Raw genomic sequence first — 56,457 nt, 5'->3', positions numbered from 1 at the left:
GCTGGAAAGCCGCTCGCCACTGGCCATGGCCGTGACCCTGGAAATGCTGCGTCGCGGCCGCCATTTGAGCCTGGAAGACTGCTTTGCCCTGGAACTGCACCTGGACCGCCAATGGTTCGAGCGCGGCGACCTGATCGAAGGCGTGCGCGCCCTGCTGATCGACAAAGACAAGCGCCCACGCTGGAACCCGCCCACCTTGCAAGGCCTCGATGGCCAGCGGGTGGCTGCGTTCTTCCATGGTTTTGACCAACGAGGGAGCTGAGCCATGCACGACCTGGAATTGAGCGAAGAACAAGTGATGATCCGCGACATGGCCCGCGACTTTGCCCGCGGTGAAATCGCCCCCCATGCCCAGGCCTGGGAAAAGGCCGGGTGGATCGATGACGCCCTGGTGGCGAAGATGGGCGAACTGGGCCTTTTGGGCATGGTGGTGCCCGAGGAATGGGGTGGCACCTACGTTGACTACGTGGCGTACGCCCTGGCGGTGGAGGAAATCTCCGCCGGTGATGGCGCCACCGGAGCGCTGATGAGCATCCATAACTCGGTGGGTTGCGGGCCGGTGCTCAACTACGGCAGCCAAGCCCAGAAAGAAGCCTGGCTGCCCGGCCTGGCCAGCGGCCAGACCATCGGCTGCTTCTGCCTCACCGAGCCCCAGGCCGGTTCCGAAGCCCACAACCTGCGCACCCGCGCCGAACTGCGTGACGGCCAGTGGGTCATCAACGGCGCCAAGCAGTTTGTCAGCAACGGCAAGCGCGCCAAACTGGCCATCGTCTTTGCCGTCACCGACCCGGAGTTGGGTAAAAAAGGCCTCTCGGCCTTCCTCGTGCCCACCGACACCCCGGGCTTCATCGTCGACCGCACCGAACACAAAATGGGCATCCGCGCCTCCGACACCTGCGCCGTGACTCTTAGCAACTGCACCCTCCCCGAAGCCAACCTGCTGGGCGAACGGGGCAAAGGCCTGGCCATTGCCCTGTCCAACCTTGAAGGCGGGCGCATCGGCATCGCCGCCCAGGCCCTGGGCATCGCCCGCGCAGCCTTTGAAGCCGCGCTGGCCTATTCGCGCCAACGGGTGCAGTTCGACAAAGCCATCATCGAACACCAGAGCATCGCCAACCTATTGGCCGACATGCACACCCGCCTCAACGCCGCCCGCTTGCTGATCCTCCATGCCGCACGCCTGCGCAGCGCCGGCCAGCCGTGCCTGTCCGAGGCCTCCCAAGCCAAACTGTTCGCCTCGGAAATGGCGGAAAAAGTCTGCTCATCGGCGATGCAGATCCACGGCGGCTACGGTTACCTGGAGGACTACCCCGTAGAGCGCTACTACCGCGACGCCCGCATCACCCAAATCTACGAGGGCTCCAGCGAAATCCAGCGCATGGTCATTGCGCGCGAACTGCGCCACTACTCGATATAGGGGGGCACAGCTGCGAGCTGCAAGTTTGTGGCTTGTGGCTTCACCTCCACTACAAAAAAAACCGGCCCCGCCGCGATGCGCACGGCGGGGCCGGTTCAGTTGCGCTTACCAGGTCAGCACGGCACCTACGGCGAAGGTGTTGGTGTCTTCGTTTTGCAGGTCGTTGTCGTGGCCGTTGATTTCAAACTGGTTGTATTCGGCGACCAGTTGCAGGTTGGCGTTGATCTCGTGGAACAGCGCGATGCCGCGGGTTTCGTAGTCGGCGCCGGTGCCGACCACGCCGTTGCCGTCATCCTTGGTCTTGCCGTAAGACAGCGCCAAGCGGTTCTTGCCCAGTTTGTACGAGCCTTGCAGCAGGTAGCCGTCGCTGTCCACCTCGCGCAGCGTCGCCTCGCCAGCGTTGTTGGTATAGAACGGGTTGATGCCCTTGGCCTGGAACCCCGAACCGGTCAAGGACAAGCCGCCCATTTTCGCCTGCACGCCGTAGCCGACGCCTTTAGAGGTGACCGACTGCACGCTCGGGTCGGTGTTGTCAGAGGTCTGGTAGCTGCCGTTGAGCCAGTTGTAGATCTTCGCCCCGCCGAGGTCGAACTGGTACGTGATCTCGCTCTCGGTGCGCGGGTTTTCCTGGTAGGCCTTGCCCAGGGCGCTGTCGTCGTTGGTGTCCACCGGGTCCATGATGCCCACGGCCACGCGCAGGCCTTGCATCACTGGCGTGCGGTAGGTGATTTGCGAGGTGGGGAACGGGTACGGGTAACCGGTGCCGATGTTGCCGAACGACACCCCGCCGCCGTCCACCAGGCCCAGGCTGTCGCTGACCTGGCCGTAGCCGGCGAGCATTTCGTCGAGCAGGATGTTGGAGCGGGCGAACAGGCCAAAGTCTTTACCGATCAATACCTCGCCCCATTCGGGGTTGGCCACGGTGCCGTAGAACTGGCGCACGTCGATGGCGGTGTCGGTGCCGTTGGTTTCGCTGTCGTTGATGGTCACCCAGAAAGACGCCCGCGCGCCGAGCTTGAGGTCATCGACCTGCTTGCCCATGTTGAAGCCCAGGTAGTTGGGCAAAAAGCCCATTTTTACCCGTGACTGACGGCGGTCGTACTGCTCGCCGGCGCGGTCCACGTCGCTGTTGACGTAAAAGGCGTTGATGTAGCCGTCGGTGGAAAACGTGGTCTGGTCTTTGTCGTACAGCATGATTTCGGCGTGCGCCGCCGAACTCAGGCCCAGGGTGGACAGGCTGGCGATAAACACCGGCAAGATGGGGTGCCGCAATTTCTTATTGTTGTACATGGCGCGCTCCGCAAACGGGGGACGAGTTGTCGGAGGCAATTATCAGAAGGGCCGCAGGGGGCTCCCATGCTGCCTTGGCGGCGAAAGGCCGCTACTTTGGCCTGGCGCGGGTGGAGCGGCCACAGCGGCGTAAGACCGGGGGCGCCACTTTGGGTGTAAGGCTGGGTGGGTCGTAGGGTGTAGGCACCCTTGCCTGGGGTTTTGCTTACGCTGCGTTGCCAACACACCCCCCGCAGGCCTTGCCTAGGGTTAGGCCGCCCGAAAAACTCGAAACTTCTGAAAAGCCTCCGGGTCAGGTTAAAGGTACGGGGCAAGCGCCCCGCCCCTTGCGACCTGGAGGTATCGACCCATGCCATCAAGGTCACCCCAGGGCCCGCGCCATGGCGCCTGGCCCTTGAGCTCGACCCACACCCGTTTTGCCCTCTGGGCCCCCGACGCCCGCAGTGTCAGCCTGCAACGCGACAGCGGCGAATGCTTGCCGATGCTGCCCGCAGCCCAGGGCTGGTATGAACTGGACGCACCTTGGGGTGTGGGCAGCCGCTACCGCTTTGTGATCGACGACCAACACCCCGTGCCTGACCCTGCCGCCCGCGCCCAGGCCACGGATGTACACGGCTACAGCCTGGTAATCGACCCTGACGCCTACCGCTGGCAGCACCCGCAGTGGCGCGGGCGGCCCTGGCATGAAGCGGTGATCTACGAGCTGCATGTCGGCGCCCTCGGTGGCTATGGCGCGGTGGTGGAACACCTGCCGCGCCTGGCCGCGTTGGGCGTGACCGCTATTGAGCTGATGCCTTTGGCGCAATTTCCCGGCACCCGCAATTGGGGCTACGACGGCGTGTTGCTCTACGCGCCCCACGCCGCCTACGGCAGCCCCGACGACCTCAAGGCCCTGATCGACGCCGCCCACGGCCATGGCCTGATGGTGCTGCTGGATGTGGTCTACAACCACTTTGGCCCCGACGGCAATTACCTGGGCCAGTACGCCAAGGCGTTTTTCCGCGAGGACAAACACACCCCCTGGGGCGCGGCCATCGACTACCGGCAAGGCCCGGTGCGCGAGTTTTTCATCGATAACGCGCGCATGTGGCTGCAGGACTACCGCTTCGACGGCCTGCGCCTGGACGCGGTGCATGCCATCGACGACAGCACTTTCCTGCACGACTTGGCGCGCGAGGTACGCCAGCACCTGGACCCGGCGCGCCAGGTGTGGCTGACCCTGGAAAACGAATTCAACCAGGCCAGCCTGCTTGACCCGACCTTGCAAGCGTTGAGCTTCGACGGCCAATGGAACGACGATGGCCACAACGCCCTGCATGTGCTGCTCACCGGGGAAACCGAGGCCTACTACGCCGACTTTGCCGAACGGCCCACCGAACACCTGGCCCGTTGCCTGAGCCAGGGTTTCGCCTTCCAGGGCCAGCCCGACCGCCACGGTCGGCCCCGGGGCGAACCCAGTGGGCACCTGCCCCCCAGCGCCTTCGTACTGTTCTTGCAGAACCACGACCAGGTCGGCAACCGCGCCCTCGGCGAGCGCCTCTCACAGCTGTGCCCGCCACCGGCATTGCGGGCGGCGACCCTGTTGCTGCTGCTCTCGCCGATGATCCCTTTGCTGTTCATGGGCGATGAATGGGCCGCCAGCGAACCCTTCCTGTTTTTCACCGACCACCACGCGCAACTGGCCGACGCCGTGCGTGACGGCCGGCGCAATGAGTTCGCCGGGTTCCCGGCCTTTGCCGACCCCCAGCGCCGCGCCGCCATTCCCGACCCCAACGCCCGTGCCACGTTCGAGGCGTCGCGCCCCGGCGCGCCGGCCAGCGCCGAACAACAGGCCATGCTGGCCTGGCACCACCACCTGCTCAAGGTGCGCCAACAGCACCTGACCCCGCACCTGCCGGGCACCCAGGCCCTGGGCGCGGTGGTACTGGGCACAGGCGCGGTCAGTGCGCGCTGGCGCCTGGGGGACGGCAGCGTGCTGCAAATCGACCTTAACCTGGGCGTGGCGCCGGTCACCCGACGCAGCGCCCCCCATGCCCGAGTGCTGGCCCACAGCACCGCGCAACCGCCCTTGGCGCAGTTGCCCGCCCACAGCGCCATCGCCACCCTTGCCGCCCCGCTACCGGAGGACCCCACCTGGTGAACACGCCCCTGCGCGCCACCGTGCGCCTGCAATTTCATGAAGGCTTCCAACTCGACGACGCCACCGCCCTGGTGCCCTACTTCGCCGACCTGGGCATCAGCCATGTGTATGCCTCACCCTTGCTCAGCGCCAGGGCCGGGTCCATGCACGGCTACGACGTGGTCGACCCGACCCGGGTCGATCCGCGCCTGGGGGGCGAAGCGGCGTTGCGCCGCATCGTCGCCGCCCTGCGCGAGCACGAAATGGGCCTGGTGCTGGACATCGTCTCCAACCACATGGCGGTCGGCGGAGCCGATAACCCCTGGTGGCTCGACCTGCTGGAGTGGGGCCGGCGCAGCCCCTACAGTGAATTCTTCGATATCCAGTGGCACTCCCCCGACCCCTTGCTCGCCGGCCAATTGCTCGTGCCCTTCCTGGGCAGCGACTACGGTGCGGCCTTGCAGCAAGGGGACGTGGTGCTGCGCTTCGACCCCGCCAATGGCGGTTTCTATGTCAGCCATTACCAGCACCGCTTCCCCATCTGCCCCGACGACTACCCCACCCTGTTACCCGCCACCCTGGCGCACCTGGGCGAGGCTTTCGCGGCACTGGCCGGGCACCCCGACGCCCACGCCCGCGCCGCGCAACTGCGCGAGGAACTGGCCCACGCCGCCCACGCACCGGCGGCCGCCGAGGCGATCCTCGGCCACCTGCAACGCTTCGATTCGCGCACCACCGAGGGCTTTGCGCGCCTGCACCGCGTGCTCGAACGCCAGCACTATCGCCTCGCCAGTTGGCGCACCGCCGCCGATGACATCAACTGGCGGCGGTTTTTCGACATCAACGAACTGGGCGGCCTGCGGGTGGAGCGCCCGGCGGTGTTCGAGGCCACCCACGCCAAGCTGTTCCAGTTGCTCGGCGAAGGCTTGATCGATGGCCTGCGCATCGACCACATCGACGGCCTCGCTGACCCCCGCGGGTACTGCCGCAAACTGCGCCGACGCGTCGATGCCCTGGTGCCAGGGCGGCATGTGCCGATCTACGTGGAAAAAATCCTTGGCGACCACGAACAACTACCCGCGGATTGGTGCGTGGATGGCACCACCGGTTATGAGTTCATGAACCAGTTATCGCTGCTGCAACACCACCCGGCGGGCGCCGAACCCCTGGCCCGCCTCTGGAGCGAGCACAGCGGGCGGGCGGCGGATTTTGCCGAAGAAGTGCAACTGGCCCGCCAACAGGTGCTCAATGGCAGCCTCGGCGGCGACTTCGAGAGCGTGGCCCAAGCCCTGCTGCAAGTGGCCCGGGACGACCTGATGAGCCGCGACCTGACCCTGGGCGCGATCCGCCGGGCGTTGCAGGCGCTGATCGTGCATTACACCGTGTACCGCCCCTACGTCAGCGCCCGTGGCCGTAGCGCCCAGGATCAACGTTTCTTCCAGCAGGCCCTGGACGGTGCGCGCCAGACCCTCGGCGAAGGCGACTGGCCGGTGCTCGATTACCTGGAGCACTGGCTCGGCGGCCAGCCCTGGCGCGAGCGCCCGGCCGGCCGCTCGCGCAAGCTGCTGCGCCATGCCTGCGTGCGGTTTGCCCAACTGACCGCGCCCACCGCCGCCAAGGCGGTGGAAGACACCGCGTTCTATCGCTCGGCGGTGCTGCTGTCGCGCAATGACGTGGGCTTCACCAGCGAGCGCTTCAGCGCCTCGATTGAGGATTTTCACCAGGCCTGCCAGCAGCGCCTGCACCAGTTCCCCGACAGCCTGCTCACCAGCGCCACCCACGACCACAAGCGCGGCGAAGACACCCGCGCCCGCTTGGCGGTGCTCAGTGAACGCAGCGACTGGTACGCCGAGCAACTGGCCCACTGGCGCACGCTGGCCGCGCCCCTGCGCACGGAACTGGGCCCGGCGCCCGGCGATGAGCTGATGCTTTACCAGACGCTGCTGGGCAGTTGGCCGCTGCAGCTGGACCTGGCCGACACCCGCGCCGTGGCCGCTTACCGCGAGCGCCTCGGCCAATGGCAGATCAAGGCCCTGCGCGAAGCCAAACTGCACAGCAGTTGGAACGCCCCCAACCCCGACTATGAACAGGCCTGCCAGGACTTTCTCGATGCCCTGCTCCACAGCCCCCAAGGCGCGCCGCTGCGCCAGGCGCTGGCCCGCGCCGTTGAGACCATCGCCCCGGCCGGGGCCGTCAATGGCCTGGCCCAGGTGCTGTTGCGCAACACCTGCCCCGGCGTGCCCGACCTGTACCAGGGTAACGAGCGCTGGGATTTCTCCCTGGTGGACCCGGACAACCGCCGCCCAGTGGACTTCGCCCTGCGTCGCCAGGCCAGCGCCCAGCCCGCGGACATCACCACCCTGCTGCGCGACTGGCGCGACGGGGGCATCAAACAGGCCCTGATCGCCCAAAGCCTGGGTGTGCGCCGGCACTACAGCGAACTGTTTCGTCGTGGCGACTACCACCCTCTCAGGGTGCAAGGCCCCCGCGCCGAACACATCGTCTCCTTCGCCCGCCACTGGCAAGGGCAATGGGCGTTGGTGGTGGTGCCACGCTGGGTGGCCGGGTGGCTAGGCGATCAGCCCCACATCCCGCCGGCGAGTTGGGGCGAAACCTGCATCCACCTACCGCCCGCCCTGCGGGACTCGCGCTGGAAAGGCTTGTGGGCCACCCGCCTAACAGCCCAAGGCGAGCTTTTGCCGGTCAGCCAGGTGCTAACGCAGATGCCGGTGAACCTGTTGATCGCCGTTTGAGTAACCGCTGCCCCCAATACCCCCTCCCCTGCAGGAGCAGCGGGCCGGCCACACCAGACGTGGGAGCGAGCCCTGTTCGCGATGGCGGTATTCCAGCCGCGATAGCTGCATTGCCTGGACTGGCCTCATCGCGGGCAAGGCCCGCTCCCACAGGGAAGGCAGCGGACTGGCCACACCAGAACCCCTGGGAGCGAGCCCTGCTCGCGATGGCGGTGGGTCGGGCAGCCCAAACTTAGAGCAACGCGGCCAACCCCCGCAGGGGAACGCTGAGCCAGTCGGGGCGGTTGCGGGCTTCATAGGTGACTTCGTAGGCGCCTTTTTCCAGGGTGAACAGGGCCAGGGCCGCGTCTTCGCCTGCCGCTTCCCAGCCATGGGCCAGGTCCTGGGTGGCGAGGCGGTAGGCGTCGAGGAAGGCCTGTTGCGAGTCTTTGAGGTAACGCTGCGCCACCCGCTCACGGGCAGTGTCGGCGGCCGGTGAGGCATCCACGCCCTGCACACTGTTCAGGGCCATGGCCGCGGCGTAGTCGAAGGAACGCAGCACCCCGCTGACGTCCTTGTACGGGCTGTGCCGCGCCCGGCGTTCGGCCAGTGGCCGTGCTGGCTCGCCCTCGAAGTCGATCAGGTAGGCATCGCCGTGAATCACCAGGACCTGCCCCAGGTGCAGGTCGCCGTGCACCCGCAGGCTGAGGCCGCCCTTGACCGCCCGGGCCAGTGTGTCGATGCGCGCCAACGCCGCCTTGCGCCCCTTGAGCAGGCGCGTGACCCGTGCTTGGTCCGCCGCCTCCAGGCTGTCGCGGTGCTGTTCCAGCAGGTCCAGGGCCTGTTCCAGTTGCTGGCGCACTTGAGTGGCCAGGGCCTGGGTGTCCTTGGCGCTCAAGGGCCGGGCGGTGAAGTCCGGGTTGTCGCTGGGCGCCGCCAGTACGCTGTGCATCTGCCCCAGGCGCTGGCCGAACATCGCGGCAAAGTCGGCCAGTTCGCCCAAGGCGTTGAAGTGCTGCTCGTGCTCGGACACCGCGTCGGCCAACTCATCGCGGATCGCCCGCTCCAGGTTGTTCTGGGTCCAGGTCCAGGCGTCGCCCTGATTGCTCAGGTAACCCTGGGCGATCATCAGCAAGTGCTCCTGGCCCTGGTCATCGCGGCGCACCACCGAGCCCAGCAGCGGCGAGATATGGGCAAAGCCTGCTGCCGTGAGGAACGCACTCATCTCCAGCTCCGGATGTACCCCGGCGCTGACCTGGCGGATCAGTTTGAGCACCAGGCATTCACCCACCACCACCGAGCTGTTGGACTGCTGCGCCGAAAGGTAGCGCACCGAGGCCTCGCCATCCAGGCCCAGTTCAGCCAGCCCCGGCCCCGGCTCGAACGCAATCTGCCCGGCGCCTTGGGGGGTCAGCACGGTACGCGCCTGCAGCGCTTGGATCACCGCCAGAACAAAGGTGTCCAGGGCAAAGGCATCGGTAATCAGCCCCACTTGCGGGCCACGGCGTACCCGGCTCAAGGCCAGTTGCTGGGGCAAGGCGCTGTTGATCCGGTCTTCGGCCAACAAACCGAACGGCAGTTGATAGCGGGCATCGCCCACTTCGATTTCGCTGAGCAGCACCGGGTGGTGCGGGTCGCCGAAGCGCACGCCGTAGGCAATACGCACCGCGCCTACCGCGCTGTCCTTGCCGGCGAACCAGCGCCGGTTGGCCAACCATTGGGGCAGCACCTGTTGCTCCAGGGTGTCGCGGGCCGGGGCGTCGAGGAGTTCCTCCAGGCGCTTTTTCAGCACCAGGGTCAGCAACTCCGGCAGGCTTTGCGCCGGCTCCACGTGCCAACTGGGCATGCGTGACTGGTCGGCGAGCAGGAACCAATAGAAGCCGTAAGGCGCCAGGGTCAACAAGAACGGCAACTGGCCGATGGGCGGAAAGGCGTTGCCCCCCATCATTTCCACCGGCACCCGCCCGGCGTAGGCGGACAGTTCCAGTTCGGCGGCCTGGGCCGTGCGCGAGACGTTGGCCACGCACAGGATCAGTTCGTGGTGGCCGTCGGGCGCGGTGTACTCGCGGGTGTAGGCGAGGATGCGCCGGTTGCTCGGCGAAAGCATGTGCAGGCTGCCCCGGCCAAAGGCCTTTTGCTGCTTGCGCACGGCCAACAGGCGGCGGGTCCAGTTGAGCAACGAATGGGGGTCGCCGGCCTGGGTCTCGACGTTGACCGAGGCATAGCCGTAGAGCGGGTCCATGATCGGCGGCAACACCAGGCTGGCCGGGTCGGCGCGGGAGAACCCGCCGTTGCGGTCGATGGACCATTGCATCGGCGTGCGCACGCCGTCGCGGTCGCCCAGGTAGATGTTGTCGCCCATGCCGATTTCATCGCCGTAATACAGAGTCGGCGTGCCGGGCATCGACAGCAGCAGGCTGTTGAGCAACTCGATGCGCCGGCGGTCGCGCTCCATCAGCGGTGCCAGGCGCCGGCGGATGCCCAGGTTGATCCGCGCGCGACGGTCGGCGGCGTAGAAGTTCCACAGGTAGTCGCGCTCCTTGTCGGTGACCATTTCCAGGGTCAGCTCATCGTGATTGCGCAAAAAAATCGCCCATTGGCAATTGGCCGGGATCTCCGGGGTCTGGCGCAGGATGTCGGTGATTGGGAAGCGGTCTTCCTGGGCCAGGGCCATGTACATGCGCGGCATCAGTGGGAAGTGGAAGGCCATGTGGCATTCGTCGCCATCAGCGCCGTGGACGTCGCCGAAGTACAACTGGGTGTCCTCCGGCCACTGGTTGGCCTCGGCCAGCAGCATGCGGTCGGGGTAATGGGCGTCGATCTCGGCGCGGATGCGCTTGAGCACCTGGTGGGTCTCGGGCAGGTTTTCGTTGTGGGTGCCGTCGCGCTCGATCAGGTACGGAATGGCGTCCAGGCGCAGGCCGTCGATGCCCATGTCCAGCCAGTAGTGCATCACCGACAGCACGGCTTTGAGCACCTGGGGGTTGTCGAAATTGAGGTCCGGTTGGTGGGAATAGAAACGGTGCCAGAAGTACTGGCCGGCCACCGGGTCCCAGGTCCAGTTGGATTTTTCTGTGTCGAGGAAAATGATCCGCGTACCGTCGTATTTGTCGTCGGTGTCGGACCACACGTAGAAGTCGCGGGCCTTGGAGCCGGGCTTGGCCTTGCGCGCACGCTGGAACCAGGGGTGCTGGTCGCTGGTGTGGTTGATGACCAGCTCGGTGATGACGCGCAAGCCGCGTTTGTGGGCTTCGGCGATAAAGCGCCGGGCGTCGGCCATGGTTCCGTAGTCGCTGTGCACGCCGCGGTATTCGGCGATGTCGTAGCCGTCGTCGCGCCGTGGCGAGGGGTAGAACGGCAACAGCCAGATGGTGTTCACCCCCAGGTCGGCAATGTAGTCGAGCTTGGCGATCAACCCGGGGAAGTCGCCGATGCCGTCGTTGTTGGAATCGAAGTAAGACTTGACGTGAACCTGGTAGATCACCGCGTCCTTGTACCAGAGCGGGTCGTTGATAAAGGCTGCCGAACGGGGTTTCCTGGCCATGAAAGACTCCTGCTGGTCGGGGAAAAAAGCGTGCGAGGGCGAAGGGCTAAAGGGTTTCCAGGCGCCAGATACCGAACGGCTGGTGCCAGGGTTCGATGCGCATCCACTGGGTCTTGCCGTACCAGGTCCAGGTGTGGCCGTTCATCAGGTCCACGCCCCGGGTGTGGGCGTCGTCGGGCAGGCCCAGGCGCCATAGCGGCAGCTCGAAATGCGCCTCCTGGGCGTTGTGCGGGTCGAGGCTGACGGCCACCAGCACGTAGTGGCTGCCGTCGGGGCTGCGCTTGCCGAAATACAGGATCTGCTCGTTCCAGGCGTTGAACAGCTCCAGGCCCAGGTGCGTGTGCAGCGCCGGGTGCTGGCGGCGGATACGGTTGAGCTGGGCGATCTCGGCGATGATGTTGCCCGGCGCACTGTAGTCGCGGGGGCGGATCTGATATTTCTCCGAGTCCAGGTATTCCTCCTTGCCCGGCACCGGCGCCGCCTCGCACAGCTCGAAACCGCTGTACATGCCCCACAGCCCCGACCCCATGGTTGCCAGCGCGGCGCGGATGAGGAACCCGGCGCGGCCACTGTCATGCAGGAAAAACGGGTTGATGTCCGGGGTGTTGACGAAAAAGTTCGGCCGGTAGCACTCGCGCCATGGCGACTGGTTGAGCTCTTCGAAGTACGCCGCCAACTCGGCCTTGGTGTTGCGCCAGGTGAAGTAGGTGTAGCTCTGGGAATAACCGACCTTGCCCAGGCGCGCCATCATCGCCGGTGTGGTGAAGGCCTCGGCGAGGAAGATCACCTGCGGCTCGCGGGCACGCACATCGGCGATCAGCCATTGCCAGAACGGCAGCGGCTTGGTGTGGGGGTTGTCGACGCGAAACAGCGTGACCCCTTCGGCCACCCAGCCCAGTACAATGTCGCGCAGGGCCAACCACAGGCCGGGAACGGCGTCGGCGGCGTAGAAGTCGACGTTGACGATGTCCTGGTACTTTTTCGGCGGGTTCTCGGCGTAGCGGATGCTGCCGTCCGGGCGCCAGTTGAACCAGCCCGGGTGCTCAGTGAGCCAGGGGTGGTCCTGGGAGCACTGGATGGCGAAATCCAGGGCGATTTCCAGGCCATGCTCGGCGGCAGCGGCCACCAACCGGCGAAAATCCTCGCGGCTGCCCAGTTGTGGGTGAATCGCCTCGTGCCCGCCCTCGGCGCTGCCAATGGCGTAAGGGCTACCGGGGTCGTCGGGCCCGGCCGTGAGGGCGTTGTTCGGGCCTTTGCGGTGAAGGCGGCCGATGGGGTGGATGGGCGGAAAATACAGCACATCGAAGCCCATATCACGAATCATCGGCAAGCGTTGCTGCACGTCGTTGAAGGTGCCGTGGCGGCGGGCGTCGTCGGTGCTGGAGCGGGGAAACAGCTCATACCAACTGGCGAACTGCGCCCGCTCACGCTCTACATCCAAGGCGAAATGCGGGCTACGGCTCAGGTACGCCTGCACATCGGCCTGGGCCATCAGGGCTTGGGTGGCCGGTTGCAGCAGCAGGGCCACTTGCTCATCGGCAGGTGACTGCCCGAGCCGCTGGTGCACGCTGGCCAACTGCTCGGCCACCTCGCCGCTGCTGCGTTCCCGGGCCAGGCGCAGGTGTTCGCGCCCCTCTTGCAGCTCCAGATCCACGGCCACCCCGGCGAAGGCTTTTTTCTCCAACTCATGGCAAAAGCTCAGGTAACGGTCGATCCAGGCTTCTATATAAAAGCCGTACAGCCCAGGCTCGCCGACCGCAAAGCCACCCTGCCAGGCGTTATTGCCCAGCTCCGTCAGGGCTGCGCCCTGCCACGGCCCCGCGCCCGGTCCACACCAGCGCACCACCACTGCCAATTGCTCATGGCCGTCGGCGAACACCGTGGCGCTCACCTGCACCTCCTGCCCGGCCACGGCCTTGGCGGCGAAGTGGCCGCCGTCCAGGGTGGGCATCACGTTTTCGATAGCGATGCGCGGCAGCAACAAGGCCTCGGACAGGGGCAAGGGTTCAAAACGTGCTTGATCTTCAGCCATCGAACATCGCTCCTTCACGCCCGCAGGCGCTTTGGGTGGGTTATGCAGGCGCTGGCCGACCCGCCTAAGTTCCGAACCGGTACGCACGTTAAAAGTTCAGCGCAATTGCCCTTGGCCGACCAGGCGGAACCTGGCGATGCAGTTAGCAGGCCAAGGCCCGGATGGCGTCAGGGCCCGGCGAACAATCGAAATAATCGATTCAACTGAGCGAAAATTCCGCGCCAACCGAACCAATTTTCACAGGTTAATTTTTGCAGTCCGCCCCGCGCCGCCGCAGTCACAGCTTTAACCGTGGCACCGAACGCCCGGTACTCACCGCCCAAAGCGCCCCTGGCACCGCCACGCGAAGGGATCTTGAAAAGGTAAGGAGGATGCAATGCTTGCCCACGACGCGCTGTTCACCACCCCCACCTGCCGGGCCTTTGCCCTGGAACAGAACCACCGCCTCTTCCACCAGGCCAACGCCCTGAGCCAGTGCGCCCTGGACCTGCTGGACGCGCCCACGCTCGACGCCGAGGCGTTCGCCCACTACCAAGCGCTGCGGCGCAAGGCCGACCTGAAGTTCGCCGAAGCCATCGACCACTTGCGCCTCATCCAACAATCGCCGCGCATGCGCGCCGTGCAACTGCGCGAACGCAGCGCCGTTGCACAGGAGGCTTGAGATGGATGCCCAGAGCAAAGCCTGGCAACTGGCGATGGCCCTGATTGCCAGCGGCAAGATGCCGTTCGACATTGGCAACCCGCAAGGTTCGATCAAATGGCTTAACGGGCAGTTGCACGTGTTGGCGGCGTTGTTGGAAGAGCCAGCGGCGGCGGGGCAAGTGGTGGAGTTGCGCCAGCGGCGCAAGCGGTGCTTGGAGCCGTAGGCGCCTGGCGTGCCAGCGATGGCGGTCTTGAGATCGCCATCGCGAGCAGGCTTAGCTCCCACAGGGCAGCGCTAAAGACTGCGCAGCGGCATACCCGCCTCATCGCCCGAGCGCTGGCTCAAATCCATGCGTAAATCCGCCACCAACGCGGCCAGCGCCTGTTGGCTGGTTAATGAATCAATGGCAATCCCCGTCACCGTCAACACCACGCTATGGCCGTCCTCGGCATAAAACTGCACTGTGAACGAGCGGTTATCCGGCGACGTGCACACACAACGCTGGGGCAAAAAAGCCGACTCGATGATTTGCCGCAACTCCAACTGGGAAATTCCAGGGTGGGTCATGTCGTCCCTCCAAAAGGTCAGAAAACAACACAATGTGCACAATTTAGGCTCACGACATTTAGGTGCATGGGCAACGGCACTAGTTCAGAAAAAATCCTGCCCCGCTGCTTCACCTGCTGTAGCAAGCGGGCTCGCCCGCGCTGGGTGCGCAGCGCCCGTTCCAGCAATGCGGCGCCTGGACTTTTTGACGACCGCTATGCCCCCTTGCGCAGGCAGGCTCGCTTGCTACGAATCCGATTGAACTCCGCTAACGGCCACGTCTCACAGAGCTTAAGAGCCGTGTCCATCATCGAGGTCTTTCATGTCTACCCCCGCGCAAAGGCTGCGTTACTGCATCCAGAAACACGGCGCCCGCCAGTTGCATTACGACTTGCGCCTGGAGCTGGGCGGTACGCTCAAGAGTTGGGCGATCCCCAAGGGCCCCGCCCTGGACCCCACCGTGCGCCGGCTAGCGGTGCAGGTGCCTGACCACGACCTGGGCTATGCCGATTTCGAAGGCCGCATCGCCCCCGGACAGTACGGCGCCGGCGATGTGATCGTCTGGGACCGTGGCACTTGGCAGCCCGAGGGCGACCCCTTCACCGCCTACGCCCAAGGCCAACTGCGCTTCACCCTGCATGGCCTCAAGTTGACCGGCCAATGGCGCCTCTACCGCACCGGTCTGCCCGGCAGCAGCGAGCAATGGCTGTTGGTCAAAGCCCGCGACGCCGCCGCCCGCCCCCTCAGCGAATTCGATGTGCTGCACGCACACCCCAATAGCGTTATCAGCGGCCGCGCGCTGCAACCCGCCCTTAAGGAGATTGACCGATGACCTCGCTACAGGCCGACGACGAACCACGCCTCCAGGCCTCCCTCGAAGCGTTCGCCTCGCGCCCCGTGCCCCTGGAGCTCGACACACAGTTACAGCGCATGATGCAGAGCTGCGTCGACTGCGGCCACGCCGATTTGCCCTTGCCCGGGCGCGGCCACACGCTCGCCCGTTGGCGGGCCCTGGCGCGGATCGGCGGCACTGACCTGGCCCTGGCCAAGCTCTTTGAAGGCCACACCGACGCCAAGGCGATCCTCGCCGAATTGCACGCTCGCGCAGTGGATAAGCCCGGGACCTGGGGCGTGTGGGCCGCCGAGCCACCCAGCGCCCGGGTGCGTATCGTGGGTGCGGACGGCGACAGGGTGATGCTCGAAGGCGTGAAGGCCTGGTGCTCCGGAGCCTTGCAAATCGACCACGCGCTGCTCACCGCTTGGGATCAGGACGACCGCCCGCAACTGGTGGCCGTTTCCCTCGACCAACCGGCCCTGAGCATGCACAGCCTGGATTGGCAGGCCCGCGGCATGGCCGGCACCGCCAGCGTCAACGTCGCCCTGCAAGGGGCCATCGGCCAGCCTGTTGGCGCCAGTGGCGAGTACCTGCAACGGCGCGGCTTCTGGCATGGCGGTGCGGGGATTGCTGCGTGCTGGTACGGCGCGGCGCAAGCCCTGGCCGAATACCTGCGTAAAGCCTGTGGCGGGCGTTCCCCCGATGCCCACGCCGAGGCGCACCTGGGCGCCGTGGATGCCGCCCTTTGCGGTGCCGGCGCCGCATTGCGCGAGTGCGCGGCGTGGATCGACGCCCATCCGCAAGCCGACGCCGAGCTCATCGTGCGCCGCACCCGCGCCCAGGTCGAAAGCGCCGTCGAGCAGGTGCAGCGGCACGTCGGCCGGGCCCTGGGGGCGACGCCCTTCTGCCGCAACCCGCACTTCGCCCGTTTGAGCGCCGACTTGCCAGTGTTCATTCGCCAAAGCCACGCCGAGCGTGACCTTGCCGAATTGGGCCGCCAGCAGGCCCGCCCCAGCGCTGTGAGTTGGAACCTATGAGCGGCGTCAACGCCCGGGACAACCCGATCCGCGGCCCCGGCACATCGCTGGCGCAATGGCAGGCCTCGCGCGCCTTGCAAGCGGTGCCAACCATCACCGCACAACTGCTGTTGCCGCACGACGGGCGGCTGGTGGTGGTTGCACCGCACCCCGATGACGAGGTGCTGATGTGTGGCGGCTTGCTCAGCCGCTTTGCCGGCCAGGAAGAGCAATTGCTGCTGGTTTCGGTGACCGATGGCGAAGGCAGCCACCCGTGCTCGCTGACCTGGCCCGCCAGCCGTCTGCGCCAGGCCCGGCCCTTGGAAAGTGCCCATGCCCTGGAGCGGCTGGGCCTGCACCTGCCGGGCCTCGATTGGCGCCGCCTGGGCTTGCCCGATACGCAGGTACCGGCCCTGGAGGGTGCATTGACCGAACAACTGCAAGGCCTGTTGCGCCCCGGCGACCGGGTGCTCACCACCTGGCGCCACGACGCCCATTGCGACCATGACGCGGTAGGTCGCGCCTGTGCCGAGGCCGCCCGGCGGTGCGATGCGCGGCTAATGGAAATTCCCGTATGGGCCTGGCACTGGGCCGAGCCAGAGGACCGTCGCTTGCCCTGGCTGCGCGCCCGCAAGTTGATGCTCGACCCGCAATGCCTGGCCCTTAAGCGCCACGCCATCGCGGCGCATACCAGCCAACTGAGCCCGGACGCCACCACCGGCGCGGCACCTGTTTTATCCCCCGCGGCGCTGGCGCGCCTGTTACAACCCTTCGAGCTGATCTTTCTATGAGCCTACCCGCCGACTACTTCGAGCAACTGTTTAACGACAGCCCCGACCCTTGGGCCTTTCGCCAACGCTGGTACGAAAAGCGCAAACGCGACCTGTGCCTGGCCAGCCTGGGGCAGCAGCGCTACCCCCGGGTATTCGAGCCGGCCTGCGCCAATGGCGAACTGAGCTTGGCCCTGGCCGAGCGCAGCGAGCACTTGCTGTGCCTGGACGCCAGCGCCACCGCCGTCGACCTTACCCGCCAGCGCCTGCACGCCCTGCCCCATTGCCGTGTGCTCCACGGTTACCTGCCGGGCGACTGGCCGCCGGGGCAGTTCGACCTGATCGTGCTCAGTGAAGTGGGCTACTACCTGGATGCCGAGCACTGGCGCCGCACCCTGGAGCACGCGGTGGCCAGCCTGGCGGTGGACGGGACCCTGCTGGCCTGCCACTGGTTGCACCCGATCGCCGATTGCCCGCAAACCGGGCACCAGGTCCATGCCTTGCTCGCGCGCCACTTACCGTTGCATCGGGTGGTGCGCCATGAAGAACCCGACTTTCTGCTGGAACTGTGGTGCCGCCAACCCTCTGCCATCGACCTGAACGAGCACACCCTATGATCGGCGTCGTCGTCCCTGCCCATAACGAACAAGCCCTGCTCGGCACCTGCCTGGCGGCCTTGAACAACGCTGCCCGCCACGCCGAAGGCGCCGGGGAAGAAGTCCAGATACTGGTGGTGCTGGACGCCTGTAGCGACGGCTCCCGGGATATTGCCCTGGCCTGTGGCGTGCAGACCCTGGAGGTGCAGCGTGGCAACGTCGGCTACGCCCGGGGCGCGGGCGCCGCCTATATGCTCGAGCGCGGCGCCCGCTGGCTGGCCTGCACCGATGCCGATAGCACGGTGCCCGCCGATTGGTTGCTGCACCAACTGGCGTTCAAGGCCGACGCCGTGTGCGGTACGGTGCGAGTCGATGAGTGGCAGGCCGAGCATTCGGTGGCGGTGCGCCAGCGCTACGAGGGCCTGTATCACGACAAAGACGGCCACCGCCATATCCACGGCGCCAACCTGGGCGTGTGCGCCAAGGCCTATCGCCGCGCCGGCGGCTTCGCGCCCCTGCCCGCCCATGAGGATGTGCACTTGGTCCAGGCCCTGCAAAAGACCGGGGCACGCATCGTCTGGACCGCCGCCAACAGCGTCAGCACCAGCAGCCGCCTCGACTGCCGTGCCCGAGGCGGGTTTGGCGACTACCTCAAGTCCCTGGCCCAAATGTAGTTGTAGGCCTGGCTTGCCCGCGATGGCGGTCTTGAAATCGCCAGCGGCCAAGCCCCACTGGGGGGTTGTGCCGCATCAGCCAGCTCGGCTCACGGCGCGGGGTTGATGCTCAGCCGTTCGCCCACGACCATCTCCGTCACCCAGTCCACCAGCATCGAGGTGTAGGCCTCTTGGGCGACTTCGCTGGTGAGGCTGTGGTCGGCGTCGTCGATGATGCGGTGGGTCAGGGAGTGGGTCTGCTGGAAGGCGGCGCGGTAACTCATGATCGTGGCGTGGGGCACGTGTTCGTCGTGCTCGGATTCGACGATCAGTACATCCCCGCGAAACGCTGCGCAGGCCCGCAAGGCGCGGTTGCCGGTGGCGTCGATGTGGCTGGCGCGGTACTGCATCAAATCCTCGCGGTTGAGTTCGCGCTTGGCCAGGTGCCAATCCTCGTCGCGGTAAATGGCCGGCACCCGCAACGCCAACCAGCGCACCTTGCGCATCTGGCTCAGGAGCGTGGCCAGGTAGCCGCCATAGCTGGTGCCCACCACCGCCACGGCCGAGGTGTCGATGGCCGGGTGCGAGAGCAAATGATCGTAGGCGGCCAGCAGGTCGCGCAGGTTGTCTTCGCGGGTGACGCTGGCCTGGCGGTCGTTGAAGGCGCCGTGGCCGCGCAAATCGAAGGTCAGGCATACGCAGCCCAGGCCGGCGATACCTCGGGCGCGGTTCAGGTCACGCTCCTGGCTACCGCCCCAGCCGTGGACGAACAACACCCCCGGCACCTTGGCCTTGGGGCTCAGAAACGTGCCGGCGATGGTGTCTTGCTCCACCCGGATGCGGGCCGGTTCACTGTTGGCGGTCATCGGCATCCACCTCGGCGTATTTGAGAAGAAAGCCGCCACGGGTGTCACGGCCCCGGAACAGCACCCGAGCCTGTGCGGGGGCGTCCTGTTCGGTGTGGACTTCATGGGTGCTGGCGCACAGGGTATTGCGCGTTGGCTGCTCGACAAAGGCCTGCAATGCCGCCAGTTCCGCGCCCGTGGCACCGCCAACGCGCCAGGATTGCTCGAGTACGCCGACCTTCTGCTGGCCATCGGCGCCGATGCCCTGGACCACGTCATAGTTGCGCCGCGAGGCGAAAAACCCAGGGAAGCTCAAAGCCGCGGCAGTGTCGTAAGTGCGGGCATATTCCACGGCGCGGCGCACGTCGGCGGCCAGGTCGCGAGCCAGCAGATCGACGTAGTCGCCGCGCACCACAGTCAGTCTGGAACCGGCGTAGACGCACTCGCCGCGGCCGTTGCGGGTTTGGAACTGCTCGCCGAAGTAGGTCATCAGCAGGCCGTCCACCAGGGTCTGGCCGACACTGTGGGTGATCGCGCCTTCCAGGTTCTCTTCCAGCACGATACCGGCGGCGCAGATGGCAGGGCTCAGCCCCGCTAACCATTGCTTCAGGTCCTGGCCATTGCGCAGCAGCGCCTGGCCCTCGCCGCCACAGGCCTCGACCAATTTAACCCGCAGCACACCCCGAGCCAGGCCCTCGGTAGCGGCGCGGCGGGCGTCGCCCAGGTCGAACACCGTCACCCCGGGCAGCACCACGTCACGCACCCGCTCGGCAAACTGCGGGTTCCAGCCTGCCGGCACGCCTGTGCCTTCACTTATCAACGGGTGGGAAATCGCCTTGGTGGCAATGAAACCGTGCTGCACATAACCGCCCAGCAGGTCCTCGGCGCCATCGATGGCCAGTTGTTCGCGCTGGGGGCCGACGAGGGTCTGACTGGGCACGAAATACAGGCCCGGGTGCCCTGGCGCGGCCGGTTGCCAGGGCCCGTCGAAAGGCCAACCGAGAATCTCGGCCAGCCACCGGGCCTGGGCCAGGTTGGTTTGCACTTCGTGCTCGGCGGCGGCAGGGTTGACGTTATAGGCCACCACCCGTTTGTGCGGTGAATGCGGGGGCATGGGCATGACTCCATTGCAGGGGCAAGTAAAGCAGCCGACCGCCCGGCGCCGCGGTTGGTTCGCCAAGGCCGATCAATGGCGCACCGCTGGCGCAAAAAACTTGAACCCTTGCCAACGGCCTCCCTCCATAGGCTTAAGGCCCTGATGGGCATCGACACGCGGAGGCAGCCATGAAACCCCACGTAATTCGACTCTTTAGCGAACCCGAACAAGCCTGGACACAAATCCGTACCGAAGAAGAACAGCATCCGCGCCATTACCTTCTGCACCTGCTGCTCTGGGCGCTGCTGCCAGCAGCGTGCCTGTTCGTGGGGATCGCCTTTGTCGGCTGGAGCCTGGCCGAAGACGAAACCGTGCGGGTCAGCGTGCGCAGCGCCTTGCAACTGGCGGTGCTGCTGTACTTGGCGACCCTGGTGGGCACCTTGCTGATGGGCGCTTTCATCCGCTGGATGTCGCGCGCCTTCGAGGCGCGCCCCAGCCTGAACCAGTGCATCGGTTTTGCCGCCTACACCGCCACGCCCTACTTCCTCGCAGGCATCAGCGGCCTGTACCCCAGCCGTTGGCTGGCAGTGGCGGCGTTGCTGGTGTCCAGCGTCTATGCCACTTACCTGCTGTTCGTCGGTTTGCCCAAGTTCATGCGGCTCAATCAGGACCGAGGCTTGCCCTACGCCGCCTCAGTGTGGGGCCTGGGCCTGTTGGTGCTGGTGACCATTCTGGTGGGGATGATCCTGTTCTGGTTCAACGTGCTCAACCCTGAGTACATTCGCCCGATGACGCAGCCATGAACCGCAAGGGCCTGCGATGAACGCCGTGGCCGCGCCCGGGCGCCTGCGTATCCTCACGGTCAACACCCATAAGGGGTTTGGCCAGTTCAACCGGCGCTTCGTGCTGCCGCAATTGCGTGACGCAGTGCGCGAGGTGTCGGCGGACCTGGTGTTCCTCCAGGAAGTGCTCGGCGAGCACCGCCAGTGGGCCGGGCGCCACCCCGAGTGGCCGAGCACGCCGCAGTACGAGTTCCTCGCCGACACCGTGTGGCCGCAGTTCGCCTACGGGCGCAACGCGGTGTACCCAGCGGGCCACCATGGCAATGCGCTGCTGTCCAAATACCCGATTCGCAGCCATCGCAACCTGAACATCCCCAGCGCCGGCGGCGAAGAACGCGGCCTGCTGCATGCGCTGCTGGACGTGGGCCGGCCGCTGCACGCGGTGTGCGTGCACCTGGGCCTGAGCGAAACCCAGCGCACCGCGCAACTGCACCTGTTGTGCGCGTTGCTCGACAGCCTGCCGGCCAATGAACCGGTGATCGTCGCCGGCGACTTCAATGACTGGCGCCAACGGGCCGACGCCGTGCTGGGCTGCTGTGGCCTGCGCGAAGCGTTCGTCCAGGCCCATGGCGTTGCGGCCCGCAGCTTCCCGGCGCGCTGGCCGCTGCTGCGCCTGGACCGCATCTATGTGCGCCACCTGCAACTGCATGATCCACGGGTGCTGGGCCGACGCCCGTGGTCGCATTTGTCCGACCATCTGCCGCTGAGTGTGGAGGTGATCCTGTGAGCTATCCCTGGCGCGACGGCAACCGTGTGCACCTGCTTATCAATGGCGAGGCGTATTTCCCCAGCCTGTTCGAGAGCATCGGCCAGGCCCGCACGGAGGTGCTGCTGGAAACCTTCATCATTTTCGAGGACGAGGTCGGCCAGCAGTTGCAGCACGCCCTGATGGCAGCGGCCCGGCGTGGCGTGCGGGTGCAGATCATTGTCGACGGCTTCGGCACCGACCTGAGCCGCGACTACGTGGCGCGCCTCAACGAGGCCGGGGTCACGGTGCACTTGTATGACCCGCGCCCGCGCCTGCTGGGGATGCGCACCAACCTGTTCCGCCGCATGCACCGCAAGATTGTGGTCGTCGACGGGCAAGTGGCCTTTGTCGGCGGCATCAATTACGGCGAAGACCACCTCGCCGAACGCGGCGGCATGGCCAAGCAGGATTACGCGGTCAAGCTCCAGGGCCCGGTAGTGGCCGACATCCGCCAGGCCAGCCTGGCCCTGCTGCAACAGGCCGGGGCTACGGCCCCTGAGCCCCCGGCACAAGCCGATGGCGTTTCGGCGCGCCTGGTGCTGCGCGATAACGAACGGGCGCGCACCGCCATCGAGGTGCAATACCTGCAAGCCATTCGCAGCGCCCAGCGACGGCTGGTGATCGCTAATGCCTACTTCTTCCCGGGCTATCGCCTGTTGCGGGAATTGCGCAACGCCGCCCGGCGCGGGGTACGGGTGCAACTGATCCTCCAGGGCCTGCCGGACATGCCCCTGGTCAGCCTGCTGTCGCGCCTGCTCTACGACTACCTGCTGCGTGAAGGCGTGCAGATCCACGAATACTGCCAGCGCCCGTTGCACGGCAAAGTAGCCCTGGTGGACGAACAATGGGCCACTGTGGGTTCAAGCAACCTCGACCCGTTGAGCCTGTCGTTGAACCTGGAGGCCAACGTGCTGATCCGCGATGGCGCGTTCAACCAGCACCTCTACGCGCATTTGCAGGAACTGGCCCAGGAGCAGTGCACCGCCGTCAGCCGCAAGCTGTCGCGCCGGGGCTATTGGTGGCGGGCGCCGCTGATCTTTCTCGGCTTTCACTTTTTGCGCCACTTCCCGCGCTTCGTGGGCTGGTTGCCGGCCCATTCGCCCCGGCTCAAATCCCTGTTCGCCCGGCCACGGGCCCGACGCGGCGCGGACCGCACCTCAGCATGAGCCCCCAGCGCTGGCGCCGGGTGCGCCGGGCCCTGACCTTAGGCCTGTTCGTGGCGGTGTGCGGGCTGATGTTCATGCTCATCAAAACCCTGGACTGGCAACAGGTGCGCCAGGCCCTGATGCAGTACCGCCCCGCCACCCTGCTCCTGGGGCTGGGCCTCAGTGCCTTGGGCTACGCCGTGTTCAGCAGTTTCGATGTGCTGGGCCGCTACCACGTGGGCCATGGCTTGCCGGTGCGGCGGGTGTACCCGATTGCCTTTGTCTGCAACGCGTTCAACCTCAACCTGAGTTCCTGGGTCGGTGCCATTGCCCTGCGTTATCGGCTGTACTCGCGCCAGGGCCTGAAGACCGCCGATATCACCCGGGTACTGACCTTGAGCCTGATAACCAACTGGTTTGGCTACCTGCTGCTGGCCGGGGTGCTGTTTTGCCTGGGCCTGCCGCGCTTACCCGCCAGTTGGGGGGTGAGCAGCACCCTGCTGCGGGTGATAGGCGTAGCGCTGTTGCTGCTGGGCCTGGCGTACCTAATGGCCTGCCGTTTCGCCACGCGGCGCGCGTGGCGCTGGCGCAGCCAGGAACTGACCTTACCGAGCTGGCGCCTGGCCCTGCTGCAAGGGGTGTTGGGGGCCAGCAACTGGGCGCTGATGGCCTTGCTGATCTACACGCTGTTGCCGGCCGGCGTGGCCTACCCCCATGTGTTGGCGCCCCTGATGATAAGCAGCGTGGCCGGGCTGATTACCCACATCCCGGCGGGCCTTGGGGTGCTGGAAATGGTGTTCGTCGCCCTGCTGCGCGGAGAGGTGAAAACGGGCGCCATCATCGCCGCGCTGATCGCCTACCGCACCCTGTATTACCTGCTGCCGCTGGCGCTGGCGACCCTGACCTATTTGGTTTTGGAGCGCCAAGCGGCAAGTGAGAAGCGGCAAGCGGATTCGACGGCTAGACCTTGAAACGGGCGACGGTCTGGTTCAGTTCGCCGGCCATTTGCGCCAATTCATCCCCCGCCACCTGGGTGTGACGGGCGCCCAGCAATACCTGCTCGGACAGGCTGCGGATGCCCATCAGGTTGCGGTCCACCTCGCGGGCCACCAGGGCCTGTTCTTCGGTGGCGCTGGCAATCATCAGGTTGCGCTCGTTGATCTGCGAGATGGACTGGGTGATCTCCTCCAGCGCCTCGCCGGAGCGACGGGCGATCTGCAAGGTGGCTTGGACCAGTTGGCTGCTGTCGTGCATCGCGGTCACGGCGTGGCCGGTGTCGAGGCGGATATTGCCGATCATCTGCTCGATTTCCGCGGTGGACACCTGGGTGCGATGGGCCAAGGCCCGCACTTCATCGGCCACCACCGCGAAGCCACGGCCGGCGTCCCCGGCGCGGGCCGCTTCGATGGCGGCGTTAAGGGCCAACAGGTTGGTCTGCTCGGCGATGCTGCGGATCACTTCCAGCACGGTGCTGATGTCCTGCACCCGCGCGGCCAGTTGCTGGATGCGTGCCGAGGTTTCGACCACGCCATCAGCCAAGGCGCTGATGGAAGCCACGGTTTCCCCGACCTGGGCGCGGCCGCGCTGGGCGGTCTGCTCCGACAGGCGCGAAGCTTCACTGGTGCTCACCGCGTTGCGCGCCACCTCGTCCACTGCTGCCGTCATTTCGTTGACCGCCGTGGCTGCCTGCTCGATCTCTTGACCTTGCAGTTGCAGGTTGGCGGTGGTCTGGCCGCTGACGGTGCTCAGTTCCTCGGAAGAACTGGCGACGCTGTCCACGCAGGCGGCAATCTGCTTGACCATGGTGTTGAGGTTGTCCTGCATGTGCTGCATGTTGCGCATCACACTGCCTGGCGCGCTGCCGGCCACGGGCACGGCGATGGTCAGGTCGCCTTCGGCGATCTGGTTCAGCACCCGTGCCGCTTGGTCCGGTTCACCGCCCAACGGCCGAGTGACGCTGCGGATCACCAGTGTGGCGACACCGATCACCGCCGCCAGGCACAGCACGAACAGGCCCAGCATGTTCAGCCGCGCACTGTTGTAGAGGCTCTGGGCGACCTGTTCGCGCTCGACGAAAATCCGCTCCTGCAGGGCCATCAGCGCATCCAGGCTCTGGTACACCTGCTGCTCTGCGGGCATCACCTGCTCCTGCAACTGGGCCATGGCAGCGGCTTTGTCGCCCTGGCGAATCGACGCCTGCACCTGGGTGAACGCCGCTACATAGGCCTCGCGGTGGCGCTTGAGTTCGGCGAACGCGGCCTGGCCTTCAGGCAGGTAGAACAGCGGCTCCAAAGTGGCCAGGGCCTGGGTGATGCGCTGCTTGGTGGTGTCGATGCGTTGCTGCACTTGGCCGTTGTCTGCGCCAATGAGCAAATCGCGGGTGCTCTTGCCGTTGTCCCGCACCCCGGTGGCGATCAGCATCAGCGGCTCGATTTTCGGCCAATCCTGCTTCACGATCACCACGGCCTGCTCCTTGAGCGTTGCCAGGTCGTTCAAGGCGTAGAGGGCAATGCCCGACATGGCCAGCGGTGCCATGGCAAAACCCAGCATGATGCGTTGCGCAGTACTTAATGTGGCCATTTCAAATGCTCCTTGGTGAAACCCGGCCGGCGGGCGGCGCATTTGAAAACGGATGTACCCCAACGCCTTGCTTGCACTCTAGCCCCCCGGATCGATTCATGTACGCGAATATGCCGCGTCATTTTAATTGAACGATCAATCAAGTCCTTGACCGGAGGCATTTTTTAGGAAGATTGACGTCAAGAAAATGGCTGAGCGGGCATCAGACACCCACCCTTTATGGGGGCCGGGCGGCGCTGCGCTTGCCCGCGATAGCGGGGGTGGGGCTGGTAGAGATGCAGCGCCTGTACTGACCTCATCGCGGGCAGGCCCGCTCCCACAGTTCAAGTGGAGTGGGAGTGGGGTTTGTGGCGGGCATTCATGTTCCATTGTGGGAGCGAGCCTGCTCGCGATGGCTGCGTTCCAGCCGCCCAAAGTGCAGCGCCGGTACTGGCCTCATCGCGGGCGGGCCCGCTCCCACAGTGCAGTGGCAGTGTTTTCTTGTGGGAGCGGCAGTGTTGTCCCTGTAGTCAGTGCGCCGCGCGCACCGCCAGTTCGACCCCGCGGATTTCCGCCAGGCCTTTGAGGCGGCCGATCAGGGAGTAGCCGGGGTTGCTGTGGCGGTGTTGGTCGTCGAGCAGTTGATGGCCGTGGTCCGGGCGCAGGGGCAAGCGCGGGCCGCCTTCGCGTTCGCGGCGGCGTTCTTCGGCCACCAGGGCGCTTATCACGCCGACCATGTCCACGTCGCCGCCCAAGTGGTGGGCTTCGTGGAAGCTGCGCGGGTCCGCTTCGCGGCGGGTGGAGCGCAGGTGGGTGAAGTAGATGCGCGGTGCGAACTGCTTGGCCATGGCCACCAGGTCGTTGTCGGCGCGCACGCCGTAGGAGCCGGTGCAGAACGTCAGGCCATTGGCCGGGCTCGGCGCGGCGTCCAGCAGCCACTGCGCGTCGGCGGCGGTGGAAAGAATGCGCGGCAGGCCCAGCAGCGCCCGCGGCGGGTCGTCCGGGTGGATGGCCATGCGCACGCCCACCTCCTCGGCCACCGGGATCACTTGACGCAGGAAGTGCCCCAGGTGCTCGCGCAATGTGCTTTCGTCGATCTGGGCGTAGGTGGCCAGCAAGGCGCGAAAATCTTCGAGGCTGTAGTGCTCCTCGGCGCCCGGCAGGCCGGCGATCAAGGTGTTGACCAGGGTTTGGCGGCCCTCCTCGCTCAGTTGCGCGAAGTAGGCCTGCGCTTGGGCAATATCTTCGCCGCTGTACTCGGCCTCGGCGCCGGGGCGCTTGAGGATGAACAGGTCGAACGCGGCGAACGCCGTCTGGTCAAAACGCAGGGCCCAGCCGCCGTCTTCCAGCTCGAAAGCCAGGTCGGTGCGGGTCCAGTCCAGGATCGGCATGAAGTTGTAGCAGACGATATCGATGCCGCAGGCGGCCAGGTTGCGCACGCTCTGCTGATAGTTGGCGATGTATTCGTCGCGCCGCCCGCAGCCGCGTTTGATGTCCTCGTGCACGGGGATGCTCTCGACCACCGACCAGGTCAGGCCGGCGGCTTCGATCATCTGTTTGCGCGCCGCAATGGCGTCCACCGGCCACACCTGGCCGTTGGGAATTTCATGCAGGGCGGTGACGATCCCGGTGGCTCCGGTCTGGCGCACATCGGCCAGGGAGATCGGGTCTTGGGGGCCAAACCAGCGCCAAGTCTGTTCCATGTGATGTTCCTTTTTGTTGTCAGGCGTGAGCGTTCAAGAGTTGGGGCAGGCCATCGCGCGCCAGGGCGGCGTAGGCCTGTTGTACGGCGTCGCGCAACGCGGGGCGCTCGGCCAGTTCCAGCGCGAATACATCCCGCAGGTCGAGAAAGGCGTCCACCAGCGCCGCGCCCTGCCAGCGTGCGGCGAGGTCGGCGTAGGTGGCGTGCAACGGGTCGTTGGCAAGGGGCGCGGCGGCGCCGGGCAGGGCCTGGGTACAGCAACGGATCCACGCCGCCACGCCCAAGGCCGTGCAGGCAATGCCGCGGCCCTGCTCCAGCAGGTGCTGCGCGCCGTGCAGCCAGCGCTGGGGCAGTTTTTGCGAACCGTCCATGGCGATCTGGCGCAAGGGGTGTTGCAGGCTGTCATTGGCAAACCGCGCCAGCAACTGGTTGGCGTAGGTGGGCAGGTCGATACCCGCGGACACGGCCAGGGTGGGCGCCGCTTCGTCCAGCAGGTAGCGGCGGATGAAACGGGCCAGCGCCGGGTCGGCGATGGCCTCGCACACGGTGCGGTGGCCCGCCAGCAGACCGACATAGGCCAGCAGGGAATGGCTGCCGTTGAGCATGCGCAGTTTCATGGTCTCGAAGGGCTGTACATCCGCGACCATCTGCACGCCTTCGGCCTCCCAACCTGGGCGGCCGAGGGGGAAGTGGTCCTCGATCACCCATTGGCTGAAGCTTTCGCACACCACGGCGGCGCGGTCGGCGCAGCCCAGTTGCTGTTCCAGGTGCGTGAAGGCATCGGCGTCCATGGCCGGGACGATGCGGTCGACCATGCTGCTGGGGAACGCCACTTGGGTGTCGATCCACTGCGCCAGGTCCGCGTCCTGAGCCCTGGCCAAGCCGCTGACGGCGGCGCGGGTGCGCTGCCCGTTGTCGGGCATGTTGTCGCAACACAGCACCGTAAAAGCCGGGGTGCCCGCCACGCGGCGCCGGCGCAAGGCTTCGAGGACGATGCCCGGGGCGCTGCGCGGCGCCTGGGGGTGGGCCAGGTCATGGGCGATGACCGGATCGTCGAGGCGCAACTGGCCGTTGGCCGGGCTCAGGCAGTAGCCCTTTTCGGTGACGGTCAGAGTGACGATGCAGGTGGCGGGCGCGGCCATGCGTTGCAGCAGGCGCTCCAGGTCCTGGCCGCCCTCGCCCACGTACAGGGCTTCGCGCAGCACATTGATCTGGCGCAGCGTCGCCTGTTCGCGGTCGCGGTACTCGGCCACATGGTAGGTACAGGCCTGATCGCGCAGTTGCTCGACCAAGGCGCTGTTGCTGCGCAGGTTGGCGCTGCACAGGCCCCAGCCGCCCTGGCCGTGGCGGTTGTGGTGGCGTTGCAGGTACACCGCCTGATGGGCGCGGTGGAACGCCCCCAGGCCCAGGTGCACGATGCCGATGGCGGGGGCCGGCGTGGCCGCAGGCACGACTGGCATGGCGTCTCTCCTTTTGCTCACAACGGCTCAGGCCGTGCGGGGCTTGAGGCTGGCGTGCGCTGCGGTGTTCGCGTCGCTGGGCGCCAGGGGTTTGACATAGCGTGCCACACACACTGCGCCGATTACGGTGAGCAGCCCGGCCAGCAGGAAGGCACTGGTGAACGAGCCGGTGAACTGCACCAGAAACCCGGTCAGGGTCGGGCCGATGATGCCCGAGGTGTTGGCCAGAAAGTGCATGAAGCCACTGACCCCGCCGACCCGCGCCGCCGGCACGGTGTCCTGGATGATCGCCCAGTAGATCGCGCCGGTCAGGTACAGGAAGAACACCGCCAGGGCGACCAGAATCACCGCTGGGTAGAGGGTGGTCACCAGCCCGGCGACACCGATGCAGGCGGCGCAGGCCAGCAGGCAACTCACCAGCACCACTTTGCGCGAGAACATCATGCGCCCGGTCTTCTTGAACACGAAGTCGGAGATGAACCCGCCCAGGGCCAGGCCGAGGAAGCCCAGCAACCAGGGGATGACGGTGGCGATGCTCATGTCCTTGACGTTCAGGCCATGGGCCATGGTCAGGTAGCTGGGGAACCAGGTCAGGAAGAAAAACAGTGTGTAGTTATAGGAAAAGAACGCCAGGGAGGTGAACAGCACGGTGGGCTGCTTGAGGTAGTAACGCAGCGGCTGCACGGCCAGGCTGGCGGTTTCGCTCTGGCCTTCGGCGTCCTGGATCTCTTGCGCCACCTGGCCGGTGGGCTTGTCCTTGACGAACTTGTACCAGACCGCCGCCCAGATCAGGCCCACCAACATAATGATGATGAACGACACCTTCCAGCCGTAGCTGATGGCGATAAAGCCCACCACCGGCCCGGAGATGGCGCCGCCCAGGGGCGTGCCCGACATCGACGAACCCAGGGCTCGCGCCCGTTGGCGCGGGGTGTACCAGTTGTTGACCATTTTGCTGGTGGTCACGGCCAGCGGGCCTTCGCCCATGCCGAACAGGATGCGGATCAGCACCAGCGAGGCGAAGCCCACCGTCAGCACGGTCAGGCCGCTGAACAGCGACCACAGCACCATGGCCAGCAGCAGCGTAGTCTTGGCGCCGTAGCGGTCGGCGGCCCAGCCACCGATGAAGTTGAACGCCGCGTAGCCAACGAAGAAGCTGCTGAAGATCATGCCCATTTCACCCGTGGTCAGACCGTAGTCCTTCTGGATGAATGGGGCCGCCACGGACAGTGCCGAGCGATCCAGGTAATTGATGACGCCTGCCAGAAACAGCATGACGATGACTAAGGTACGACCTTGACCAAACATTGAAACCTCCCGCGTTCTTGTTGTATTCGGTGAGGGTGCCCGGTGGGGGCACGCGGCGCTTTTGTAGCGCTTAAGGGTGAGCGTCGCTCAGTTGCACCAGCACCTTGCGGGTCTGCTCGGGGTGTTTCTCGATCAGCTCGATGGCCCCCGGCATGTCGTCGAAGGTCACGCGGTGGCTAATCATTGCCTGGACCTGCAACTGGCCGCTGGCGATCAGTTCGATCACCCGCGGGAACTTGCGGTTGTTCAGGCGTGAGCCCACCAGGGTCAGTTCCTTTTTAATCATCTCCAGTTGCACCAGGTCGCTGGGCACCGCGTTGAAGCCCAACAAGCCGATACGCCCGGCCGGCGAGGCCAGGCGCACCATTTGCGGCATCAGCGCCGGGATGCACGCGGCATCGACAATCAGCGGCACGCCTTCGCCGCCGGTGAGGGCCTGCATGCTCGCCTCGACGTCCACCTCCTTGCCGTTGAGGGTGCGGCTGGCGCCCAAGGCGCGGGCGGTGTCCAGCCGCGCGTCGAGCACGTCGGTGACGGTGATGTCGGTCAGCCCCAGGGCGCGGGCCATTTGCACCAGGGTCAGGCCGATCACCCCGGCGCCGTAGATCAGCAGGCTGTCGCCAGGGTGGGGTTGCATGCGGTCGAGCACGTTGAGGGCGATGGAATAGGGTTCCACCAGCGCCGCGTGGCTCAGCGGCATGCCGTCGGGCAGGCGATGAGCGTTGCTGGCGGGCACGCAGACCTGTTCGCTGAAACCGCCGTCGCGGTGCACGCCGATCACTTGCAGGTGGGTGCAGACGTTGGGCCGGTTAATGCGGCACGGATAGCAGGTGCCGCAACTGATGACCGGGTCGATGCACACCCGATCGCCGACACTGAGGTGGCTGACGCCCTCGCCCACCTGGCGCACGACGCCGGAGAACTCGTGGCCGGTGACCCGGGGGAAGCGCACGAAAGCGTTCTGGCCATGGATGATGTGCATGTCCGAGCCGCAGATGCCGGCGTACGCCACGTCCACCTTGACTTCGCCGGCCGCCAGTTGCGGCGCGTCCACCTGGGCCAGGCCGAATTCAAACGGTGCTCGCACTTGAAAAGCTTTCATCGGGTAACTCCTGTCAGGACGTGACGCCCCGTTTCTTGTAGTTATTGAACAGTCGTGCAACAGCTCGCCTACCAGTGCCAGAGCGTGCCGTCTTCAAGGCGATTGACCGGCAGGCTGGCGCGTTTGTAGGGGTAGCGCGCGGCCAGGTCTTCGTCGATGTCCACGCCATGGCCCGGGGTTTCGCCAGGGGTGAAGTGGCCGTCGTCAAAGCGGTAGGCGTGGGGGAAGACTTCGTCGATCCGTGCGTCGTGGGGCATGTGCTCCTGGATGCCGAAGTTGGGCACCCAGGTGTCGAAATGCAGCGCCGCGCCCATGCACACCGGCGACAGGTCGGTAGCGCCATGGAACCCGGTGCGCACCTGGTACAGCGCGGCGAAATCGGCGATGCGGCGCACATGGGTGATGCCCCCGGCGTGCACCAGGGTGGCGCGAATGTAGTCGATCAGTTGTTCCTGGATCAGCTCGCGGCAGTCATGGATCGAGTTGAACACCTCGCCTACCGCCAGTGGTGTGGTGGTGTGCTGGCGGATCAGCCGGAATGCTTGCTGGTTCTCGGCCGGGGTGCAGTCTTCCAGCCAGAACAGGTTGTAGGGTTCCACCGCTTTGCCCAGGCGCCCGGCCTCGATGGGAGTGAGGCGGTGGTGCACGTCGTGGAGGATGTGCAGGTCATCGCCAAAATGTTCGCGCACGGCGGCGAACAGCTTGGGCACGTGGTTAAGGTACTTGGCGGTGTCCCACACGTGTTCGGCGGGCAGGTCGCTGTCGGCCGGTTCATAACGCTCGCCGCTGCGCTTGGCCACGCCATAGGTGGTGGCGATGCCGGGGATGCCGCACTGCACGCGCACGGCTTTGTAGCCCTGCTCGAAATGGCGGGCCACCTCCTCCAGGCAACCGTCGATGTCCTTGCCGGTGGCGTGGCCGTAGACCATCACCCGCTCACGGCTCTTGCCGCCGAGCAATTGGTACAGCGGCATGTTGGCGGCCTTGGCCTTGATGTCCCACAGCGCCACGTCCACAGCGGCAATCGCGGTCATGGTCACCGGCCCCCGGCGCCAGTAGGCACCGCGGTAGAGGTACTGCCAGATGTCTTCGATGCGCTGCGCATCGCGGCCGATCAGGGCCGGCAGCACGTGTTCTTCAAGGTACGCCACCACCGCCAGTTCGCGGCCATTCAAGGTGGCGTCGCCAAGGCCATAAATACCCTGGTCGGTGACGATCTTCAGGGTCACCAGGTTGCGCCCCGGGCAGGTCACAATCACGCGCGCTTCAAGGATTTTCATCGGTTCAGACCTCTGCGGCACAAGTAAAGGAAGGCATGGCGGCACGCGGGATCAGCGCGCCGCGGTGCTGCACCACTTGCGCCGCCAGGCGATGGCCCCAGCGCGCCGCCGTTTGCGGTGCGCCACCTTGCAGGCGGCAGGCCAGGTAAGCGGCGCTGAAGGAGTCACCGGCGGCGGTGGTGTCGACGATCTGCCGCACCTGTTCGGCGGGCACTTCAAAGCGCCCGGCCGGGCATTGCAGCAGGCAACTGTCGGCGCCGCGCTTGAGGGCCACTTCGCCCACGCCCGACTCGGCATAGGCCCGCAGCAAGGTGTCGGCATCGGCGTAGCCGAACAACTGCGCGTCGTCTTCCCAGGTGACCAGGGCCATGTCGGTCAGGCCCAGCATCTGCTGGTAGGCCTGGCGCGCGGTGGCGGCGTCGGGCCACAGGTGCGGGCGGTAATTGTTGTCGAAGACGATGCGCGTACCGCCCCGGCGTGCCGTGGCCAGGGCCTGCATCAGGCGTTCGCGGCCGCTGACGGTGAGGATCGCCAGGCTGATGCCGCTCAGGTACAGGTAGTCGTAGCCGGCCAGGGCGCCCAGCACGGCGTCCGCCTCGGGGCCATCAAAGGTGCGCCGCGCCGCTGCTTCGCCGCGCCAGTAAAGGAAGCGGCGTTCGCCCTGGGCGTCGGTCTGGATGAAATACAGCCCCGGCAATGCGTCGTCGATCACCCGCACATGAGCCTCGCCCACCCCTTCGTCACGCCACAACTGGCGCATGGCGGCGCTGAAGGAATCGGCACCGAGGGCGGTGATGTACTGCACACCCACGGCATCGCGGCAGGTCAGGCGAGCGAGGTAGACGGCGGCGTTGAGGGTGTCGCCGCCGAAGGTCTGGCTGAACACGGCATCGGCTTCACCGCGCATCTCGATCATGCACTCGCCCACCAACGCCACCTTCACGGGGCCGGGTGTTGCGGTACGGGGGCATTGCCCGGGGGTATCGGTCATCACTGCGCGCCTTGGTTTCTTATTGGAATGAGCCAGAGGGCAGGACGCTGCCGGACTTTCTGGCTTTTTAAAACGGCGTTTCATTTCTTGCGTGAGGCCGAGTTTAATCAGATTCGGCCCCTCGTCAAGAAAAATGAAACAGCGTTTTGATCCGCCAGCGTATATCCTTGGGTTTTCGTTCCCGTTGGAGCCTTCATGGACAACAGCACCACCCAGAACAATGAACTGGTCTCGGCCGTGGGCCGCACCATGGCGGTCCTCGAAGCCCTGGCCGAACACCCTGAAGAAAGCGGCGTCTCGCAAATCGCACAGAAACTGGACATGTCCAAGAGCACGGTGTACCGCTTCCTCCAGTCGTTGAAGGCCCGCGGCTATGTGGTGCAGGACGCCGAGGACCGCTACCGCCTCAGCGTTCGCCTGTTCGAGCTCGGCGCCCAGGCCCTGCCCCACCTGGACATCGTGCGCGAAGCCGAACCGGGCATGCGCCGCATCAACGAACTGACCGGCGAAACCGTGCACCTGGGCATCCTCGACGAAGGCAGCATCGTCTACGTGCACAAGATCGACTCCAAATACAACCTGCGCATGTACTCGCGCATTGGCCGCCGCGCACCGCTGTACTGCACCGGCATCGGCAAGGTGCTGATGGCGTGGCTGGAGGAAGGCGAGTTACTGGCCCACCTGCACGAGGAAAGCTTTGAGCGGCGCACCGCAAATACCCTGGTCAGCATCGAGGCGTACCGCCAGGAGCTGGCGCGGGTACGTGAACAGGGCTATGCCGAAGACCACGAAGAGTTCGAAGACAACATGCGCTGCCTCGCGGCGCCGATCCGCGACCGCTTCGGTCATGTCATCGGCGGCATGAGCGTGTCATTCCCCTGCTTTCGCTTTCGCGAGGAACTCAAGCAGGACTATGTGAAGCAGTTGATGGATGCGTCGCAGCGGATTTCGGCGCAGTTGGGTTGGCGCCAGTAAGGCATGAGCGGCAAGCACTCAAGGTTTCGACTTAAGGAGAAAGATTTTGTCCACGCAAAACACCACACAGGGTATTCGGTTCGATAAAGCCATTCCCATCCTGCGCATGTTCGACGAAGCCAAGGCGCGGGAGTTCTACCTGGATTTTCTCGGCTTTCGCGTTGAATTCGAGCACCGCTTCGAGGCAGGCCTGCCGCTGTACCTGGGCATCAACCGCGATGGCCTGCAATTGCACCTGTCCGAACACCACGGCGATGCTTGCCCGGGCTCGACGATATTCGTGCCCATGCACAACATCGAGCTGCTGCGCGATGAGCTACTGGGCAAGCGCTATGGGTATGGCCGCCCGCAGATTGTTCAGCAGGGTTGGGGGCGGGTTTTGGAAGTGCATGACCCGTTTGGCAATCGGATTCGCTTTTGCCAGGACTGAACCTGGACTAAGCCTTCACACCACATCCCCTAGACGCCTGGCTTGCCAGCGATGGCAGGCTCAAGTACGCCATCGCGGGCCGGCCCGCTCCCACAGGGGTTGTGGTGTTGGGGCCTTTTCACTTGATGCGGTAATGAAAGGTGTTGCGCACCGCCGGCACTGCCACGGCTTGTCCGTCGATCACCCGGGGCTGGTAGCGGAAGGTGGCCGCAGCCACCAGTGATGGTCGGATGAACAACGGGTGGCAACCCTCCAGCACCCGCGGGTTTTCGACCCGGCCCTGGGGGTTGACGGTGTATTCCACCGAGCAGTCGCCTTCGAGGTTTTTGTCCAAGGCCCGTTGCGGGTAGTCCGGGGCCTCCTTGCTCAGCGGCAAATATTGACGGCTGGCGCTGGCAGCCTGGGCTTGGGCGGCTTGCTGGCGGCTGCGCTCGGCGGCGGCCCGGGCCTGTTCGGCCTGGGCTTGCTGTTGCTGGGCTTCGCGCTGTTGGGCCAGGCGTTGTTGCTCGGCATCGCGGGCCCGTTGCTGCTGGGCCTGTTGCTCGCGTTTCTGTTCGGCCACCCGCTTGCGCGCCAGGGCGGCGTGTTCGAGTTTTTGCGCCTGCATCAGCGGATCGACCTGGGGCGCGACCGGTGCCTCCGGGGCCGGCTCTGCTGGCGCCGGCAGCACGGCGGCCGGCGGGGCCACCTCGGGCGGCGCTGCGGGTGGCAACATCACCAACTGGGTGGCCAGGGTCCGCGTCGGTTCCACGGCCGCGGGTGTGTCCGGCGCCCAGCCGTACACCAGCAGCGCCAGCACCGCGCCGTGGAGCGCCAGGGCCAGGGTCGCCGCCAGGCTGTTGCTCCAGAACGCGCGGTGGCCGTCGCCGGCCATGGCCAGGGTCCAAGTTGGGGCATACAAGGCCAGGCTGGTCATTGCGGGGCCTCGGTGACCAGGCCCAGGTGGGTCACGCCGCCCTGCTGCAACGCCGCCATGGCCGCCACCACTCGGCCGTAACCGGCGTCTTGATCGGCGCGGATGTAGACCTGGGTATCGGCCCGTGCGGCGACGACAGCGGCGACCTTCTCACGCATCTCGTCCAGGGCCACGGCGCTGTCGGTACGGTTCTGGGTGTCGAGTTCGCCGCCCAGGTTCCAGTAGTAGCCGCCGTCGGCCTGCACCGACAAGGTGAGAATCTGCTGCGGGTTGTCGTTGGCCAGGGCCTGGCTCGCCACTTTGGGCAGTTCGATCTTCACGCCCTGGGTGAGCATGGGCGCGGTGACCATGAAGATCACCAGCAGCACCAGCATCACGTCGATGTAGGGCACCACGTTCATTTCGGCCTTGGGCCCATGCTTGCGTTGCGGCCTGACTAGCATCGGTATTCTCCTCAGGCCACGGCGGCCAGGTTCAATGGCGCGCCATGCAGCTTGCGGTGCAGGCGCACTTGCAGCTCATTGGCGAAGGCGTAGTAGCGCGTCAGCAGGGTCTGGCCACGGGCGGCGAAGCGGTTGTAGGCGATCACGGCGGGGATCGCCGCGAACAGGCCGATGGCGGTGGCGATCAGCGCTTCGGCGATGCCCGGCGCCACGGTGGACAGGGTGGCCTGCTGCACCTGGGACAGCCCCAGGAATGAATTCATGATCCCCCAGACCGTGCCGAACAGGCCGATATAGGGGCTCACCGAGCCCACGGTGGCGAGGAACTGCAGGCCCTTTTCCAGCTGCAATTCCTGCTCGCTGATGGCCACGTACAAGGCCCGTTCCACGCCTTCACTGACCACCTCGGCGTCGTTGCCGCCCTGGTGGCTGAGGTGGTTGAACTCCTGCATCCCGGCGACAAAAATCGGCGCCACGCCACCCTGCCCTTCGTCCGCGCCCAAGCTGTCGCGGTACAGCGGTAACAGTTCGGGGCTGGCGCGAAAACGCTGGACGAAAGCGTTCATCTGCCGCTCGCGGCGTTGCAGCACGCGCCCGCGCTGGATTATCAGGTACCAACTGAGCACCGAGGCCAGCAACAGGGTGAGCATCACGGCTTTGACCAACAGGCTGGCGTCGCTGATAAGCCCCCAGATCGTCATGTGTTCCAGTGTTGCCTGCATGGTGAAACTCCTTATCTGCTGCCTTCAGGGCCAGCGAACAGCGCTGGCCCTGAAGGGATTGGATGAAATTGGGATGACGGGTTGATGACAGCGCGGCTCAGGGCAGATGCAAGGCCTGGGTGACCTCGGCCCAGGGCACGAACTTGAAGTTCTGCGCCTGCTCCGGCATGCGTTTGCGCCCGTCCTGCACCACCAGCATGCCCTGGCTCCAGGCGCCGCCCAGGTTGGCCGAGGTGACTTCCAGGCCATCGGTTTCCGAGGCGCCGTCGATGCCCAGCGCGGCGTTGAGGCCCACGCGAAAGGCCCCGCGCGAGGCGAACGGCGGCTCGGCGTCGAGCACCAGGTAGCTGTCGTTGCCCTGGCTGGAAATCACCAGGTAGTCGCGCTTATCACTCTGGTACAGGGCCAGGCCTTCGACGTCGGCGTGCAGTTGCGGGCCGACCTTGATGACGCTGGTTAACGTTGCCGGCTGGTCGGCGCGGGCGTCCACGGCCCACACGCCGACGTCTTCTTCCCCGAGGAACAGGCGCTGGCGCTGGTCGTCGGCCACGCAGCCTTCGGGCTGGGAAGCCACCTTGAACTGGCGCACCAATTCGCCCTTGACCACCGCACCGGGGGCGCTGAGGCGGTATTGCAGGAAGGTGCCGTCTTTGTCGTTGGCGATGGCGTAGATCTCGCCGCTGGGTGGCTGGAACAGGCAGATACCGTAAATCGCCTTGAGCGGGGTCGGCACCTGGGCCAGCTCGCGCAGTTCGCCGCTGCGCCGGTCAATGGCGAACAGGCTCAGGCTGTTGTGGTCGCGGTTGCTGGCCACGGCCAGGTCGACAGTCTCCTCGCCCAACTTGAAACCTGGGCGCACGTCGACGTTGTTCAGGCGCCCCACGGGCAAATCCTGGAGCAACTTGCCTTGCAGGTCATAGGCCAGCAGGCCTTGCTTTTTGTTGGTGCCCAGCACGCGGCTCAACTCGGGCCGGGTGGGGTGAATCCAGATCGCCGGGTCGTCCGCCGCATCGCCCTGGCGGCCCACCGGCTCGCTTTGTACCTGGGCCGCGACGCTGGGCAGCACCGGGTCCGGGGCACTGGCCTGGGCCTGCCAGTTCAATTGGCCTTCGTAGAGGCGGCCGCTGTCATCGTCGCGCAGCAGCAGTTGCAGGCCCTTGGCGTTGGCGCGCAGGGCGAGGTTCTCCGGTTCCTTGAGGCCCGGCAGCGCCAGGTTGGCGCGGGCCGCCCAGGCCTGGCCCTGTTGCTGATAGAGGTGCAGGCGCGCGGCTTTGGGGTCCAGGGCGAGCACGCCGCCCGGCACCAGGGCCAGGGCCCCCGCCGCGCCTTTGATATCGCCAAAGGGCGCGATCATGGCCACGGCACTGCGCGACACGTCCGCTTCGGCATGGGCCGGGTAAGCCCACCAGCCGACGTTTTCTTCATTAACCAGCAAGCGGTTGGCGCCGTCGTCCACCTGGCAGAACTGCGCCTCGGGTGGCAGCGGCAAGCCGCGCACCCGCTGTGGTTGCGGGCTGAGGCTGGCGCCGTGGCCCACCAGCCACTGCTCGCCCTTGCCCTCCTCGCCTACCAGAAACAGCAGCAGGTTGTCGGCGTCGTCGCGGTACAGGCACAGGCCATTGACGGCAAAGTCCCGCGCCGGCAGGTAATGCGGCTCGCCCCAGGTGCGGGTGGCGGGGTCCAGGCCCACCAGCATGGCTTGCTGGCGGGCGTTGTCGAGGCTGGCCACCAGCACCTGGGCGCCGGCGGCGCGGCTGTCCAGGGAGGTGAACGAGCCCTTGAGTTGGGCCAGGGTGGCGCCTTGAGGGTCGAGCAACAGCAAGCCGTCGCGCTCGCTGGCGGCCAGGCGTGCGTCGCCTGTGCCTGCGGGCAAAAAGCTCAACGCCTGGGCGTCGAGGTTGGGCGCCCAGGGGCGCAGGGTGAGGCTCGGCTCGGCGGCCAGGGCCTGGGTGCAAGCGAGGCCGATCAGGGCGGCCAGGCGGGTCAACGACGAAATTCTCATGTACGGGCAAAGTCCTTAGGGTGCATCCCGGGGCGCGCCGGCAACGGGCCGGCGCGCCATGGCTTAGAAGTGGGTGAAGGTCAGGCCGAGCTTGTAGGTCGGGCCGTACTCTTCGTATTGGCCGTTGTAGGCGCGGTGGCCGGTGTAAACGAAGTACGACTCGTCGGTGAGGTTCTGCGCCTCGAAGCTCACTTGCAGGTTTTTGCTCAACGCATAGCGGGCGCTGAAGTCGACGAAGGTCTGCGAGTCCACCGACAGGTCGTGGGCCTTGTCGTTGATCGAGGCCAGTTCATAGAGGTAGGCCGACTTGTAGTTGGCCGACAGTCGCAGGCTCAGCTTGTCGTCCTCCCAACCGAGCATCAGGTTGCCCACGGTGTCGGACTGGCTGGGCAGGTCGATGTCGCGCTTGAGGGTGCGCCCGCTGGCCGCATCGAAGCCTTCGATCTGCGCATCGGAGCGGCTGAAGGTGGCGTTGGCGCCCAACAGCAGGCCGTTCCAGGGTGCCGGCAGCCAGTCGAATTTCTGCGAGTAGGCCAACTCCAGGCCATAGAGCTTGGCGCTGTCGCCGTTGGCAAAACTATGGGCCTCGGAGAAGTCGGCCCAGGCGCCGGTGCCGGCCAGGTCGGTGTTGTAGACGAAGTTCTGGATGTCCTTGTAGAACACGAACGCCGAGACGGTGCCGGCGTGGCCCATGTAGTGCTCGATGCCCAGGTCCAGGTTGCTCGACTCCAGCGGTTTGAGGTTCGGGTTGCCGAAGCTGGCTTCGTCGTCATCGATGACAAAGCCCGGCGCCAGTTGGCCGAAGGTCGGGCGCACCACGGACTTGGTCCAGGCCGCGCGCACCTGGGTGTTTTTGTCCCATTGGTAGCGGGCGTGCAGGCCCGGCAGCCAATGGTGGTAGCTGCGTTTGGTCTGGGTGGTTTGGTACTCGCCGTCGGTGGCGCCGGTGCCCTTGGCCTCGAACTCGGTGCCCTCGTAGCGCATGCCGGCGATAAAGCGCCAGTCGTCGATGTCCAGGGTGTTCATCAGGTAGGCGGCGTTGAGGTCTTCGCTGATCTTGAAGTCGTTGACCCGTGATTCGGTCTCGTCATAGAAGTCGGCCTTGTCCAGCCCGCCGATCAAGTCCTTGATGGCGCCGGCGCTGATCCCCGGGCCAAAGCGGCCGAGGCTGTAGTCCACGTTGCCTTTCTTGAACTGGGTGAGGTTGAGCTGTTCGTCACTGAACCCCAGTTCGTCGAAATCCTTGTAGACCCAGGCGTCGAGGTCGTTGTCCTTGTTGCGCCGGCTGACCTTGCCACCGAACTTGACCTGGGAGGCATAGCCGCTCAAGTCGTAGTCGCGGGCCAGGTCCAGGCGCAGGTTTTTCTCGGTGTCGGTGGTTTTCTGCTGTTCCCAGTCCACCTTGGCGAGGCTGAAATTGCTCGGGTCGTAGAAGGCCTGGCCCACGATCGGCCGGGGTTTGTGCTGGTTGTTGAAACCGGCGTCGGCAAAGTCGTCGTTGCCATCGAACGCGGCGTTGGCGATGTGCCCCGGGCTGTCTTCGCTGGAGCGGCTGTAGCCGGCCTGGCCGCTGAGGGTCCACAGGCCGAACATACGTTCGCCGCCGAACACGTAGGACTGGATTTCCTGGGTTTCTTCACGTTGTTTGAGCTTGCGCTTGGCCTCGGCGTCGCCCCGCTCGCCCTCGCCCAGGGCGTCGGCAAATTCGATGGCAGTGGAGTTGCGCGTCTCGCTGTCCTTGTAGCGGCTGTACAGGGTGCGCAGGTAGTAGCTGCTCAGGTCGTCGGGCTTGTAGTCAAAGTTCAGGCCGCCACCGGCGCGTTCGCGGCGGATGTCGTAGTCGCGCTGCTCCAGTTCTTGCAACTTCGCGCCTTGCTCGAAATCCCAGGCACCCCCGGTTTCGACGTTGTCCGAGCCGAAATCGCGCTTTTGCCAACTCAGGGCCGCGGCCACGCCGAAGTTGTCGATGCCATCGCCCAGGCTGAAACGGTCGCTCGCCGCGCCGGAGAATTTCGGGCTGGTCTGACCAGTGTTCTTGTCGTAACTGGCCTCGCTGCTGCCGGTGTAGAACAGGCCTTTGTGGTCGAAGGCCGAGAGGCTTTTCACATCCACCGTGCCGCCGAGGGAGTTGGCGTCCATGTCCGGGGTCAGGGTTTTGATGACCGACAGCGATTGCACCAACTCGGAGGGCAACACATCCAGGGCCACGGCGCGGCGCTCGCTTTCGGGCGAGGGCACCAGGGTGCCGTTGATGGTCACGCTGTTAAGGTCCGGGCCCAGGCCACGCACACTGACAAACCGGCCCTCGCCCTGGTCGCGCTCGACGCTGATGCCCGGCAGGCGCTGCACCGCTTCGGCGACGTTCTCATCGGGCAACTGGGCCATACCGTCGGCGTGTACCACGCTTTTGATGCTGTCGGCGCTGCGCTGTTCCTTGAGCGCCTGGTCGATGCTGGCGGCCTGGCCGACCACTTCGACGTGTTCGGTGTTGCCCGCCTCGGCGGCGCTCAGGCGCTCACTGGCAATCGCCAGGGCCAGGGCGGTGAGCGTAAAGCCGAGCATGCCGGCGGTGTTGCTGCGCTTGTACATGTGGTTCCTCCCCAGGAATCCGTCAAAACCAGGCCTTGGGCCCGGCAACTGAGAGGGCACGCTAGGGGTGGGCAATGACGGTTCTGTGACAGCCCTGGGCGCCAGGGCCGCTAAACCGGGGGTTTGGCCGGGTTGGGGGGCAGGAATGAGCTGAAATGACCTGCACTGCCCACCCTGTGGGAGCGGGCCGGGCGAGCTTCGCTTGCCCGCGATGGGGTTAGTACGGCCCCGGTGTCTCTCCCCGGCGCAACTGCGCCATCGCGGGCAAGCCCGCTGCCACAGGGCGATCAAGCAGGCGCCGCCGTGCATTGGCCTGAGCTGATCCGACCTCCCCGCCCCTTTTCCCCACTGTCACCCAACGGTCACATGCATCTGCTGTGCTGGCGCCCATTGCTTGTTTGCCCAAGGACCGCCGCCATGTTTTCTGTGCTCAAACCCCACCGCTGGAAACTCGGCGCCCTGTTGCTGGCCGCCAACCTTGGCTTGCTGCTGCACCTGGCCTGCGGCGACCTCAAGGCGGTCAGCGAATGGGTGTGGCTGGACATCATCGGCGAAGGCGGTTCGGCGCTGTTGGCGTTGCTGTGGCTGGGCCTGGTGCTCAAGAGCCGCCCCGCCGGGCGCGTCACCAACTACCTGGCACTGGGCCTGAGCTGCATCTTTTTCTCCTGGTGGGTCGATAGCCTCGACGAGTTCATCCGCCTGCCCGACAGCATCACCTGGGATCACTGGCTCGAATCCGGGCCGATGCCCGTGGGCATGGTGTTGCTGACCCTGGGCATCTACCACTGGCACCGCGAGCAACTGGCGATCAGTGCGCAAATGGAAAAGCGCGAACGGCTGTTTCGCGAGCATCGCCTGTTCGACAAGCTCACCCCGCTGGCAGGCGCCGACTATCTCAAGCAGCAGTTGGCCGCCAGCCTGCACGACAGCCTTGAGCAACAACAGCCACTGTCCTTGCTGGTGCTGGACCTGGACAACTTCGCCGCCATCAACCAGGGCTTCGGCCACAGCGAGGGCGATGCGGTGCTCCAGGCCCTGAGCCATATGCTGCTGCTCAACCTGCGGCGCCAGGACTTGCTCTGCCGCTTGGCCGGGGACCGCTTTGTGGTGCTGCTGCCCAACACCGGCGAGAGCCAGGCGCGCCTGCTGGCCCTGGAGCTGGAACAAGCGGTGCAGGGCCTGGCCCACAAAACCCGCCAGCATGGCGAGCGCCTGCACCTGGCCGCGACCACCGCGGTAGTGATGGCGGTCGAGGAACCGGCGCACGTGCTGCTCAAGCGCCTCAACCTGGCTCTGGCCCGGGCGAAAAAGCCCCTGGCCAGAACCGCCTGAGACGCCAGCATGACGGTCAAGACCACTTGGTACGAGAACGACAGCCGTTTCATCCCTGGGCACTACCAACCGGCGTGCCTGATCGACCTGGCGCTGTCGCGGGATATCGACAGCCATCGCCTGCTGCGCGGCACTGGGTTGTTCCACGAAGACATCCTCGCCGGCCAGGCGCGCCTGAGCCCGCAGCAGTTCCTCGGCCTGATCGCCAACAGCCGGCGCCTACTGGATGCGGACGACAGCAGCTTCCTCTTCGGCCAACGCCTGCTGCCCGGCCATTACGGTGCAGCCAGCCAGGCCCTGCACCACGCGCAAAACCTGCACCAGGCCCTCGATATCCTGACCCAGCAGCAAGCCTTGCTCAGCCCATTGATGAGCCCATGCCTGGTGCTGGACGAGCACTACGCCTACCTGTTTTGGAGGGACAGCTGCGGCGCCGGCGAGCAAGGGCGTTTTCTGCTGGAAGCGAGCATGACCTCGCTGGTCGCCATGAGCCAATGGCTGGGCGGCCAGCGCCTGCCCTGGGAATGCAGCTTCAGCCACGCCGAGCCGCGCTATGTCGAGCAGTATTGGGTGCACCTGGGCGAGCACACCCGCTTCAACCGCCCACTGGACTTGATGCGCCTGCCCCGCCAGTACCTCGCCCAGCCCTGGCCCAATGCCTCGGCCACCGCCGGCCAGGTCGCCCGCCAACAGGCCCACGACAGCCTCGAGCAACTGGGCTTTGCTGGCAGCTTTCTGGAGGTGTTCAGCACCTACCTGCACGAACACGTGCGCCAGGCACCCAGCCTGGAGCAAGCAGCCCAGGCCTTCGCCATGAGCCCGGCGACCCTCAAGCGCAAATTGCACAAGCACGACACCGGGTTCCAGCAACAGGTGGACCGGGTGCGCAAGCACGTGGCGCTGTACCTGTACCAAATCAAGGGCTTGAGCAACGAGGCCGTGGCCGAGTACCTGAACTTCAACGACCCGGCGAACTTTCGCCGTTCGTTCAAGCGCTGGACCGGCAGCACCCCGGGGTTGATCCGCCAGTTATTGGGCGGTGGTTGAGGGGCGGGCCAAGAACGGGGAACGCAATCCGTGGGCGCCTGGCTGCCCGCGATGGCGATCTTGGCAGGCCCGCTCCCACAAAGCCTGGCTTGCCAGCGGTGGTGATCTTGCGGCCGTCATCGCGGGCAGGCCCACTCCCACAGTGCTGCGATCAGTCGCGCAGGTTATCCCGCAACTGCGGGAACACCTTGCTGACCTTGGCCAACAGGTAATCGCCGTACTGGCCGTTGAAGGCATGGACGTTGGCCTGGTCCCAACGCCGGGCGCTGTCGTCTTGTTGTTCGACCACGGGCAGGCCTTCGATGGGCTGCACCCGGGCGTGGTAGTTGGGGTCGAAGAACAGCGGGAACGATAAGCGGTCGGTGCCCGAGGTGTTACGCACCACCCGGTGCGGGGTGGAGCGGTAGAGGCCGCCGGTCATGCGCTCGAGCATGTCGCCGATGTTGCACACGAACGCGCCGGGCACCGGCGGTGCGTCGATCCAACCCTGGGGCGTGCGCACTTGCAGGCCGCCGATGCGGTCCTGGTGCAGCAGGGTCAGCACGCCATAGTCGGTGTGTTCGCCCACGCCCCACTGCACGTCCAGGCCCTCGGGCACCGGTTGCGAGGGGTAGTTGAACAGGCGGAACAGGATCAGCGGCTCGGCCGTGTAGCGCTGGGCAAAATACTGCGCGTCAAGGCCCAGGCTCAGGGCGATGCCGGCCATCAAGCGATGGCCCAAAGCGGTGACGGCGGCCATGTAGTCGAGGATGGTTTCACGCAATTGCGGCACATCGGGGAACAGGTTGGCGCCATGCACCGGGGTGCGGGCCTGGACTTGCGGGGCGCTGTCGTCCAGTTCGGTGCCCAGGTACAGGCCTTCTTTCCAGTCCGGGCGGCTGGAGGTCAGTTCGCCGCCCAGGGGGAAGTAGCCGCGCCAGGCGCGCCCGCCCAATTCCATGCGCCAGCGCAGTTTGTCGGCCTCCTCGCGGGCGAAAAATTCCCGGCTCAGGGTTTCCAGGCGCTGCACCAGCGCCGGGTCGATGCCGTGGCCGACCACATAGAAAAACCCCTGCTCACGGCAGGCGCGGTTGATCTGGGCGGCCACCTCGCGGGGGTCGCCGCCATTGCCCAGCGCAGTCACATCGATCAGCGGCAAGGTCGCGCTCGTAGCGTTCATAAAGCCTCTCAAACGGCAGAAGAAAACGGGGTGCGGATATCCGCGAGGAATTTTTGCGTGCGCGGGTGGCTGGGGGTCTGGAAAAAGGCTTCGGGCGCTGCCCGTTCCAGCACGCGGCCCTGGTCCATGAACAGCACGCGGTCGGCCACGTCCCGGGCAAAGCCCATTTCGTGGGTGACCACCACCATGGTCATGCCGTCGCGGGCCAGGTCGCGCATCACCAGCAGCACCTCGCCGACCATTTCCGGGTCCAGGGCGCTGGTGGGCTCGTCGAACAGCATCAGCGGCGGCTGCATCGCCAGGGCGCGGGCAATCGCCACCCGTTGCTGCTGGCCGCCGGAGAGGTTGGCGGGCAAGGCATCGGCCTTGTGTGCCAGGCCCACGCGGTCAAGCAGGGCCATGGCCTCCCGGCGCGCCTGGGGCGGTTTGAGGCCGCGCAGGCGGATCGGCGCCAGGGTGCAGTTGTCCAGCACGCTGAGGTGGGGGAACAGGTTGAACTGCTGGAACACAAACCCGATGCGCGAGCGAAAGCGGTTGAGGTCCATGGCCTTGGCGTGGATGTCCTGGCCATCGATGAGGATATGCCCACCCTGGATCGGCTCCAGGCGATTGAGGGTACGGATCAGGGTGGATTTGCCCGAGCCGGACGGCCCGCAAATCACCACCACCTCGCCCTTGGCGATGTGTTCGTCGACGTCCACCAGGGCGTGGTAGGCGCCGTACCATTTGTTGACCTGTTGCAGGCGGATCATGGCGCAACCTTGCTGTTGTCAGTGAGGGGAACGGGGCGTGCCTGGCGTTGCTCCAGCCAAAAGGCGAAGCGGGACAGGCCAAAGCACAGCAGGAAGTAAGTCAGGCCCAGGATCAGGTACACCTGCACCGGCAGGGTGAACACCTGGCTGTTGATCTGGGAGGCGATAAAGGAGATTTCCGCCAGGCCAATGATGTAGCCCAAGGAGGTTTCCTTGACCGTGGACACGAACTGGTTGACCAGCGACGGCAGCATGCTGCGCAACGCCTGGGGCAGGATCACCCAGGCCATGCTGCGCCAGTAGCCAAAGCCCAGGGAGCGCGAGGCCTCGACCTGGCCGCGGTCCACCCCCAGCACCCCGGCGCGCACGATCTCCGCCAGGTACACGGCGTCGAACAGCACCAGGGCCATGAGCATGGTGGTGAACTGGTCGGTCTTGTGCCCGGTGACGCTAGGCAAAAAAAAGTACGCCCAGAACACCACCATCAGCAGTGGGATCCCGCGCACGCCGAACACCAGCCCGGTCACCGGCCAGCGCAACCAGCGCCAGGGGCTGATGCGCGCCAGCCCCAGCAAAACGCCCAATGGCATGGCCAGCAGCAGGCCCAGGGAGGCCAGCACCAGGGTCAGGGCCAGGCCGCCCAAAGGGCCGTTGGGGTATTGCCCCACCAGGAAATACACCCAGTAGGTGTCGATCAGTTCCAGGGTGCTCATCGGCTGGCCACCTGCCCATAACGGTGCTGATACCACGCCGCCGCGGTAATCAGCAACGACACACTCAAGTACGCGGCCGTGGCGAAGGCGAAGGATTCCAGGCTGCGAAAGGTCGCGCTTTCCACCTGCCCGGCCTGGTACATCAGCTCGGCCACGCCAATCACCGTGGCGATGCTGGTGTTCTTCCACAGGTTCAGGGTTTGGGAAATCAGCGGCGCCACGGTCACGCGCAGGGCCTGGGGCAAGATCACCAGGCGCATGCTCGCCAGGTAGCCAAAGCCCAGGGCCCGCCCCGCTTCCAGTTGCACGGCGGGAATCGCGCGGATACCGCTGCGGATGTCTTCGCTCATGTAGGCGGCGGTGTACAGGGTCAGGGCGACGATGGCGCTGGTGGCTTCGATGTTGCCGGCGTACAGCCATTCGCGGGCGGCGTCGGGGAGCAGTTCCGGCGCGCCGAAATACCAGAACAGCATGTGCGCCAACAGCGGCACATTGCGGATCGATTCCACATAGGCAAAGCCCAGCCATTGCAGGGGCCGCAACGGCGCCAGGCGCAGCAGCGCGATCAGCAGGGCCAGGGGCAGCGCCAGCAGCAGGGTCACGCCGGCGAGTTTGAGTGACAGGGCCAGGCCGCTGAACAGCATGTCGTGGTATTGACCGCTCAGCAGTAGCGAATAATCGAATTGCAACATCGTGGGCACACGCCTTTGAAGGCCGGCGGGCGCCTATCGGCGTTCTTCTTGCGAAGCGTCGATGTCAGGGCCCGCCCACCGTGTTACTGGACCTGATCGGAGTCGATCTTGAAATGCCGCGCCGGTTGGTTGGACTTGGTGCCCGGGCCATACCACTTGAGGTACAGCTGCTCGGCTTCACCGCTGTTTTCCAGGCGTGCCAGGGTTTTGTCCACGGCCGCTTTCAGCTCGGCGCTGTCCTTGGGCAAGGCCAGGGCCAAGGCTTCGGTGCTGAGGTTTTGCGGCAGGATGGCGTAGCCCGCCGAGGCGGCGCCGATTTTGGCGAAGTCGTTGGTCAGCGCCGATTCGTCATCGACAAAGGCCTGGCCCTTGCCTTGTTGCAGCGCCAGCAACGCCTGTTGCGAAGTCTCGAAGGTGACCACTTGCGCAGTGGGAATGGCCTTGCGGATGTTCGGCTCCTGGGTGCCGCCCTTGACCGTCAACACCTTCTTGCCGGCCAGTTGCTCCAGGGCGGTGATGCCGGTGGTTTTCTTCACCAGGGCCTTCTGCCCGGTAATCAGGATCGAGTAGGAGAAGTCCACCAGCGCCTCACGCTCCTTGTTGTGGGTCAGGGAGGCGGCCAGCAGGTCGACACGGCCCTGTTGCAACTCGGGAATGCGCGCCGCCACCGAGATCTGCTTGAACACCGGTTTGACCCCCAAATCCTTGGCCACGGCGGTGCCCAGGTCGATTTCATAGCCGATGAGCTGGCGGGTCTTGGCGTCGATAAAGCTGTTGGGTTCGTCGGTGCCCAGGGTGCCGATGACAATCTCGCCCTTTTGCTTGATGGCGGCGATGTCAGCCAATGCACCGACGCTGGCGAGGGAAAGGGCAGCCGCTACGGCCGCGGTAAGCAGGCGAATCTTCATGGCAGGTCTCTCAAGAAAAGGGCGAGGGTCAGGGCCTGACGCAGTTAACGCTTGCTGCCGACAACAGCAACAACGATGCAGGCCATCTGCCATGGAGCTTACTCAACAACGCAAATAAAGATAAAAGAACAGTTTTTTATAACCATAGAACATATGTGTTTATCACCCCGCCCTCGGTAACACCCTCTCCAACATCACCTGCAACAACGCCCCACTTCGTGGCGTTCGGTAACCCCGCGCACCGAACTGGGGATATCTGGCAAAAAAGATCATTAGATCTGGACAAAAAAACGTCCAATCCCAACGATAAAACCATAGTTGGCACGATATCCGCTTACCAGCAAATAACAGATTGTTGAACAATCACCGACGCATCAGCTTCCAGCAACCGAGGATACGAACATGCAAAAAGGTCTGACGGGCAAGAACTCCACGCGCAATCTGGCATTGGCCATCGCCCTGGCCTGCGTGACGCCGCTGGTGGCCGGCGCCGAGGTCAAGGGCGCACTCAAGGCCGGTGAACTGTCCATTGGTTCGGACCTCACCTACCCGCCCTACACCTACCTGGACAACAAGCAAGCCGCCGGTTTCGACCCCGAGTTCATGCAGCTCATGGGCAAGCAACTGGGGGTGGCGCCGCGCTTTCTCGACACCCGTTTCGCCAACCTGGTGTTGGGCGTGAACGCCCAGCGGTTCGACGTGGTGGCCTCGGCGCTGTACGTCACCCCCGAGCGCGCTCGCCAGGTGGATTTCCTCAGCTACCTGAAAACCGGCTCGTCGCTGATGGTGCGCAGCAATGGCGATTTCCAGCCGCGCACACCTGAGGACCTGTGTGGCAAGCGCGTGGGCTCGATCAAGGGCGCGTCCTGGGTACCCAAGCTGAACAAAGTCTCGGCCGAGCATTGCCTGGCGGCGGGCAAACCGGCGATCCAATCCCGCGAGTTCCCTACCTCGCCGGAAGCGGCGCAGGCCCTGTTGGCCCAGGCCGTGGACGTGCAGATGGAAGACGCCGCGGTGGCGAAGATCACCGCGCAAAAACTCCAGGGCAAGACGCTCATCAGCTCCACCGAACTGATTTACCCGGTGGTAATCGGCCTGGCCGTGCGCAAGGGCAACCAACCGCTGCTCGATGAGCTGAGCGGTGCCCTGGGCAAGCTGCGCGAAGACGGCAGCTATGGCGCCCTGCTCGAGCGCTACAACCTGGCTGAGCCAAGCGCCGAGGACATCCGCGCGGCCCTGGGCAACTAAGCCCGCCCGCCCCTTCACCGAACCGGGCCGCGCGCGGCCCGCCCTGCGGAGCACGTACATGCAATTCGATTGGCACTACACCCTGGGCCTGTTGTGGAACGCTGACTTCTGGCGCGCCGTGGCCACCGTGGTCGAACTGAGCCTGGAAACCTGGCTGCTGGGCATTGTCCTGGGCTTTCTCCTGGCGTTGGCGCGCCAGTCGCAACGGCGCTGGCTGCGCGACACGGCCGGGGTCTACATCTGGTTCTTCCGCAGCCTACCCCTGTTGGTGCTGCTGATCTTCGTCTACAACCTGCCCCAGGTGTTCCCGTCCACCAGCCTGGTGCTGTCCAACCCCTACTCCGCCGGCCTGATCGCCCTGGTGCTCAGCGAAGCGGCGTACATTGCCGAAATCCACCGTGGCGGCCTGATGGCCGTGGCCAAGGGCCAACTGGAAGCGGGCAAGGCCCTGGGCGTCGGTTATCGCGGCATCCAGCGCCTGATTGTGGTGCCCCAGGCCCTGCGCGTGGCGCTGCCGACCCTGGCCAACGAATACATCACCATCGTCAAGCTGACCTCGTTGGTGTCGGTGATTTCCCTCTCGGAAATCCTCCTGGTGGGCCAGCAGCTCTACACCCAGAACTTTCTGGTGATGGAAACCATGCTCGCCGTGGCCTTCTATTACGTGTTCATCGTCACCGTGTTCAGCCGTTTGCTGCGGGTGCTGGAAAACCACCTCGATGTAACCCGACGCAAACCCAAGCACATCGCCGCTGTGGACCTCAGCCAGGTCGCCACCGCCCGTGCCGCCGGCCAGGCCGAACCGGGCGAATTCGCCTTGCAGGCCCGTGGCGTGCGCAAAGCCTACGGTGAGCTGCAAGTGCTCAAGGGCGTGCAATTGAACGTGCGCTGGGGCGAGGTGGTGTCGATCATCGGCCCGTCCGGCTCGGGCAAGACCACCCTGATCCGTACCATGAATGGCCTGGAAACCCTCGACCACGGGGACATCACCCTACAAGGCCAGCCGTTCCTGCGCGGCACCAAAGAGGCCCAAGGCCCGTTGGGGCACAAGGTGCACATGAACGGTATCGTCCACGTCGGCATGGTGTTCCAGGGCTTCAACCTGTTCCCCCATAAAACCACCCTGGAAAACGTCATGATGGCGCCGCTCTACCACGCCCACGGCGGCAACGAGGACCTACGCCTGCTGAGCCTGGCCCTGCTGCGCAAAGTGGGCATGCTCGACCACGCCGGCAAGTACCCGCACCAGCTCTCCGGCGGGCAGCAGCAGCGCGTGGCGATCGCCCGCGCCCTGGCCATGCGGCCCTCGGTGATGCTGTTCGACGAACCCACCTCGGCCCTGGACCCGGAACTGGTGGGCGATGTGCTGGCGGTGATCGAAGAACTGGCCCGCGAAGGCATGACCATGGTCATCGTCACCCACGAAATGAACTTCGCCTTCAAGCTCTCCGACCGCGTGGTGTTCATGGAAGGCGGCGAGATCATCCAGGACGCCGCGCCCCGGCAGATGCTGGAGCAACGCAGCGAACGCATGACCAAGTTCCTCAAAGACGTGCAACTGGCCTGAGCCAAGGGAGCCACACCGTGAGCCAAACCAAGGAACCGAGCCTGTCACTGGCCGACCAAGTGGCCATTGAACTGCGCGAAGACATCATTGGCGGGCGCCTGTTGCCGGGCATGCCGCTGGTGGAAAGCGAACTGGTCAACCACTACAACGCCTCGCGCAACACTGTGCGCGAGGCCCTGCACCAGCTCGGGCGCGAAGGCCTGGCCAGCTACGTGCGCAACAAGGGCGTGATGGTGCGGCGCCTGGGTATCGACGAAGTACGCGACATTTTCAAAGTACGGCGCACCCTGGAATTGCAGGCCATCGCCGCCAGCAAACCGCTGCGCGAGTACCAGTCCGACCTGATGCTGCAAGCCATCGAAGCCGCACAACTGGCCCAGGACCGCGAAAACTGGCAGGCCTTCGGCACCCACAGCCTGCGTTTTCACCAACACATCGTCGGCCTGCTGCGCAGCCCCCTGTTCGACGAATTCTTCACCCATGTCGCCGCCCAGATGCGTTTGGTGTTCTCCAACGCCCCCAGCGAAGAAACCTTCCAGAAACCCTGGCTGGAGCGCGACCGGCACATCCACGACCTGCTGGGCGAGGGGCGCAAGAAAGAAGCCGAAGAAGCCATGAGCAGCTACCTCAACGACTCCGAACGGGTGTTGCTGGACATTCTCGCCAGCATCCCCAAACACTGAAAAAAGAGGACCCACCATGTACAAGGACTACCCCGCGGCCTACCAGGTCAGCAAAGGCGCCGCCCTGCAAGTCGATACCGCGTTCTACGACCGCGTGCGCCAGACCCCAAGCGCTCGCACCCTGATCGAGCAGTTCGAAGTGCCGATCCGCACCGGCCGCGCCTGGAAAGTGCCGGCCGGCCATGTATTCCGCGTGACCACCCCGGTCGGCCCGCAGGTGGGCGATTTCAACGTGTGGAACGCCAACGACCCACGCGAACGCATGTGGGCCGCGCGCACCCGCCAGTTGCAGGGCGCCCACGTGACCACCTATGACCGCTTGTGGTCGAACCTGCCGTTTCTGCGCCCGATGGTCACTATCACCGACGACAGCCTGGCCGCCTACGGCATCGACGAGCACGGCGGGCGCCTGCACGACCTGCTCGGCACCCGCTGCGACCCCTACGTGAACAAAATGCTCACCGGCGAAGACTTCCACCACCACTGCCACTCCAACCTGACCCGCGCTGTGCTGCCCCACGGCCTGACCGAGTTCGACGTGCATGACGTGCTGAACATCTTCCAGTGCACGGGCCTTAACCACGACGACATGTACTTCATGAAAGCCTGCCCGGCGCAGAAAGGTGACTACCTGGAGTTCTTCGCCGAAATCGACCTGCTGTGCGCCCTCTCCACCTGCCCGGGCGGCGACCTCTCGCTGCCGATGTGGGGCCCGGACGCCGAAGACCCGCTCAAGGTCTGCCGGCCCCTGGGCGTGGAAATCTACCGCCTCGACGACAGCCTGCTCGACGGCTGGCAACCGCCGCAACGCGCCGCCTACAACGGCAACCATGGCCTGCTGATCCCCAAGGCGGAGTGGGAGAAGTAAGGCCCTGGGCGCCCGCCTGACGATGAGGCCGGCACAGCCAGCCTCTGCGTTGCACGCGCGCCACCCGGTGCGCTGGCGCCGTGATAGGCAAAGCCGCGCGCCAGTCGCTATGCTGCTGCCCATGACCACGCCTGCCCACCTGCGCCAACCCTGCCCTCCCGGCGCCTGCACCTGCGGGCGCGACCGCTTGCCGGAGCAGGAACTGCTGCAATTGCCGATCCTGAGCCTGACCCGGGCCGAAGAAAAACGCCTGCTCGAACGCCTGGAAAACCTGCACAGCCTGGACGACCTGGAACACATGCAGCGCAAAATGCTCCAGTTGCTCGGCATCCGCGTGCAGGTCGCCCCCGGTTTCAATGAAGTGCGCAGCATGCGCGGCATCCAGATCCAGATCGACGACACCCCAGGCCTGTGCCGCAAAACCCGCCAGACCATCCCTGCCGCTATCCGCCGCGCCCTGGAAAAAAACCCGCAGATCGCCTACAGCCTGCTCAACGCCAACGACCTGCTGCGCGACGCCTGAGCCGTGCCGTAGGGGCTACAGGTATTTGAGCCAGGCGAGGTCGCGGCGCCGGGCCTTAAGCGCAGAGAACCAGCGCACTGGCGGGTACACCGCCAGCGCCAGGGCCATCGCCATCAGCCACACCGCGCCAATGGAGTCGAAGCCAAAGTAGCTGCCCTGGTTCAGCCCGAACGCCGCCACCGCCAATAGATACAAGGCTTTGAGCACATACAGGTGCAGCAGGTAGAAGAACATCGGCGCCGAGCCCAATACCGCCAACGGCAGCAGCCACCGCCGCTGGCCGGCCCGCTCGAAGGCCAGCAACAGCAGCAGCCCAAGCCCGAGGGTCAAGGTCAGGAACAGCAGCGACGGCGGGTACTTGGTGATGTTGAAAAAGCCCATCAGGGTGTGCAGCGCGGTGTCGCCCACGGCCCAGGGTTTTTCGCCATAACCGTTGGCCAGGCGCACCAGCACAAACCCCAGCAACGCCGCCACACCCCAGCCCAGCAAGCGCCGCTGGCGCCCCGCCACCGGCGTGCTGCGGCTGAACCACGGCCCCAGCACGTAGCCCAGGGCGATCACGCCGATCCACGGCAATACCGGGTAAGAGGTACGCAGGCGCAACTCCGCAGAAAACGCCAGCCAGCCACGGTCGTGGAGGATCGCCCACGGCACGTGCAAGGCCGACTCCACGGGGAAATGCACGCCGTCCAGCAGGTTATGCCCGGCGATGATCGCCACCGCCAGCAATGCCAACACCGGCCGTGGCAGCCACACCAGCAGCGACAGCGCGAGCATGCTCAGGCCGATGGCCCAGATCACTTGCAGGTAGATCACGCTGGGCGGGAACTGGAAGGTCCAGGCGAAATTCACCAAGGTCAGCTCCAGCAGGACCAGGAACAACCCACGCTTGAACAGGAACGCCGCGACATCAGCCTTGCCGGCATATTTTTCGCCGTACAACCACGCCGACAACCCGGTGAGCAGCACAAACACCGGGGCGCACAAATGGGCCAGGGTACGGCTGATAAACAGACTCGGTTCGGTGCTGGCGATGTCCATCGGGTCGCCGACCTGGCGGTGCAGCAGGAAGGTTTCGCGCACGTGATCGAGCAGCATGAACAGGATCACCAGCCCACGCAGGGCATCGATGGACAGCAGACGTGAAATCGGGGGGCTAACAGCGGGTGAAGGGGTATGGGTCATGGAGTATTCGCAACGGGATGATAGGAAACCCGCTCGCCAGAGCGGTCGATGAAAAGCTTGAACCGTTACCTTATAACATGACAAGCTAGCGCAATGCACCGCGCAATCACGGCCATACACTTGCCCCGCCGCTGGTTGAATGCGTATCGATGAACTAACATGCCGCCCGCCGGTTGGCGCAAGGAACTGACAGGGAATCCCCCAGCGCGCCGTAAGCCACGCTGAAACGGAACTGCCCCCGCAACTGTAGGCGCCGAGCCCCCTGCCTCCACGCACGCCACCGGAAAACCTCCCGGGAAGGCCGCTGGCGGACCGCGAAGCGCCAATCAGAACACCTGCCGGCCCGTAGCAAACACTAACCGGCGGGGTGTCCGGAAAGGACATCCGCACGCGGTTTTCGATGCGTTTTCAGCTTTACCCTGCCCTGGCGGCAGCGTTTGAGGGATGTGTTTTCCAAGGCCGTGCCCTGCCCGTGCACCGGTTCCAATGGAGATCGCATTTCATGTCACTGCCCCACCTCAACGCCCTGTTCGCCGGCCTCGGCCTGACCTCGCTGAGCCTGTGCGCCAGTGCCACCGAATACCCGTTGCACCTGAACAACTGCGGCGTGCCCCTGACGTTCAGCGAGGCGCCGGCCAAGGCCGTGACCATCGGCCAATCCGGCACCGAGATGCTCTACGCCCTGGGCCTGGGCGACACACTGGTAGGCACCTCGCTGTGGTTCAACGAAGTGCTGCCGCAGTTCAAGGCCCAGGATGCCAAGGTCGAACGCCTGGCCGACAACGAACCCAGTTTTGAAGCGGTGATCGGCAAGCGCCCCGCCCTGGTGGCCGTGGACCTGGAGTGGATGGTTGGGCCCCAAGGCGCGGTCGGCACCCGCGAGCAGTTCCATGAACTGAAGATCTCTACCTACCTGCTGCCCTCCGACTGCGAAGGCAAGGACAACTTGGTGGGCGCCGATGGCACGCGCCTCAAGGCCTTCAGCGTGGACAGCCTGTACAAGAGCATCACCGAGCTTGCACAGATCTTCGATGTGGAGGACCGCGGCCAGCGCCTGGTCAGCGACCTGAAGAATCGCCTGGCCAACGCCGTGGCCCAGGCGCGCCAGCAGCACCCCCGGGACGTCTCCGCAGTGGTGTGGTTTTCCAGCGCCGACCTTGGCTTCGACCCCTATGTGGCGGGCCGCAAGGGCATTCCCGATTTCATGCTCAGCGCCCTGGGGATGCGCAACGTGATCGAATCCGACGAGGAATGGCCCACCGTGGGCTGGGAAACCATCGCCAAGGCCAACCCCAATATCCTGGTGATTGCGCGCATGGACCGGCGCCGCTACCCCGCCGACGACTACCGCAAAAAACTGGAATTCCTCAAGAGCAACCCAGTGACCCGCCACATGGACGCAGTCAAGCACGACCGCATCGTCATCATCGACGCCCACGGCATGAACGCCAGCACGCGGATGTTCGGCGCCATTGAGGAGCTGGCTAGCGCGGTTGAGCACTTCAAGTTGCCTAAATGAGACACGCCCGGTTACTCGGCCATGGCCTGCTGGTGCTGGCGGTGATCGCCGGCGCGGCCCTGGGCGAAACCGCCATCAGCCTGCCCATGGTCTTGCAAACCCTGGCCAATAAGCTTCGGGGCGCGGGCTGGTTGACCGACCCCAGCGATGGCGCGCAGATCCTGCGCTTCCACGCCTCTTGAACCCTTCCTGGAGACCACCCCGATGCGTTACATCACTGCGCTGGCACTGCCCGTCGCCTTGCTCGGCCACAGCACCCTGGCCAACGCCGGGTCCGCCCAGGAACAGGCCAAGGGTTTTGTCGAAGACAGCACCTGGACCCTGCTCAACCGCAGCGTGTACGACCAACGCGAGTACCGTCACGGCGCCCGCAGCAACGGCGCGCGCAACGCCTACAAACCCCGCAGCGAGCGCAATGGCTACGCCGAAGAATGGGCCTACGGGCTGATGGGCAGTGTGCAGTCGGGCTTTACCCAGGGCACGGTGGGTGTGGGCGTCGATGCCCACGCTTACCAAGGCTTGCAACTGGACAGCGGTGGCGGCCGCGCGGGCAAGGCGCGGCTGCTGGGGCTGGACCACGACGGCCACCCCAAAAACAGCTTCAGCCGTGGCGGCGCAGCGCTGAAATTGCGGGTGTCGTCCACCACCCTGGCCTGGGGCGAACAACGGGTGAAAACCCCCGTATTCAGTTCCTCCGACAGCCGCCTCCTGCCGGAAACCGCCACCGGGCTGTTCCTCACCAGCCAGGAATGGGCCGGGGTGAAACTGCTCGGTGGGCACTTCACCGAAAGCACCGACCGCAATGCCTCAAGCCACGACCGCGGCTTTGTGGTCAATTACTCCAATGGCCGCCAGGGCAACGCCTTCGACCTTGCGGGCGTGGTCTACAGCGCCACCCCGGGCCTGAGCGCCA

49 protein-coding genes, 2 pseudogenes and 1 riboswitch (2 of these 52 only partly in view) are annotated in these 56,457 nt (G+C 65.5%); of the genes and pseudogenes, 27 read left to right on the top strand and 24 right to left on the bottom strand.

The genetic code is table 11. The features are described 5' to 3' along the window. Together AC19YR_RS07870 and AC19YR_RS07865 are read left to right on the top strand one after the other, a co-directional pair. Positions 1–262 carry the 3' end of an enoyl-CoA hydratase/isomerase family protein gene (locus AC19YR_RS07870; RefSeq protein WP_500597870.1) on the top strand. The gene continues 845 nt to the left of window position 1, outside the view, so the window shows 262 of its 1,107 coding nt (coding positions 846–1,107); the start codon falls outside the window, past its left edge; the stop codon is at positions 260–262. 3 nt (positions 263–265) lie between these two features. Next, on the top strand, positions 266–1,417 hold the full coding sequence (locus AC19YR_RS07865) for an acyl-CoA dehydrogenase family protein (protein ID WP_095108288.1): 1,152 nt from the start codon (positions 266–268) through the stop codon (positions 1,415–1,417). 105 nt (positions 1,418–1,522) lie between these two features. Here the strand turns inward: AC19YR_RS07865 and AC19YR_RS07860 are convergent, their stop codons facing one another. Next, positions 1,523–2,707, bottom strand: coding sequence for a porin (locus tag AC19YR_RS07860; RefSeq protein WP_500597869.1), 1,185 nt, complete (start codon positions 2,705–2,707; stop codon positions 1,523–1,525). Positions 2,708–3,056: 349 nt separating this feature from the next. Between AC19YR_RS07860 and treZ the strand changes: the two genes are divergently transcribed. Beyond that, positions 3,057–4,847, top strand: a complete 1,791-nt coding sequence (treZ, locus tag AC19YR_RS07855) for a malto-oligosyltrehalose trehalohydrolase (RefSeq protein WP_500597867.1) — start codon at positions 3,057–3,059, stop codon at positions 4,845–4,847. Beyond that, positions 4,844–7,579: a malto-oligosyltrehalose synthase gene (locus AC19YR_RS07850; protein ID WP_500597866.1), complete on the top strand. Its 2,736-nt coding sequence runs from the start codon at positions 4,844–4,846 to the stop codon at positions 7,577–7,579. Before treZ ends, AC19YR_RS07850 begins: the two co-directional genes overlap by 4 nt. Before the next feature lie 232 nt (positions 7,580–7,811). On the opposite strand, the gene treS is transcribed toward AC19YR_RS07850, so the two are convergent. Both treS and AC19YR_RS07840 read right to left on the bottom strand, forming a co-directional pair. Then, positions 7,812–11,102, bottom strand: a complete 3,291-nt coding sequence (gene treS, locus AC19YR_RS07845) for a maltose alpha-D-glucosyltransferase (protein WP_500597864.1) — start codon at positions 11,100–11,102, stop codon at positions 7,812–7,814. 46 nt (positions 11,103–11,148) lie between these two features. Beyond that, positions 11,149–13,134 (bottom strand): alpha-1,4-glucan--maltose-1-phosphate maltosyltransferase, encoded by a 1,986-nt coding sequence (locus AC19YR_RS07840; RefSeq protein ID WP_500597863.1) that lies wholly within the window; start codon positions 13,132–13,134, stop codon positions 11,149–11,151. Positions 13,135–13,510: 376 nt separating this feature from the next. Here AC19YR_RS07840 and AC19YR_RS07835 point away from each other — a divergent pair, with 376 nt between their 5' ends. Both AC19YR_RS07835 and AC19YR_RS07830 read left to right on the top strand, forming a co-directional pair. After that, complete coding sequence (locus AC19YR_RS07835) at positions 13,511–13,795, top strand: hypothetical protein (protein WP_095108282.1); 285 nt, start codon at positions 13,511–13,513, stop codon at positions 13,793–13,795. 1 nt (position 13,796) lies between these two features. Beyond that, complete coding sequence (locus AC19YR_RS07830) at positions 13,797–14,000, top strand: hypothetical protein (protein ID WP_095108281.1); 204 nt, start codon at positions 13,797–13,799, stop codon at positions 13,998–14,000. A gap of 71 nt (positions 14,001–14,071) precedes the next feature. Here AC19YR_RS07830 and AC19YR_RS07825 read toward each other — a convergent pair whose 3' ends face one another. Continuing rightward, on the bottom strand, positions 14,072–14,344 hold the full coding sequence (locus AC19YR_RS07825) for a DUF1652 domain-containing protein (RefSeq protein WP_095108280.1): 273 nt from the start codon (positions 14,342–14,344) through the stop codon (positions 14,072–14,074). 277 nt (positions 14,345–14,621) lie between these two features. Between AC19YR_RS07825 and AC19YR_RS07820 the strand changes: the two are divergent. The 5 genes and pseudogenes from AC19YR_RS07820 to AC19YR_RS07800 form a co-directional block, all read left to right on the top strand. After that, a pseudogene (locus AC19YR_RS07820) lies at positions 14,622–15,131 on the top strand (DNA polymerase ligase N-terminal domain-containing protein); the annotation flags it as partial. 20 nt (positions 15,132–15,151) lie between these two features. Further along, positions 15,152–16,195: an acyl-CoA dehydrogenase gene (locus AC19YR_RS07815; RefSeq protein ID WP_500597862.1), complete on the top strand. Its 1,044-nt coding sequence runs from the start codon at positions 15,152–15,154 to the stop codon at positions 16,193–16,195. Further along, positions 16,192–16,965 carry a PIG-L deacetylase family protein gene (locus AC19YR_RS07810; protein WP_095108277.1) on the top strand — a complete coding sequence of 258 codons (774 nt, stop codon included), beginning with the start codon at positions 16,192–16,194 and terminating at the stop codon, positions 16,963–16,965. The genes AC19YR_RS07815 and AC19YR_RS07810 overlap by 4 nt, the downstream gene beginning before the upstream one ends. Further along, the gene (locus AC19YR_RS07805; protein ID WP_500597861.1) at positions 16,962–17,561 is read left to right on the top strand and encodes a class I SAM-dependent methyltransferase; all 600 of its coding nucleotides are present in this window, start codon (positions 16,962–16,964) and stop codon (positions 17,559–17,561) included. Before AC19YR_RS07810 ends, AC19YR_RS07805 begins: the two co-directional genes overlap by 4 nt. Further along, positions 17,558–18,214, top strand: coding sequence for a glycosyltransferase family 2 protein (locus tag AC19YR_RS07800; RefSeq protein WP_500597860.1), 657 nt, complete (start codon positions 17,558–17,560; stop codon positions 18,212–18,214). The genes AC19YR_RS07805 and AC19YR_RS07800 overlap by 4 nt, the downstream gene beginning before the upstream one ends. Before the next feature lie 89 nt (positions 18,215–18,303). Here AC19YR_RS07800 and AC19YR_RS07795 read toward each other — a convergent pair whose 3' ends face one another. Further along, a complete protein-coding gene (locus AC19YR_RS07795; protein ID WP_095108274.1) occupies positions 18,304–19,059 on the bottom strand; it encodes an alpha/beta hydrolase family protein in 756 nt (251 codons plus the stop codon). Further along, positions 19,043–20,152, bottom strand: a complete 1,110-nt coding sequence (locus AC19YR_RS07790) for a DUF3182 family protein (protein WP_500597859.1) — start codon at positions 20,150–20,152, stop codon at positions 19,043–19,045. The genes AC19YR_RS07795 and AC19YR_RS07790 overlap by 17 nt, the downstream gene beginning before the upstream one ends. Positions 20,153–20,322: 170 nt before the next feature. On the opposite strand from AC19YR_RS07790, the gene AC19YR_RS07785 reads away from it, so the two are divergent. Genes AC19YR_RS07785 through AC19YR_RS07770 form a run of 4 tightly spaced genes read left to right on the top strand, consistent with a single transcriptional unit; the run spans position 20,323 to position 23,840 of the window. After that, the gene (locus AC19YR_RS07785; RefSeq protein ID WP_500597858.1) at positions 20,323–20,937 is read left to right on the top strand and encodes a Yip1 family protein; all 615 of its coding nucleotides are present in this window, start codon (positions 20,323–20,325) and stop codon (positions 20,935–20,937) included. 16 nt (positions 20,938–20,953) lie between these two features. Continuing rightward, complete coding sequence (locus AC19YR_RS07780) at positions 20,954–21,703, top strand: endonuclease/exonuclease/phosphatase family protein (RefSeq protein WP_500597856.1); 750 nt, start codon at positions 20,954–20,956, stop codon at positions 21,701–21,703. Continuing rightward, positions 21,700–22,890, top strand: coding sequence for a cardiolipin synthase ClsB (gene clsB / locus AC19YR_RS07775; RefSeq protein WP_095108271.1), 1,191 nt, complete (start codon positions 21,700–21,702; stop codon positions 22,888–22,890). The genes AC19YR_RS07780 and clsB overlap by 4 nt, the downstream gene beginning before the upstream one ends. Next, positions 22,887–23,840, top strand: coding sequence for a lysylphosphatidylglycerol synthase domain-containing protein (locus AC19YR_RS07770; RefSeq protein WP_500597854.1), 954 nt, complete (start codon positions 22,887–22,889; stop codon positions 23,838–23,840). The genes clsB and AC19YR_RS07770 overlap by 4 nt, the downstream gene beginning before the upstream one ends. On the opposite strand, the gene AC19YR_RS07765 is transcribed toward AC19YR_RS07770, so the two are convergent. From AC19YR_RS07765 to AC19YR_RS07735, 7 genes are all read right to left on the bottom strand, one after another. Beyond that, positions 23,830–25,449: a methyl-accepting chemotaxis protein gene (locus tag AC19YR_RS07765; protein ID WP_500597853.1), complete on the bottom strand. Its 1,620-nt coding sequence runs from the start codon at positions 25,447–25,449 to the stop codon at positions 23,830–23,832. The two genes, AC19YR_RS07770 and AC19YR_RS07765, sit on opposite strands and share 11 nt — an antisense overlap. A 509-nt stretch (positions 25,450–25,958) precedes the next feature. Next, positions 25,959–27,131 carry a mannonate dehydratase gene (gene uxuA / locus AC19YR_RS07760; protein WP_500597851.1) on the bottom strand — a complete coding sequence of 391 codons (1,173 nt, stop codon included), beginning with the start codon at positions 27,129–27,131 and terminating at the stop codon, positions 25,959–25,961. Positions 27,132–27,150: 19 nt separating this feature from the next. Beyond that, complete coding sequence (locus tag AC19YR_RS07755; RefSeq protein ID WP_500597849.1) at positions 27,151–28,590, bottom strand: mannitol dehydrogenase family protein; 1,440 nt, start codon at positions 28,588–28,590, stop codon at positions 27,151–27,153. Between the two features lie 27 nt (positions 28,591–28,617). Then, complete coding sequence (locus tag AC19YR_RS07750; protein WP_095108266.1) at positions 28,618–29,898, bottom strand: MFS transporter; 1,281 nt, start codon at positions 29,896–29,898, stop codon at positions 28,618–28,620. Positions 29,899–29,968: 70 nt separating this feature from the next. Beyond that, positions 29,969–31,000, bottom strand: coding sequence for a Zn-dependent oxidoreductase (locus AC19YR_RS07745; protein ID WP_095108265.1), 1,032 nt, complete (start codon positions 30,998–31,000; stop codon positions 29,969–29,971). Positions 31,001–31,068: 68 nt separating this feature from the next. Continuing rightward, complete coding sequence (gene manD / locus AC19YR_RS07740) at positions 31,069–32,280, bottom strand: D-mannonate dehydratase ManD (protein WP_500597847.1); 1,212 nt, start codon at positions 32,278–32,280, stop codon at positions 31,069–31,071. 4 nt (positions 32,281–32,284) lie between these two features. Then, the gene (locus AC19YR_RS07735; RefSeq protein ID WP_500597846.1) at positions 32,285–33,271 is read right to left on the bottom strand and encodes a sugar kinase; all 987 of its coding nucleotides are present in this window, start codon (positions 33,269–33,271) and stop codon (positions 32,285–32,287) included. A gap of 195 nt (positions 33,272–33,466) precedes the next feature. Between AC19YR_RS07735 and kdgR the strand changes: the two genes are divergently transcribed. Further along, positions 33,467–34,246, top strand: coding sequence for a DNA-binding transcriptional regulator KdgR (gene kdgR / locus AC19YR_RS07730; protein WP_500597845.1), 780 nt, complete (start codon positions 33,467–33,469; stop codon positions 34,244–34,246). A 70-nt stretch (positions 34,247–34,316) separates the two neighbouring features. Further along, a pseudogene (locus AC19YR_RS07725) lies at positions 34,317–34,676 on the top strand (glyoxalase superfamily protein); the annotation flags it as partial. Between the two features lie 118 nt (positions 34,677–34,794). On the opposite strand, the gene AC19YR_RS07720 reads toward AC19YR_RS07725, so the two are convergent. The 5 genes from AC19YR_RS07720 to AC19YR_RS07700 form a co-directional block, all read right to left on the bottom strand. Further along, positions 34,795–35,592, bottom strand: a complete 798-nt coding sequence (locus AC19YR_RS07720) for an energy transducer TonB (protein WP_500597843.1) — start codon at positions 35,590–35,592, stop codon at positions 34,795–34,797. Further along, a complete protein-coding gene (gene tolR, locus AC19YR_RS07715) occupies positions 35,589–36,035 on the bottom strand; it encodes a protein TolR (protein WP_095108260.1) in 447 nt (148 codons plus the stop codon). Before tolR ends, AC19YR_RS07720 begins: the two co-directional genes overlap by 4 nt. Positions 36,036–36,046: 11 nt before the next feature. Further along, positions 36,047–36,757 carry a protein TolQ gene (tolQ, locus tag AC19YR_RS07710; protein ID WP_095108259.1) on the bottom strand — a complete coding sequence of 237 codons (711 nt, stop codon included), beginning with the start codon at positions 36,755–36,757 and terminating at the stop codon, positions 36,047–36,049. 97 nt (positions 36,758–36,854) lie between these two features. Continuing rightward, complete coding sequence (locus AC19YR_RS07705; protein WP_500597842.1) at positions 36,855–38,759, bottom strand: phytase; 1,905 nt, start codon at positions 38,757–38,759, stop codon at positions 36,855–36,857. A gap of 63 nt (positions 38,760–38,822) precedes the next feature. Beyond that, positions 38,823–41,348, bottom strand: coding sequence for a TonB-dependent receptor (locus tag AC19YR_RS07700; RefSeq protein ID WP_095108257.1), 2,526 nt, complete (start codon positions 41,346–41,348; stop codon positions 38,823–38,825). A gap of 417 nt (positions 41,349–41,765) precedes the next feature. Here AC19YR_RS07700 and AC19YR_RS07695 point away from each other — a divergent pair, with 417 nt between their 5' ends. Both AC19YR_RS07695 and AC19YR_RS07690 read left to right on the top strand, forming a co-directional pair. Beyond that, positions 41,766–42,680, top strand: coding sequence for a GGDEF domain-containing protein (locus AC19YR_RS07695; RefSeq protein WP_095108256.1), 915 nt, complete (start codon positions 41,766–41,768; stop codon positions 42,678–42,680). Positions 42,681–42,689: 9 nt separating this feature from the next. Next, positions 42,690–43,727, top strand: a complete 1,038-nt coding sequence (locus AC19YR_RS07690) for an AraC family transcriptional regulator (protein ID WP_500597840.1) — start codon at positions 42,690–42,692, stop codon at positions 43,725–43,727. Between the two features lie 151 nt (positions 43,728–43,878). Here the strand turns inward: AC19YR_RS07690 and AC19YR_RS07685 are convergent, their stop codons facing one another. The 5 genes from AC19YR_RS07685 to AC19YR_RS07665 form a co-directional block, all read right to left on the bottom strand. Continuing rightward, positions 43,879–44,886 carry an isopenicillin N synthase family dioxygenase gene (locus AC19YR_RS07685; RefSeq protein ID WP_500597838.1) on the bottom strand — a complete coding sequence of 336 codons (1,008 nt, stop codon included), beginning with the start codon at positions 44,884–44,886 and terminating at the stop codon, positions 43,879–43,881. Positions 44,887–44,894: 8 nt separating this feature from the next. Beyond that, positions 44,895–45,638 carry an amino acid ABC transporter ATP-binding protein gene (locus AC19YR_RS07680; protein WP_095108253.1) on the bottom strand — a complete coding sequence of 248 codons (744 nt, stop codon included), beginning with the start codon at positions 45,636–45,638 and terminating at the stop codon, positions 44,895–44,897. Continuing rightward, on the bottom strand, positions 45,635–46,351 hold the full coding sequence (locus AC19YR_RS07675; protein WP_095108252.1) for an amino acid ABC transporter permease: 717 nt from the start codon (positions 46,349–46,351) through the stop codon (positions 45,635–45,637). Before AC19YR_RS07675 ends, AC19YR_RS07680 begins: the two co-directional genes overlap by 4 nt. Then, positions 46,348–47,043 (bottom strand): amino acid ABC transporter permease, encoded by a 696-nt coding sequence (locus AC19YR_RS07670; RefSeq protein ID WP_500597835.1) that lies wholly within the window; start codon positions 47,041–47,043, stop codon positions 46,348–46,350. Before AC19YR_RS07670 ends, AC19YR_RS07675 begins: the two co-directional genes overlap by 4 nt. A gap of 83 nt (positions 47,044–47,126) precedes the next feature. Next, complete coding sequence (locus tag AC19YR_RS07665; RefSeq protein ID WP_095108250.1) at positions 47,127–47,951, bottom strand: ABC transporter substrate-binding protein; 825 nt, start codon at positions 47,949–47,951, stop codon at positions 47,127–47,129. A gap of 402 nt (positions 47,952–48,353) precedes the next feature. Between AC19YR_RS07665 and AC19YR_RS07660 the strand changes: the two genes are divergently transcribed. The 5 genes from AC19YR_RS07660 (at position 48,354) to AC19YR_RS07640 (ending at position 52,840) form a co-directional block, all read left to right on the top strand. Further along, positions 48,354–49,199: an ABC transporter substrate-binding protein gene (locus AC19YR_RS07660; RefSeq protein ID WP_500597833.1), complete on the top strand. Its 846-nt coding sequence runs from the start codon at positions 48,354–48,356 to the stop codon at positions 49,197–49,199. Positions 49,200–49,257: 58 nt separating this feature from the next. Continuing rightward, positions 49,258–50,766, top strand: a complete 1,509-nt coding sequence (locus AC19YR_RS07655; protein WP_500597831.1) for an amino acid ABC transporter permease/ATP-binding protein — start codon at positions 49,258–49,260, stop codon at positions 50,764–50,766. Between the two features lie 17 nt (positions 50,767–50,783). Next, positions 50,784–51,449, top strand: coding sequence for a GntR family transcriptional regulator (locus tag AC19YR_RS07650; RefSeq protein ID WP_095108247.1), 666 nt, complete (start codon positions 50,784–50,786; stop codon positions 51,447–51,449). 16 nt (positions 51,450–51,465) lie between these two features. After that, on the top strand, positions 51,466–52,317 hold the full coding sequence (locus AC19YR_RS07645; protein WP_500597829.1) for an urea carboxylase-associated family protein: 852 nt from the start codon (positions 51,466–51,468) through the stop codon (positions 52,315–52,317). A gap of 121 nt (positions 52,318–52,438) precedes the next feature. Next, positions 52,439–52,840, top strand: a complete 402-nt coding sequence (locus AC19YR_RS07640) for a hypothetical protein (protein ID WP_500597828.1) — start codon at positions 52,439–52,441, stop codon at positions 52,838–52,840. 15 nt (positions 52,841–52,855) lie between these two features. Here AC19YR_RS07640 and AC19YR_RS07635 read toward each other — a convergent pair whose 3' ends face one another. Beyond that, a complete protein-coding gene (locus AC19YR_RS07635; RefSeq protein WP_500597826.1) occupies positions 52,856–54,025 on the bottom strand; it encodes an acetyltransferase domain-containing protein in 1,170 nt (389 codons plus the stop codon). Positions 54,026–54,178: 153 nt separating this feature from the next. Next, positions 54,179–54,382: riboswitch (cobalamin riboswitch) on the top strand. Between the two features lie 145 nt (positions 54,383–54,527). On the opposite strand from AC19YR_RS07635, the gene AC19YR_RS07630 reads away from it, so the two are divergent. The 3 genes in view from AC19YR_RS07630 to AC19YR_RS07620 are tightly spaced (at most 22 nt apart) and all read left to right on the top strand, a layout consistent with a single transcriptional unit that may run on beyond the window. Beyond that, positions 54,528–55,544, top strand: coding sequence for an ABC transporter substrate-binding protein (locus AC19YR_RS07630; protein WP_500597824.1), 1,017 nt, complete (start codon positions 54,528–54,530; stop codon positions 55,542–55,544). Next, a complete protein-coding gene (locus AC19YR_RS07625; protein ID WP_500597822.1) occupies positions 55,541–55,726 on the top strand; it encodes a hypothetical protein in 186 nt (61 codons plus the stop codon). The genes AC19YR_RS07630 and AC19YR_RS07625 overlap by 4 nt, the downstream gene beginning before the upstream one ends. A gap of 22 nt (positions 55,727–55,748) precedes the next feature. Beyond that, positions 55,749–56,457: the 5' portion of an OprD family porin gene (locus AC19YR_RS07620; protein WP_500597820.1), read on the top strand. It continues 638 nt past the right edge of the window; 709 of the gene's 1,347 nt are visible here — the first part of the coding sequence; the start codon lies at positions 55,749–55,751; its stop codon lies beyond the right edge, outside the window.

This window comes from Pseudomonas sp. MF08817, assembly GCF_059862705.1.
The sequence above is the reverse complement of the archived record's forward strand: the minus strand, read 5'-3'. Positions and strand labels throughout refer to the sequence as shown.

Bases quoted from the DNA above. Each gene is read 5' to 3' on its own strand.
- AC19YR_RS07865 (WP_095108288.1), top strand. From the start codon at position 266: ATGCACGACCTGGAATTGAGCGAAGAACAAGTGATGATCCGCGACATG.
- AC19YR_RS07860 (WP_500597869.1), bottom strand. From the start codon at position 2,707: ATGTACAACAATAAGAAATTGCGGCACCCCATCTTGCCGGTGTTTATC.
- treZ (WP_500597867.1), top strand. From the start codon at position 3,057: ATGCCATCAAGGTCACCCCAGGGCCCGCGCCATGGCGCCTGGCCCTTG.
- treS (WP_500597864.1), bottom strand. From the start codon at position 11,102: ATGGCCAGGAAACCCCGTTCGGCAGCCTTTATCAACGACCCGCTCTGG.
- AC19YR_RS07840 (WP_500597863.1), bottom strand. From the start codon at position 13,134: ATGGCTGAAGATCAAGCACGTTTTGAACCCTTGCCCCTGTCCGAGGCC.
- AC19YR_RS07835 (WP_095108282.1), top strand. From the start codon at position 13,511: ATGCTTGCCCACGACGCGCTGTTCACCACCCCCACCTGCCGGGCCTTT.
- AC19YR_RS07830 (WP_095108281.1), top strand. From the start codon at position 13,797: ATGGATGCCCAGAGCAAAGCCTGGCAACTGGCGATGGCCCTGATTGCC.
- AC19YR_RS07825 (WP_095108280.1), bottom strand. From the start codon at position 14,344: ATGACCCACCCTGGAATTTCCCAGTTGGAGTTGCGGCAAATCATCGAG.
- AC19YR_RS07815 (WP_500597862.1), top strand. From the start codon at position 15,152: ATGACCTCGCTACAGGCCGACGACGAACCACGCCTCCAGGCCTCCCTC.
- AC19YR_RS07810 (WP_095108277.1), top strand. From the start codon at position 16,192: ATGAGCGGCGTCAACGCCCGGGACAACCCGATCCGCGGCCCCGGCACA.
- AC19YR_RS07805 (WP_500597861.1), top strand. From the start codon at position 16,962: ATGAGCCTACCCGCCGACTACTTCGAGCAACTGTTTAACGACAGCCCC.
- AC19YR_RS07800 (WP_500597860.1), top strand. From the start codon at position 17,558: ATGATCGGCGTCGTCGTCCCTGCCCATAACGAACAAGCCCTGCTCGGC.
- AC19YR_RS07795 (WP_095108274.1), bottom strand. From the start codon at position 19,059: ATGACCGCCAACAGTGAACCGGCCCGCATCCGGGTGGAGCAAGACACC.
- AC19YR_RS07790 (WP_500597859.1), bottom strand. From the start codon at position 20,152: ATGCCCCCGCATTCACCGCACAAACGGGTGGTGGCCTATAACGTCAAC.
- AC19YR_RS07785 (WP_500597858.1), top strand. From the start codon at position 20,323: ATGAAACCCCACGTAATTCGACTCTTTAGCGAACCCGAACAAGCCTGG.
- AC19YR_RS07780 (WP_500597856.1), top strand. From the start codon at position 20,954: ATGAACGCCGTGGCCGCGCCCGGGCGCCTGCGTATCCTCACGGTCAAC.
- AC19YR_RS07770 (WP_500597854.1), top strand. From the start codon at position 22,887: ATGAGCCCCCAGCGCTGGCGCCGGGTGCGCCGGGCCCTGACCTTAGGC.
- AC19YR_RS07765 (WP_500597853.1), bottom strand. From the start codon at position 25,449: ATGGCCACATTAAGTACTGCGCAACGCATCATGCTGGGTTTTGCCATG.
- uxuA (WP_500597851.1), bottom strand. From the start codon at position 27,131: ATGGAACAGACTTGGCGCTGGTTTGGCCCCCAAGACCCGATCTCCCTG.
- AC19YR_RS07755 (WP_500597849.1), bottom strand. From the start codon at position 28,590: ATGCCAGTCGTGCCTGCGGCCACGCCGGCCCCCGCCATCGGCATCGTG.
- AC19YR_RS07750 (WP_095108266.1), bottom strand. From the start codon at position 29,898: ATGTTTGGTCAAGGTCGTACCTTAGTCATCGTCATGCTGTTTCTGGCA.
- AC19YR_RS07745 (WP_095108265.1), bottom strand. From the start codon at position 31,000: ATGAAAGCTTTTCAAGTGCGAGCACCGTTTGAATTCGGCCTGGCCCAG.
- manD (WP_500597847.1), bottom strand. From the start codon at position 32,280: ATGAAAATCCTTGAAGCGCGCGTGATTGTGACCTGCCCGGGGCGCAAC.
- AC19YR_RS07735 (WP_500597846.1), bottom strand. From the start codon at position 33,271: ATGACCGATACCCCCGGGCAATGCCCCCGTACCGCAACACCCGGCCCC.
- kdgR (WP_500597845.1), top strand. From the start codon at position 33,467: ATGGACAACAGCACCACCCAGAACAATGAACTGGTCTCGGCCGTGGGC.
- AC19YR_RS07720 (WP_500597843.1), bottom strand. From the start codon at position 35,592: ATGACCAGCCTGGCCTTGTATGCCCCAACTTGGACCCTGGCCATGGCC.
- tolR (WP_095108260.1), bottom strand. From the start codon at position 36,035: ATGCTAGTCAGGCCGCAACGCAAGCATGGGCCCAAGGCCGAAATGAAC.
- tolQ (WP_095108259.1), bottom strand. From the start codon at position 36,757: ATGCAGGCAACACTGGAACACATGACGATCTGGGGGCTTATCAGCGAC.
- AC19YR_RS07705 (WP_500597842.1), bottom strand. From the start codon at position 38,759: ATGAGAATTTCGTCGTTGACCCGCCTGGCCGCCCTGATCGGCCTCGCT.
- AC19YR_RS07700 (WP_095108257.1), bottom strand. From the start codon at position 41,348: ATGTACAAGCGCAGCAACACCGCCGGCATGCTCGGCTTTACGCTCACC.
- AC19YR_RS07695 (WP_095108256.1), top strand. From the start codon at position 41,766: ATGTTTTCTGTGCTCAAACCCCACCGCTGGAAACTCGGCGCCCTGTTG.
- AC19YR_RS07690 (WP_500597840.1), top strand. From the start codon at position 42,690: ATGACGGTCAAGACCACTTGGTACGAGAACGACAGCCGTTTCATCCCT.
- AC19YR_RS07685 (WP_500597838.1), bottom strand. From the start codon at position 44,886: ATGAACGCTACGAGCGCGACCTTGCCGCTGATCGATGTGACTGCGCTG.
- AC19YR_RS07680 (WP_095108253.1), bottom strand. From the start codon at position 45,638: ATGATCCGCCTGCAACAGGTCAACAAATGGTACGGCGCCTACCACGCC.
- AC19YR_RS07675 (WP_095108252.1), bottom strand. From the start codon at position 46,351: ATGAGCACCCTGGAACTGATCGACACCTACTGGGTGTATTTCCTGGTG.
- AC19YR_RS07670 (WP_500597835.1), bottom strand. From the start codon at position 47,043: ATGTTGCAATTCGATTATTCGCTACTGCTGAGCGGTCAATACCACGAC.
- AC19YR_RS07665 (WP_095108250.1), bottom strand. From the start codon at position 47,951: ATGAAGATTCGCCTGCTTACCGCGGCCGTAGCGGCTGCCCTTTCCCTC.
- AC19YR_RS07660 (WP_500597833.1), top strand. From the start codon at position 48,354: ATGCAAAAAGGTCTGACGGGCAAGAACTCCACGCGCAATCTGGCATTG.
- AC19YR_RS07655 (WP_500597831.1), top strand. From the start codon at position 49,258: ATGCAATTCGATTGGCACTACACCCTGGGCCTGTTGTGGAACGCTGAC.
- AC19YR_RS07645 (WP_500597829.1), top strand. From the start codon at position 51,466: ATGTACAAGGACTACCCCGCGGCCTACCAGGTCAGCAAAGGCGCCGCC.
- AC19YR_RS07640 (WP_500597828.1), top strand. From the start codon at position 52,439: ATGACCACGCCTGCCCACCTGCGCCAACCCTGCCCTCCCGGCGCCTGC.
- AC19YR_RS07635 (WP_500597826.1), bottom strand. From the start codon at position 54,025: ATGACCCATACCCCTTCACCCGCTGTTAGCCCCCCGATTTCACGTCTG.
- AC19YR_RS07630 (WP_500597824.1), top strand. From the start codon at position 54,528: ATGTCACTGCCCCACCTCAACGCCCTGTTCGCCGGCCTCGGCCTGACC.
- AC19YR_RS07625 (WP_500597822.1), top strand. From the start codon at position 55,541: ATGAGACACGCCCGGTTACTCGGCCATGGCCTGCTGGTGCTGGCGGTG.